This window comes from Arthrobacter sp. efr-133-R2A-120, assembly GCF_030209835.1.
In the GTDB taxonomy this organism is placed as follows: domain Bacteria; phylum Actinomycetota; class Actinomycetes; order Actinomycetales; family Micrococcaceae; genus Arthrobacter.
The window spans coordinates 115,344-170,054 of the sequence record NZ_JARVRF010000007.1 but is presented as its reverse complement, the minus strand read 5'-3'; the positions used below and the strand labels follow the sequence as shown (position 1 = coordinate 170,054).

Sequence of the window (54,711 nt, the reverse complement as noted above, 5' to 3'; positions counted from 1 at the left end):
GCGTTCCGCGCCACGTAGGGACCCTGCTGCCCCACTCTAGGAAGGGGCAGGCCCTTTCGTGTCGCGTTCCGCGCCACGTAGGGACCCTGCTGCCCCACTCTAGGAAGGGGCAGGCCCTGCTGCCCCACTCTTGGGGGAAGGGACCCCTCGTTTAGCTGTTCTACAGCTTGACGAAGTACGGTTAAGGGGTGTTGAAAACCGCTCTGAAGCCCCGCTGGATCGCAGGACTTGTCTTCGCGCTCCTGCTCTCCGGGGTGTTTGTGCTGCTCAGCCAGTGGCAGTTCGGCAGATCCACCCAGAGCGACGTCCCAGTTGACGACCCCGCGGTGGAGCAGGTCAAGCCGCTTACCGCGGAATTGCAGCCTGGAACGTTCTTCCCGGGTTCCGCGTCGGACCAAATGGTCAGCGCCAAGGGAAGCTACGACCCCACCAAACAGGTCCTTGTGGAGGGCCGGCTGCTGGCGGGGCAAAAAGGGTACTGGGTAGTGAACGCGTTTGCGGTCGACGGCGCCCCCGTCCTGCACGGCGCCGGCGCATCTGCGAAGACCTGGATCCCCGTGGCCCGCGGCTGGGTCGCCGATCCCGCCCAGGCCGGGCCCCCGCCGTCGGGCACTATTGAATTGACCGGACGGCTTCTGCCGTCCGAGGCACCGGTGCCAAATGTCGACGCCGGAGCGGGCCGCGCGTCTGCGGTTTCGGTCGCGGAACTCATCAACACGTGGGAAGTCTCGAGCTATCCCGGCTTCGTCGCCGCGACGTCGGAAGTATCGGCGGGCAAGACCCTCGCACTTCCGGCGCAGCTGAAGCCCCTGAACATCCCGGCCCAACCCCCCAACCAACAGATCAACTGGCTCAACCTTTTCTACTCCGTGGAATGGGTGGTCTTTGCAGGATTCGCCCTCTACATCTGGTGGCGCATGGTGGCCGATGACTACCGGCGCACCCTCGAAGAAGAAGAAGAGGAAGAGCCCGACGACGAATTCCCGTCAGACGATTTGCCAGCAATTACCAAGCCAGAACAGGTAAAGCCATGATTGAGCCCAAACCGGCCATCCAGCCCGAACAGTCCGGAGAATCCGCCGCCAAGCCAACCGCGGCCAAGAAGCGCCGCTTCGGCGGAACCACGGCCCAGATCCGCTCGGCCCTGAAGTTCTACAAAGTCATGGCATACCTCACCGGCACCATGCTGCTGCTCCTGTGCGCCGAACTCGTTGCACGCTATGTGTTCGGCGTGTATCTCTTCGCCGGCGGTACCAACGCAATCACCGGTCAGCCCTTCGGTTTCGGATTCGCAGACGCCGAGTCCAAGGCGGTCCTTGGCGGAGTCAACGTCTCCGTCGGCGTCCTGATCGTCCACGGCTGGATGTACGTGCTGTACCTGATCTCGGACTTCCGCTTGTGGTCGCTCATGCGTTGGCCGTTCATGAAGCTCATCCTGCTCGCCTTGGGTGGCGTTGTCCCTCTCATGTCCTTCATTGTGGAGAAGAAATTCCACGCGGAGGTAGAGATGGAACTCGCTGCGAATCCGCAGGCATCCAAGCGCTACTGACGGGCCCGCCCCTGCGGACATTGTGAGATCGCTAACGTCGGGACGGTTTGTGGGCTGATTCCCGGCTTCACGACCGGCTTCAAGATGCACCGGGGCATCCCGGCAAAGTAGGCTGTTACGGTGACTACTCCCACCGCACCCTTCAGTTCTGAAGCTCAGACTTCCCAGAAGCCGGTGCTGGTTGTTGACTACGGTGCCCAGTACGCGCAGCTGATTGCCCGCCGCGTCCGTGAAGCGAATGTGTACTCGGAAATTGTTCCGCACACTTTCACCACCGAGCAGCTTCTGGCCAAGAACCCGGCAGCGATCATCCTCTCAGGCGGACCTTCAAGCGTTTATGCCGAGGGTGCCCCGAGGGTTGGCGCGGACCTCTTCGAAGCCGGCGTGCCGGTCTTCGGTATTTGCTACGGCTTCCAGGCCATGGCCAACGCTCTCGGCGGCAAGGTCGCGCAGACCGGTTTGCGGGAGTACGGCGCCACCGAGGCCACCACTGTCGGTGAAGCCCGCTCCATCCTTGCGGGCGTTCCGGACTCCCAGAACACCTGGATGAGCCACGGAGACTCCGTTCATGAGGCTCCTGAAGGCTTCGAAGTCCTGGCGACCACCGCGGGCGCACCGGTAGCTGCTTTCGCCAACGAAGAGAAGCATCTCTACGGTGTGCAGTGGCACCCGGAGGTAAAGCACTCCGTCCACGGCCAGCAGGTCCTGGAGAACTTCCTGTTCAACGGAGCCGGCCTGAAGCCGAACTGGACTACCGGCAACATCCTCGAAGAGCAAGTGGACCGGATCCGCCGGCAGATCGGCGACTCCAAGGTCATCTGCGGCCTCTCCGGCGGCGTCGACTCGGCCGTAGCCGCAGCCCTCGTGCAGCGCGCCGTGGGCGATCAGCTGACCTGTGTATTCGTGGACCATGGCTTGCTGCGCGAAGGCGAAGCCGAACAGGTCGAGCGTGACTTCGTTGCCGCAACCGGCGTCAAACTTTACGTCGCAAACGAGCAGGAGCGATTCCTGTCCGCACTGGCCGGGGTCAGCGATCCCGAGACCAAGCGCAAGATCATCGGCCGCGAATTCATTCGTGCATTTGAGGAAGCAGAACGGGCCATCATCGCCCAGGCTGCGTCCGAAGGCGAGAGCATCAAATTCCTCGTGCAGGGCACCCTGTACCCGGACGTCGTCGAATCCGGCGGCGGCGAAGGTGCCGCGAACATCAAGAGCCACCACAACGTGGGCGGCCTGCCCGAGGACTTGCAGTTCGAACTCGTTGAACCGCTCCGCGCCCTGTTCAAGGACGAAGTTCGTGCCGTGGGCGCGCAGCTCGGCTTGCCGCAGGAAATCGTCGGACGCCAGCCATTCCCCGGACCCGGCCTGGGTATCCGCATTGTCGGCGACGTGAACAAGGAACGGCTCGACCTGCTTCGCAAGGCGGACGCCATCGCGCGGGCCGAACTCACTGCGGCCGGACTCGACAACGACGTCTGGCAGATGCCCGTGGTACTGCTGGCCGACGTCCGCAGCGTTGGCGTGCAGGGCGACGGCCGCACCTACGGACACCCCATCGTGCTGCGACCCGTTTCCTCCGAGGACGCCATGACTGCCGACTGGTCGAGGCTCCCTTACGACCTCCTCGCCAGGATCTCCAACAGGATCACCAACGAGGTTGACGGGGTCAACCGCGTGGTACTTGATGTCACCAGCAAACCGCCGGGAACCATCGAGTGGGAATAGCATTCTGAGTGACCGGTCTCTGCTCCAGAGGCCGGTCACTTTGTATTTCCCCTGAAATCAGGGGTAATTTGCCTTTCGACCAGTGTTGCGGTGCGGACTGCCGGTTGATTCCCGCTACCCTCGAAAGTATGCCGATTTGGTCCAAGTCGTCTCGAGCTAGAACAGAAAAGAAGGCAGCGGTGTCAGTAGGTCAAAGCCACGAAGAGAGCTCCGTAGAGCTCCGGAAATGGCTGTCCGGGCTCAAGCCCGTGACTGGCGCGGACACCATGCTGCGCTTCGTCAAGACTCCGGAAGGGTCGATAGACCTTAGCAACGGCCATCCCTCAGGCCTGGCACAGCTCCTCGCCGGCCGTCGAACCCGGCTTTCCACCCTGATTCGGGACCGCCAGCAGTATCTCGTTGCCGCGCGTGCCGCCAGGAACCTTCGCTCGAAGATTTTCGAATTGGGAAACGACCGGGGGATCGACGCCGGTTATTTGTCCTGCGGCACGGTCGTGTGGACGTCTGCGGTCGGAGGAAAACCCCAACGCGTCTCCGCTCCGGTCATGTTGGCCGCCATCTCGCTTACCGCCCGGCCGGGCGAAGATGACTACGAGCTGCAACTCACCGAGCAAGCGGGCATCAACCCGGCGTTGGTCCGGCATTTGAAGTCCGTCCATGGAATTGTCTTTGACGTCAACGCAGTGAGCCGTATGGCATACAACACTGCGCGCCTCGACCCCCTGCCTGTCCTCGACCGTCTTGCCACACTTGTGCAACCGATCCCCGGTGCCGAGGTAACCCCGAATCTCCTCATCACGACGTTGGCGGATCTGTCCGGGAACCTGGAAGACCCTTGGATCAACGAGAACAGCAGCGTCGTCGCCTCGCTGTTTGAAGCCGCCAACGGCGGGGACGTGGAACCCGAGCCCATCAAGTCCGGGCGGTTCCCGAACCTCGACGAGCGCGACCCCGCCGAAGAATCGCTGCTCCTGGATGCGGATTCGGATCAGCAGTACGTCGTGGATGCCGTCCGGGCGGGCGATTCGCTGGTGGTCAGCAGCCCGCCAGGCAGCGGTCAGACCCAGACGGCCATCAACGCCATCGGCGCCCTCGTCAACGAGGGCAAATCGGTACTTGTCGTGGGCGACAGGCGAGCGAGCCTCAACGGCCTTGCGGCTCATTTTGAAGCCCTGGGCCTTGAATCGATGCTGTTCAGGCCCGGCAACGGTGCCACGCCCCAGCAGCTCAAGAGTCAGCTGGTCAGCGCGATCATCCGCAACGAAAAGTCGCTGGAACCGCAACTTGCGAATCTCCACAAGACCCTGACCGAGCACCGACATGCCCTCATGGACCATGTCGCGTCTTTGCACAACGTACGCCAGCGCTGGGGATGCTCGCCCTATCAGGCAATGCAGTCGCTCGCAGAGCTGACCTCCATCCAGCCTGCCCCCGCCACGACGGTGCGCTTGAAGCGCAGCGTGCTGGACAATATCAAAGACCGGGGTGAGCTCGCTGAAAGACTGCGGCGCGCTGCCGAGCTTGGCAGCTTCAGCCGGGAGTCGACGTCGAGCCCCTGGTACGGAGCACGCCTGGTCACTCGCAAGGAGACCGAGGAAGCCCAGCAGCTGGCCAGTAGTGCCGCGGAACAACTTCCCCGGTTGCGGGAAACGATGAACCAGGTCGCGGAGCACTCCGAAATCCGGCTTGGGGCGAACTTCGCCGAATGGGGCGCCCAGCTTGAGCTCCTGATGGCGGTACGGGAGAGCCTGGACAAGTTCACCCCGGATATTTTCGACCGGCCAGTCCACGACCTGATTTCGGCTACCGCCACCTCCGCTTGGCGACGTGAGCGGGGGGTCGAGATGCCCTCGATGCAACGCTCCCGCTTGCGTCGCGTGGCAAAGGAGTATGTCCGGCCCGGTGTCCACATTGCGGACCTTCACAGCTCCTTGGCGCTCGTTCAGGAACAGCGGGCACTGTGGGCAGAGTACGCGACCACCCAACGCCATCCTGCGGTGCCATCCGGACTCGCGGACTTGGGCGCCAGTTACCGCGAACTGGACCGGGATCTCAGCCGTCTGGGCGATTGCCTCAAGCACACGGCCGGCGGCGGCGACCTCCACGCGACCCGCTACGAAGATCTCGTGGAGCGTCTTGAGCGCCTCGTCGCCGACACCGGGACATTGGAAACGCTCCCGGAGCGCACGCTTCTGGTTGAGAACATGCGCGAGCATGGACTCGGCGAGCTTCTCGCGGACTTGGCGGAACGCGAAGTCCCTGCCGAATCCGTTGCCGCGGAACTGGACCTTGCCTGGTGGCAGTCCGCCCTGGAAGCGATGATCAGCGGCGACGACTACCTCGCGATGTCCGACGGTGATTCCCTTCGCCGCCTCGAAGCCGAGTACCGCCTGGCGGACCACGCGCACATCGCCAGCGGAGCCGCCCGGCTGCGGTGGAGACTCGCCGAAATGTGGCGGGCCGGAATCGCTGAACATCCCCGTCAATCGGAACTCCTGCGGAACCTGATCAAGGACGGCCGCGTTACCCTCTCGGCGCTCAGCGCCCAGGCGCCTGCCCTTGTGGCCCGGCTGGTTCCCGTGTGGTCCATCAGTCCGTACCTGCTGACCAGCCTCCTGCCTGCAGAGCAGAAATTCGATGCCGTGGTGATTCTTGATGCCGAGAGCACCTCCCTGCAGGCCGTGCTGCCGGCCATCGCCCGAGCCCACCAAGTGGTTGCCTTTGGTGACGCTAAGATCGCCAACGCCCGCACCTTCAGCGTTGCCGTGGAGCCTCCCATGGCCGGTGTCGCGAGCCAAGACACAGTTGACAGTGCATTTAGTGCTTTGGCCCGGGTCTTGCCCACGTGGCAGTTGAACTGGGTGTATCGCGCAGTTGATGAAGACCTCGTGCTGCAGCTGAGCAAGAACTACTACGACGGCGGCCTGCGTCGACTGCCGGACGGCCAATCTGTCACCGGGCTGGACCGCTCGGTAGTGGTTGAGTACATCCCGGATGGTACCGGCCTGCCAGGAGCCGATCACGAAGGTGTTGAATCGGTCGCGGCCGAAGTGAACCGCGTGGTCGATCTGGTGTTTGAACACGCCAGTCTGCGGCCAAGGACCTCGCTCGCCGTAGTTACCGCAAGCCTGCGGCATGCCGCAAGGATCGGCGAAGCCATACGGCTCCAGCTTCCCAACTATCCGCTGTTGTCGGGTTTCTTCAACGCCGGCGCTGAGTCCTTCCGCGTGGTGGACTTGGAGCGCGCACAAGGACTGGTCCGAGACCACATCATCTTCTCCCTGGGCTTCGGACGCACTCCGCATGGCCGGGCGTTGCACAGTTTCGGGCCGCTGTCCGTCGAAGGCGGACGAAACAAATTTGCCTTGGCAATGACCCGCTCCCGGAGATCGTTGCACGTCCTGAGCTGCTTCCGTCCGGAGGACCTCGACCTGGACAGGTTGGCTCACGGCGCGGTTGATTTCCATGAACTCCTCGACCGTGAACTGTCGGGGAACTCGGATCTGGGAACGCCGGCCACAAGAGCCGCGGCCAGCGAGCAAGCGCTCGGTGAGGATCCGCTGGTGGCGGATCTGGGCGAGCGACTCCGTGCCCGGGGGGCCCGGGTGTGGCATCACTATGACGGAGCCTTGGACATCGCCGCGGCGGCCGATCCCGTGCACACCATAGGCCGTGACGACACCGAATTGCCCACTCCGGTGGCGATTGAATCGGATGGCACGGAACGATACCGCCGCATGAGCGTCAGGGAGCGCAGTAGGCTCCGGCCCCAGCTCCTGGAGCGCCTCGGCTGGCGCTACATGTCCCTGTGGACCATCGAAGTATTCACGGATCCCTCGTCCTGCGCTGACCGCATCGGGTCCTATCTTGGACTCGAGAAGCCCGTAGCACCCTCGTATGGTGCCGTCCAGGATGGATTCCTGGACGTCGATGTTGAACAATTGGAACTGGACAGTCCCGGGGAGACGGCCGCGGCCAAGCACGGCCGTACCTAAGACACCGGCTCGGGACCGGCCATCCCCTAAGGAAGCGCAATGGCGGAAAGCAAAAGCACCCAATCCAAGCCCCCTGCGGACACCAGTGCCGATGCGGAAGACGCCGACACCGAGTTGGACGAGCAGGAGAAAACAGCATTGAAGCCCGCACCGGAGCCGAAGCCGGCAGGAGAAGGCATTCTGCCCAAGAGGGCCTCGGAAGATGATCCACGCCGTTGGGGTGATGAACCCGGCTACGACCACGACGCCTGGCTCAAGGAGCAAAGGCCGCCCCACTGGGGCTGAACGTTCCATCATGGTCGCGACCATCCGGCGGTGGTCTCGAATCACCGGTTGCCAGAGGGATTGACGAGGACAAAGAACAGTTTCCCGCGCGTGGAAGCTCCGGCCAGGATTTCGGCCTGATGGGGATTGGCAGCGACAACCACCAGGCCGTCCGCGTCGTTCGTGCCCAACCATTGGCTGGCTTTGCCTCCCTGCGCGGACGTCCACAATACCGGGACCGCGGCTGCCAAGAGCTCGGGTTTCTTGCCCGGGTCCTCAAGTCCGCCTTCCGCAGTGAGCACAACGTTGACCAACTGGCCGGGCGAGACCAGCTGAATTGATGCGGGATCGGCCATGCGTAGTGGAACGGCCGCTGTCGCAGGTGCGGTGCCCGTCAGCAGGCCCGGTCCCAGAAGCTGGGCGTCTGTGGGGATCTGCCCCTTCTGCAGGGGCGACGCAAGCTGTCTCCCGCCGTATCCAGTGCTGGAGGTGAGTGCCCCGGCTGGAACTCCATCAGGAAGGACTTCCAGGGGTTTAAGGTCGGAATCCGTCAAACTCAAACCGGCCGGAAGATCCCGCGCGGCGGCCAGGACCGTGGCCCGCTGTTCCGAAGCCGGCGTAAGTTGATGGACAGCGATCCCGACCGCCACGCACAGCAGGAGTGCCACCACGAGGCGGCGGTTGCGGCTCAGCCAGCTACCGAAGCTGCGGTGCCCGGCTTGTCCCGCGGGAGCACCCAGATGCCCGCCAGCCCTGTGAGGAACAGCCTGTAGACGTCGGGTGCGCGCCGTGTTAATGCGTGCTGTCCCATTCGGCGCGAGGAATCTACTGCGCGGAATCGATGAAGGCCCGGCAGGAGTGGGGCCTTGGGCTGCGTTCGGGGTCGCTGGCATACTGCCACGCTAACCGGGCACGCAGGCCCGTGGCAGGGCTCTATTGAGCTATGTGGAAACGTTGAGCTATGTGGAAAAACCGGGAGTAGCTGGAAACCGCAATCAGCTCGCGGCAGCCGCCGGAACAGACGCTGGCGCCGGGGATGCAGCTGGTGCGGCAGGAGCGGCCGAAACGGTGCTTCCCTTGGAGTCCCGGGAATCGGTGCGGTAGAAGCCCGATCCCTTGAAGACGACGCCCACGCTGTTGAACTTCTTGCGCAACGATCCTTGGCATTCAGGGCAGTCGGACAGGGAACTGTCCGTGAAAGCCTGAACGATGTCAAAGGCATGTCCGCAGTCTTTGCAGGCATAGGCATATGTGGGCACTGGTGATCCTCCTCCGGGACGAACTACAGGTCCTGTGCTGCCAAGCCGGATTGTTCCGTCCATTAGCAGTCCCAGGGCCTGAGTGCCAATTCTATCATCCGGCATCCAGGCCGGTACCACAGATGTGGCGGAGTAGACAGGCCGGCAAAGCCTCGTCATGCTGGCGGAACCAGCCGGACTATCCGGTGGGGGGTAAGCGCCTCCGCCACGGGCTTATCGAACGGTTCGGCCGGGATCGTCCCGGCCGGCAGCACCTCATGGTCATATACGACGGCTACAGTCGGCGGACGCTGCCCGTCGGCGTCGAGCTTGTCGAGGAGGCGGTCGTAGTATCCGCCCCCTTGGCCGATGCGGTTTCCGCTTTCATCGACAGCGGTGGCCGGGAGGAAGATTCCACTCGCATCCTTGATGATGTCACTGTCGAATCGTTCGCCCACCGGCTCGTCAATCGGTGCGTACTTTGAGCGGACAAAAACCGCCTCCGGTGTCCAATAGACCCAGCTCAGACGCCGTTCCGGTTCACAGACGGGAAGAAGGACCTTGTGCCCGGCCGCATGCAGAGCCGCAAGCAAGGGCATTGTGGGCGGCTCGGCGGCTACTCCGACATAGGCCGCAAAAGTCGCCGGCTTCCCGTGGGCAACGGTATCCGCCCATGAGAGGCCACCGCGGGCAATCCCCGTTCCAGCGTCGGCGCGCTCTTGCCCGGTCAAGGCGAGCCGCCGGTTCCGGTTGTCCCGGCGGATGTCGTCTTTCAAAGTCACTTTTGCTCCAGTTCTCGTTGCTGAGCGGCTCAGGGGCGGGGAAGGCCCGGCGGGATCCCTTCCCTCCGGCACCTTCCTTTTTGCCCATTGTCCAGTTCCTTCCGTTAGATTAGTCCGGTGACTTCCAATAACTGCGCCGTCCGCAAGGCCGTTATCCCCGTTGCCGGACTCGGCACCAGGTTTCTGCCTGCCACAAAGGCCATGCCCAAAGAGATGCTTCCGGTAGTCGACAAGCCGGCCATCCAATATGTTGTCGAAGAAGCCGTGAGCGTCGGGCTCAATGACGTCCTCATGATCACAGGCCGCAACAAGCGCGCGCTGGAGGACCACTTCGACCGGGTACCGGCTTTGGAAGCGACCCTGGAGGCCAAGGGAGACACCACCAAGCTGGACTCGGTGCAGGCTACCAGCAACCTCGGCGACATTCACTACGTCCGTCAGGGCGACCCCAAGGGGCTGGGACACGCAGTGTTGCGTGCAAAGCAGCACGTCGGGTACGAACCTTTCGCCGTTCTTCTCGGTGACGACCTCATCGACGCCCGGGACACGCTCCTTAGCGACATGATCGAAGTCCAGCACAAAACCGGTGGTTCCGTTGTAGCCCTCATTGAAGTCGAGCCTTCCCAGATCAGCGCCTATGGCTGTGCGGACATCGAGGATATCGGCGAGGACGGCTACGTCCGCATCAAGCAACTTGTGGAAAAGCCCGCTGTCGATGAAGCTCCGTCGAACTTGGCCGTGATTGGCCGATACGTGCTTCACCCCTCGGTTTTCGACGTCCTCGAGAAAACCGAACCGGGCCGTGGGGGAGAGATCCAACTGACAGATGCGCTTCAGGTTCTCGCTGCGGGCGAAGGCGAAGGCAGCGGTGTTTATGGAGTCGTTTTCCGCGGCCGTCGGTACGACACCGGGGACAAGCTCAGCTATCTCAAGGCCTGCGTCCAGCTTGCCTGCGACAGCGAAGACCTCGGGCCCGGCCTGCGTGAGTGGTTGCCGGGCTTTGCCGCCGGCCTCAGCAAGTAGGTCCTTGTGTGGGGGTCGGCCATCTGGCCGGTGACGCTCGAATGCGGCGACCTCGTCTTGCGTCCCATCCAATACCGGGACAAGAAGGAATGGACCGAGGTCCGCTCACGCAATAGTGATTGGCTTGCGCCCTGGGAAGCCTCCAACCCGGCCCCGGGTGGCCGCCTACCGAACTATCGGCAGATGGTGGCGTCCCTTAACGCGCAGGCTCGGCAAGCGAGTGCCCTTCCGTTCGTGATCACGGAACGTATTCCCGGGTTCCATGAGCCTAGGATCGTAGGCCAGTTGACGGTCTCCTCGATTATGTGGGGATCGGCCATGACGGCCACGCTCGGCTACTGGGTCGACCAGGCCCGGGCCGGTCGCGGAATAGCGCCCACAGCGGTTGCCATGGCGACCGACCATTGCTTTGAAGCCCTTGGCTTGCACCGGATGGAAATAAACATCAGGCCCGAGAACGGGCCGAGCCTACGGGTTGTCGAGAAGCTGGGATTCCGCGACGAAGGCCGCCGTGAGCGTTTCCTTCACATCAATGGAGAATGGGCAGACCATCGAAGCTTTGCGTTGACCTCGGAGGAGGTCCCTGGGGGCCTGCTGGCTGCTTGGCTTAGACGCGGAGTCAACTAGTCCGCTTGGGTGAATGAGGGTCATAAATCCATTGATTTGCCGACTCTCCGACGACACACCGTTGGCAATGCGGTGGCCCCTGCGTATTTGCTTCTACGGTTTTGATTGTGGACTTCCCTCTCAGCAGCTCGGTGATATTGGTCATTGCTGTCGCGCTGTGGATTGTTTGGGTTGCGCCATACATACTGCGGAATCGTCGCCAGCACGTCCAGGTGGCGGGTGACATACCAGCAGATGTGATCGACGAAGACGCTCATGAACTGCAAGCCGGGGTGGTTCTGTCAATCACCCCTCGGCAGGAGAAAGCAATGGAAACCATGCAGAGCACCCCTACCGCATTGCCCGAGGTCTCGGCCGACGCCGGCGAACGGCGTGATGCTGCATCGGATGCGGGGGCCTTCAAAATCAGATACGGGCGCTGCGCTCTTGCCCTCGCCGGTCTTCTCCTGCTGCTCACGGCGGCCGTTTCCGGCGTGTTGCGCATCCTGGGCCTCGTTTCGGCCTGGGTGCCACTGGTATCCATCGTCGGCGTGGTCGGGACCGTCTTCCTGCTTCGCCGGCTGGCCATCAGGGATCGCAGGGCGAGGATGAACAGGGCCTTCCGCAATGCAATGGGTCCCACAGTTGAGAGTCCCCGCGTAAGTCTTCCAGCATCGGACCGCCCGGCCACCAAGATTTTCGACGCCGAAGCCCACGCCCGTGAGTCGACGCGCCTGACCGCCGTCGAACTTCGTCAGGCTGCCCTCAACGTTGCCGTCGCCGCCGGCGACAACACGGTCCGGTTTACGGCGGAATCCAAGGAATCCGAATGGCAGCCCGTGGACGTGCCCAAACCAACATACGTCGACGCCGCCAAGGCGCCTCGACCGGCACCGGAACCCCTCGACTTGCCTGAGGCTCCCAAGCCCCTCGGCAAGCCCGCCTTGAAGCCGGCCAGCGCGCCGGCCGCGGTCGTGGCGGTCCAGGCGCAGCACGGCAAGCCTCAGAGCGCCCTCAGCAACCTCGACGACGTTCTGCAGCGCCGCCGGGCATAGCCTCCCTTGACTACCGTCTGCGTGGCAGGTGGCACGGGACAAGTGGGCCGTGAAGTCGTCCGTTTGGCGCTCGACGCCGGACTTGACGTGACGGTGCTGAGCCGCCGCCCGCCGTCGGGCACGTCACGAGCCCATCACGACGGCGCTCGCTACTTTCAGGCTGATGTCACCACAGGCGCTGGGCTCGCGGAAGCCCTCCGCGGGGCCGACGTCGTGATCGATTGCCTGGAAGGGCAGTTCGGGAAGGCCCGCAAGAATTACGCCGACGGCGGCGCACGCCTGCTTGCCGCAGCCTCCGGTGCCGGCGTTCGCAAGGCGGTTCTCCTCTCGATCATCAACTGCGACAGGAGCGCGGCGGCCTTTTATATCTCCAAAGCAGCCAAAGAGCGGGTCTACGCGACGTCGGAGCTTGAGACGGTTGTTGTGCGGGCCACCCAGTTCCACAGCCTGGTGGCGGCGGTTTTCCACGCCGGGGCCAAAGTCCGCCTGATCCCTGTCTTCAAGGGCGCGCGCTTTCAAACTATTTCGCCGTCAGACGTGGCGTTCGAGTTAGTTGCCGAAGGCATGGGGGAGCCTTCAACGGAGCGACACCGGACACGGACCATCGGCGGTCCGGACATCCGAACCATGCGTGAACTCGCTGAGATCTGGCGAAAAACTACGGGGCATGCCGGTCGGATCGTGGAGGTGCCGTTGCCGGGTGCGATGGGCGAATATCTTCGGAAAGGCCTGAATTTGGTCCCAAGCCAGCGCACGGGGATAGACACGTTCGAGTCTTGGTTGGCAAAGCGCGAAGATAGTTTGTAGCCTAGGGACACTGGCAACGCACAGTTGACGGGGCTATAGCTCAGTTGGTAGAGCGCTTCGTTCGCATCGAAGAGGTCAGGAGTTCGAATCTCCTTAGCTCCACAGTGAAGGCCCTCCCACCTGCGGAAACGTTGGGTGGGAGGGCCTTTCTTGGGGTTATAGGCCAAAGCGTGTGTAAATCCCGGGTGTGTCATGAACGTCCTGGCCAGCCTGCGCGGCGCCACAGGCCTTCCTCGGCGCTGAGCCCGGTGCTGTAGAGCTCTGGGCCGGGGTGCTGCTGCGTGGGGGTAGTGGCTTTGGTCTTGGGCGGTCGGTGGTGGCGGGTTTCCATGGGTTTGGCCGGCGGCAGGGGCTGTTCGCTGTGCAGGTAGAGGTACCACTCGATGGCACGTTTCTGGTGTTCCTGGCTCATGCCCCGGTGTGCCCGCAGCAGGAGCCGGAGCTGGGCGTTCGTGCCGCCTTCGATCCTGTTGGTCGTCGAGGCGATGTCCAGTCCGGCGTATTCGCCTTCGAGGTAGGTAAGGAGCATGCCCGCCTGGCCGAGGCGTTCCAGGAGCCGGTAGGCCTTGCGGAGCCTGTCGTGCGTGTACCACCAGGACTGGCTCGGCCGCACCCATCCCGGGACCATCGCAGTCGTGGTCCGGTAGGTGCGGGCTTTGACGAGGTCCCCGTGCTGTTGGTGCCAGTCATGGAGCGCTGCCAGCCAGGCCGCCGCTTCCGCCGGGGCGTGGATCCTGGTCAGGGCCCGTCCCAGCCGAAGCAATGCTTTGCCCGCCTCGGTCCTGGGCCGACCGGTCAGGTAGGTGCGGACGTTGCGCTGGACATGGACCAGGCAGCGTTGCACCGCTGTTTCGGACCAGCACTCCGACAGGGCCGCCGCGATCCCGGAACCATCGTCGGTGATCACGACCCGCGGGGCCGGAAAGCGCCCAAGCAACGCCGCCCAACGGCGATCAGGCAGCACCACGAACCGACGTAGATCCCATCGACCTGGATCTGGTCATGGACCTCCCCGGTCACCGGGATCCGCGGGGCAACGTTCCAGCACCAGGCCGGGCGGCGCCGGAATGGCCGGGCGGCGCCGGAATGGCCGGGCGGCGCCGAACGAGGCCAGCGATGACTGATTGGAGGTGCCTGTCAGCCAGCCAAGGAACGCCTCGAGTTCGGAGCGTCTGCTGACGTCCTGGCGTTCACCGGACACTGGGAAGCAAGCCCCTCCCATACACACCTTTTGTCCTATAACCCGGGTTATGTGGCGACCTCTCGACGCGCAAATTACCCGGGGATGCGCTAGATCCCTGTCGACACCTGAATACAGGTGTCGACGTGGATTTGGCGTGTCGCCCAGCTTTTGCTGTAGCGCTCGGCCCTGGGCTTGGTCATGTCCGTCCCGGGATCACCTCCGCTGGGATGTCGGATTCTACTCAATCATTCGAATGGACAAATCCCGGGCCCGCGGAATCACGGGACCGGTAACTTCGGCGAAGAGAATGATCCAGCAGAATCCGACGGGTGTCCATGGATCGTCGACCTGGATCTGGTCATGGACCTCCCCGGTCACCGGGATCCGCGGGGCACGTTCCAGCACCAGGCAATGCGGCGGCGGAATGACTGGGCGGTGCCGAACGAGGTGAGCGAAGACCCCAGGCTTTGATGAAAACATGCCGCAGGCGACAGTAATCGTTGAAGGTTTGACTGTTGCGGGCGGAGGGGAGTTTCTCCAGTTGCTATGCGGAAGCGCAAACTGCGTAATCGAGCGAGGGCCGCTTTCCAAGCCGAACACTCTCGCGGAATGCGAAGCCCGCTGAGCTCTCCCTATGAGTTCCAGTGATAATGGCCATTCTTGTCCGGGCCCTTGCCTCCGCAGGTGTAGATATTGCCTGCGGCGGAAATTCCTTGCATTCCAACGTCGGCGTTTGGGCAGAAAGCACCAGGGATCACCCCTTGCACCAAGTTTGTGGCTGGAGCAGGAGCTGGAGCCGGCGGCGCTGCTGGGGCGGCGGGTACTGCGGCCGGCGGCGCTACTGGGGCTGGGGGTGCTGCCGGAACGATGGGTGCCGCAGGTGCTGCGGGTACGACTGCGGCTGTAGTTGGCTCGGTAGAGATGATCTGGGTCGGAGACGGCGTCGGTGTCGGAGTGGGCGTCACGCTGGGCGACACGGCTGGGCTCGAGGTGGGAATATCTGAAGCCGACGGGCTCGGACTTGCCGAAATTGAAGCTGGAGCAGTGGAGGGCTGGCTTGAGATGGAAGGCTGCACATGCGAAGCCGGCGCAATCGGGGTGGCGGCGACGGCGCCGCCCATGGCGACGAAACCGATAACCAGGCATCCCGCAAATGCCGCGAGGCCCATCTTGCGGCTCGGGAGATGGGCCCAGGACCGCCGTCCGGTGACCATTGTGTACAAGGCCGTGACGAGGAGGAAAACGAAAAGGAGCAGAACCCATACAGCGGGGGCGCCTGTTGTAAAGGTCAAAATAACCATCAGCAGTGTAGCGGCCAAGCCCACTTGGGTGGAGTGGCCAAGAGATCGGATGGTTTTCAAATTATCCCCCAAATTATGTGAGAGCCAGGCATAGGCCGCTCGCGATTGATAAGTCCACTTATTAGTACAGGACAAAAGTGGCATTTGGAATGCGTGAAACGAAATTGCCCCGTTATGTCTCTCGACGGCCCGCCCTCCATGAAGTCGTGAGCCCACGCAGATTGAGCACGATCGTTGGGGCGGCAATGCTCCTGGCAGGTGATCAGGCATTGGCCCGATCTGGCGCCCGGAGGCCGTGTGCCGTGGAAGGATCCGCGCTCCGCGTCAGCTCATCCGCTCAGCCAGGGACACGATGATTCCCTCTGGACCGCGCACGTACGCCATACGCCAGGCTCCCTCATACTGGCCGATGCCACCGACCAGTCCGTATCCCTCCGCAGCCAGCCGGTCGACGTGCGCCTGAAGATCATCGACTTCGAAGGACAAACTGCGCAGTCCGAGTTCGTTGGCCATCGCGGCGGGCGATCCCGGCACCGGATCTGGCCGGACGAAGCTGGATAGCTCCACCCCTGTTCCTCCGTCAGGCGTCCGCAACATGACGATCTCCGTACGGGAATCAGGGATCGCTATGACAGTGTCGATGAAGTCGCCCTCCACGAATGTCCGGCCCTCGATCTCAAGCCCGAGTCCAACGAAGAACGCCGTCACGTGGTCGAGGTCCTGAACGGTGACACCGACGTGGTCGAACCGCATGATGCGCGACATAAAAAGCCTCCAGGTGTTCGTTGCACGGCCCAGGACGGAGCCTACCGCGGACTTTACGGCGGATTCATCACGGGAGAAAGACTCCTGGGCGTACTGAGGGTCGTGCATATGGTGCTGCACCTGAGTGCCGTTCGCAGACGGCCTTAGGAACCGGTCATCTTCTGCCCATGTCAGACTGAACCCATGTGTCCCCGTTCCGTGAAGCCATCTACCCCGTCCGACAGTCGAGAAGGCGGAGGCCCGACGCCGACGAGCAGCGCCGGCCGCCATCTCGCCCTGAGACTCGACGATGCCTGGCTCAGGTTCCAGACGCGTCTCGCGATCCGGCGCGGCCGCGTGGAGACCGTCATCCCTTATACCGGTTACGGCACCACTTCCTGGGTCCGGGTGTTGGCGCGCGTTGTCCGTAGCGATCTTCGGGACACGGGGAGCGGTGCTCAGGAATGTGCGCTCAAACCGTTGCAGGATGGCATGCGCGGCTGGCGCAACTTCACGAGTGCGCCCGTGGCACACGCCGCCGTGCGCGTGACCATCGCAGGCACCGTCCATGACGTCGAAGCCGACCGTGGAGGTGTGGTTGACGCGCGTCTCCCGGTAGCCCTCGACGCCGGCTGGCATACAATCTCCGTACAATCCGGGGGATCCAGGATCGTGGAGGCCCCAGTGCAGATCGTCGGAGACGACACAGACTTCGGTGTCGTCTCCGACATCGACGACACCGTGATGGTCACGGCGCTGCCCCGCCCGTTCCTTGCCGCCTGGAACACCTTCGTGCTCGACGAACACGCGAGGACCCCGACGCCGGGCATGGCTGTGCTGTACGAGCGGATCGTGAGGACGGCGCCGTCGGCGCCCGTGGTGTACTTGTCGACCGGAGCGTGGAACGTCGCTCCGACGCTGTCGCGCTTCCTGTCCCGCAATTTGTATCCCGCCGGTCCCAAGCTCCTGACCGACTGGGGTCCCACCCCCGACCGTTGGTTCCGCAGCGGCCAGGAGCACAAGAGGACCTCTCTGGAACGTCTCGCATCGGAGTTCCCCGGCGTCAAGTGGCTGCTAGTTGGCGACGACGGACAGCACGACGAGGCGATCTACGCCGAGTTCGCCCAATGCCATCCGCAGAACGTCAGGGCCATCGCGATCCGTCAGCTCTCGGTGGGCGAGGCGGTGCTCGCAGGCGGGCGGTCGAAGTCCGCAGCTCAGCCCACCCCTGGGATCCCTTGGATCTACTCTCCGGACGGTGCGGGGATGTCGGCCCAGCTCGAGCAGTTGGGCATCATCCGGCGCAGCGTCCGGTCCGCTGGCGTGCCGGAAACCTCGTAGGGCTGCGGCCGACCGACGTCGGGAACCGCCCCGGCAGTACTCAATAGCATCTCCGGGCCTCCTGTATTTTTGCGCCGACAAGCGCCCTATGTTGCCCGCTAGTAGCAGGTCGTACCATCAGAACAGGGCACTCTGGCGTAGCGGGGGAGCTTGCCCAATCTCACGACAAATAGACCACTAGGCCAAGGGGTCTTTCACCATAATCTGGAGGTTGACGTGACAACTGCAATCATCGGAATCGGTAACATCGGGTCCAGTGTCGCCCGCCATCTTGTTCAGGGCGGCGAGCTTGTCGTCTTGGCGGCCCGCGATGAATCCCATGCTGAATCGTTGGCCGCCGAGCTCGGCGCGTTGGCGAGTTCGGCGAGCGTCGTCGATGCCGTGTCACAGGCTGATGCTGTCCTGATGGCCGTCTGGCTCGACACTGAGAAGGAACTCATCTCCCAATTGTCAGAGGCGCTGGTCGGCAAAGTGGTAATCGACCCGACCAACCCGATCGGACCTGATGGCCACGGCGGCTATACCACTACGCTGCCGGAGGGCCAATCAGCAGCCTCGATCGTGGCAGATCTGCTCCCTGCGGGTGCTCACTTCGTGAAGGCCTTCGGCACGCTGGGCGCCGACGCCCTAGCTTCGGCAGCCAACCGGCCATCCGAGCGGGCAGTTCTGTTTTACGCAACCGACGACGACGCGGCGGCCGAAACGGTGGAAAGGCTCATTCGTATCGCTGGTTTCGATCCGGTCAAAGCCGGAGGAATCGAGGCTGCCGGCAGGCTGGAGCTCATGCGAGGGGACCTTCACCAGAATGGCGGGCTTGGTGGAAGGCTTCTGAATGCCGACGAGGCGCGTGCCGCGCTCTAGCGCCGATCGCGGCAGCTGACGCCGTGAAGGCCCTCCGAGCTGCGGAAACGCAGGATTGGAGCGCCTTCGTCTTGCCGGTCCTAACTAGACGAAAACGGATAGCAGCAGCGTGAATCCGAATCCGACGAGGGAAATTATGGTTTCCATGACTGACCAGGTCTTGATCGTTTGCCCCACTGTCAGTCCGAAGTATTCTTTGACCAGCCAGAAGCCCGCGTCGTTCACATGGGAGAAGAATAGCGATCCGGCACCAATTGCGAGCACAACCAGGGCTAGCTGAGCCGGCGACAAACCGGTTGCCAGGGGTGCGATAATTCCGGCGGCCGTGACCGTAGCAACAGTCGCCGAGCCGGTGGCGAGGCGAATCAGTACTGCGATGATCCAGCCCAGTACCAGGGCCGACAGGCTGGCAGCTACCGCGATCTTGGCGATCGCGGTTCCGGTACCGCCGTCGACGAGTACTTGTTTGAAGCCGCCGCCCGCGCCGACGATCAGCATGACCCCGACAATCGGCAACAGGCTCTCGCCGATCTTCTTCGTCAGGATGGAGGCGGAGAAACCGACCCGTGTACCGAAGGTCACCATTGCCAGAAGCACCGCCACGAGCAGCGCAAAGACCGGATCGCCGATGAAGTCCAGCAAGGGCCGGAGCGGTGCGCTCTTGTCCATCCAAATGTCTGCCCCGGCTTTGATCAGCATGAGCACCAACGGCGACAGCAGGGTCACCAGGGTCCAGCCAAAGGACGGGCTGCGAGTGGCTTGCGGATCTTGGGCCTTGCCTACGGGTGCGTCGCCGCGCGAACTTGCGGCTTTTGCGCCGGGGCCTTGCGACCTGGCCGGCTCGGCGCTATCGCCGGCTCCAACGGTAACGGCGAGGCCAGCACCTGCGGCTCCGATCGGCACGATCCGTGCGGCGAGACGGCCAAAGAGGGGACCTGCGATGATGACGGTCGGAATGGCTATGAGCAGTCCAAACGCGAGGGTCACACCCACATTGGCGTGCAGGATGCCGATCGCGGCCAACGGGCCCGGGTGTGGCGGGATGAACCCGTGGAGCACCGACAAGCCGGCCAAGGCCGGAATGCCAAGACGCATTGCCGGGCCCTTGGAACGGTGCACGGCCAGCATCACAACGGGTATGAGTAGCACGAGCCCGATCTCGAAAAACATGGGGATGCCGATAATGCCGGCGATGAGCGCCATCTTCCAAGGCAGCGTTGCAGGCCGGCCATGGAGAAGCGTGTCCACGATCTTGTCTGCGCCGCCGGAATCAGCCAACAGCTTGCCCAGCATGGCTCCCAACGCGATGAGCACACCGACGTAGCCCAGCACGCCGCCGACCCCATTTTCGTAGGAGGTGGTCACCTTGTCCAAGGCGATACCCGAGGCGATGCCGACGAAGAGGGCGCCGATGCTCAACGCCAGGAAAGCATGCATCTTTGCCCAGACGATCAGCAAGACGACGATCGCGATGCCGACGGCGGCCACCACAAGTACTTGGGTATCGTGGGCGGTCCATGGCTGATGCATCGCGTCCGTGGTGGCGTCTGTGGCTACCCCGGCGAGGGGCCTGCTGAGGATGGAGATTCCGTTCATGGTTCTCGTCCTGTTCCGCTCGGCCGCAGGCCGAACTTGTCCATGATTTGTTGGGCAATCACTCCTGGAGCCGGACCAACGTCGATCCGGATTCCGGGCTCACCCGGGGACAGTTCCTCAAGCTCCGCGAACTGACTCCCCAACATACTGGCGGGCATGAAATGGCCGTGGCGTTCGGCCAGCCGTGCGCTGATAGTCTCGGGCGTCCCGGACAGAAAAACGAAGACGACGCCTGAACCCCGGCGATTAATAATGTTTCGATAAGACCGTTTGAGCGCCGAACAAGTGATGACGCCGTTTTCCCCATGATCCAGCCTCTGGTCGACCCACTCGGCAACCTTCTCCAGCCAGGGATATCTGTCCTCATCCGTGAGCGGATGTCCAGCTGCCATCTTGTCGATGTTTGTTTGGGGATGCAAGGCATCGCCTTCTTCGAAGGGCCAGCCAAGCCGCCCTGCAAGGAGGGCGGCAACCGTGGACTTTCCGGAGCCGGAAACGCCCATGACAACCAGCACAACCGGTTTGGCCAGAGGGGGTGTCGCCAGGTCAAGAGGGTCCATGGAGCACATCTTGGCAGCACGTTGGCCCCTGTGCCATAGCGAATCGCAGCGGATCTCTTGGCGGCCAGGCCCCGGGAGCGCCGGCCTAACGACGGCTCATTCGCGGCGCTGTTCGATCTCGGACAGGAGCGGCAATTCCCGAACGGCAGCCGAGGTGGCAATCCAGCAAGCTGAAATCACGACGCCGGAGCTCGCCACAGCGAGTACGGCACTGGTCGGAAGGAACAGGGCTAGAACGCCGGCCAGAGCTGCGCCTATCGGGTCGATACCCCACGTGAGGACCCTGCTTGCGGAAGAGAATCTCCCGAGGGCTACGTGGGGAATAAGAAGCTGTTTAGTGTTTCCGTTCCGGTGATGTTGACCATCACACATGACGCCCAGAATCATGGAGAGTAGGCCGATGATTCCTCCGAGTGCTCCGGCGATTCCGATCTCGGCCGGTGTCATTGATCCACTCCGCAGTGCTTGCGTGACATAGACCGACTGGATCGCCGTGGTGAATAGGTTGAAATGGGCAATCGACAAGGTGACTGGCCACATCACGCGATCCCGGATGAGAATTGCGAATCCTGAACCCAGCGACAAGAAATAATTCCTGAAAGTGAATGTTTCCGACGCCTGCCGATCTTCCCGGATCTGGCCAATCGCCGGCGCTGACACTAGATACGTGACCGCATCCGAAATAAAGAGGGCCACAGGTGAGAGTATCTGCAGGAGTATTCCGGCCGTCGCTCCAGCACCAATGTCGCCAGCGGATCTGATTCCCGCGACCCAGGTGTTCGCCGTCGTCAGCTTGGAACGATGGGCGACACTCGGGAGGAGAGCTGCAAAGGCGCTGTCGTAGAGCCCGGTCAGTCCAGACACAAGGAAGGCCGCAATCACGAGGGCGAGCAGTGACAGGTTTCCCGTGAGAAACAGAACGGCCATCGCGCTGAGGACCAGTGCTCGAAGTCCCGACATCAGGGACATGAACCGCGTCCTGCGGCGCGCCATGATTGTTGCCAATATTTGGCAATCGGTTGTCAAGCTGTGTCAATCTGGCTAGACTCGAGGCGAACGCATGCCCGCGAACTACGATTTGGCGCCATTTGCCGCCGTGCGGGCGAACGGATCCAAAGGAGATTTCCGTGACTGAAACCAATGCCGTGTGGAGCCTGTCCGGTTTCGGCGACGAAGTAGATCCCGATCCCGTGGTCCAGGCAGCCGTCCTGCTGGCCCTCGGTGCCAGCCATATCGAAGTGCGCAGCGCCTGGGGCACTAATGTCTCCGAACTCGAGCCGGAAACGGTCGAGCGCCTCAAAGCCATCTTGGACGAGAAGGGCCTGAAGGTTTCCGCGGTCGCGAGTCCGATCGGCAAGGTCGACGTCAGTATTCCCGTGGAACATGAGCTCGCGCGGTTGCGCCAGATTGTTTCTGTGGCCAAGGGGCTCGACACCAAATACATCCGCATCTTCTCCTTCTACCGAGCCGAAGGGCAGAGCCCAGAAGATATCCGCGACTCAGTCATGGAGCGCATGACCGCACTTACGAACGAGGCGGCCGCGTCCGGCGTCGTCCTCCTGCACGAAAACGAAAAGGGCATCTACGGCGACACGCCCGAGCGCGTCCTCGACATCATGGAGACTGTCGATTCACCCGCGCTGCGCGTTGCGTGGGACAGCGCCAACTTTGTCCAGGTGGGCGTCAAGCCGTACACGGAGGGCTACGCCGTGCTGCGCCCCTACCTGGAGTATTTCCAAGTCAAGGATGCTGTCAGCGGGACGGGTGAAGTGGTGCCTGCCGGCGAAGGGGACGGCGAACTGGACGCCACCATCGCCGCGCTCAAGGCCGATGGCTTTGCCGGTTTCGCATCGCTGGAACCGCACCTTGCAAGCACCCACGAGCTGGGCGGATTCTCCGGACCCGTCGCCTTCGGCGCTGCAGCGCGGGCCTTTGCGGCACTCGCAGCCAAGAACGGTGTTGCCCTCCCCTGAGGGCCTGTAGGTTCAAAGGAAAACATCTTTCGAGGGAGAAGAATGCCTACAGCAGCAGTCATCGGTTGCGGCGATGTATCGAGCGTGCACTTCGGTGCAATCGCCAAAATGGACGACGTTGAACTCGTGGCGGTCTGCGACACCGACGCCGGTCGCCTCCAGGCGGCAACGGCCGCCTACGGCGTGCCGGGTTACGCGGACTACCTGGAGATGCTCGAATCAGTGAGGCCCGACGTCGTGCATATCTGCACTCCGCACCACCTGCATGCCTCGCTGGCTGCGGACTGCCTTGAGCGCGGCGTCAGCGTGATCGTCGAGAAGCCCCTCGCCCACACCCTTGAAGAGGGGCGGCGGCTGGTCGAGGCGGCTGAACGGAGCACCGCGAAGATCGCCGTATGTTTCCAGAACCGCTACAACGCGACGTCGCAGGCCATGCGGAGGCTGCTCGACGACGGCGGGCTGGGCCAGGTTCTCGGCGCCTCGGCAACCGTGATGTGGCACCGGACGGCCGAGTACTACCGTGACAGGCCGTGGCGCGGCACCTGGGCCGAAGGAGGCGGCGGCCTCATGATGAACCAGGCCATCCACACGGTGGACCTGCTCCAGTGGCTCGTGGGTGACGTGACCAAGGTGGAGGGCAACGCGTCCACGCGCTCGCTGGGCGGGGTGATCGAGGTGGAGGATACGGCGGAATTCATCGCCGGGCACGCCAATGGTGCCACCAGCGTCTTCTACGCCACCCTGGCGAACGCCACCAACGCACCGGTGACGCTGGATATCGTGACCGAAAAGGCCACGCTAAGCCTCCGGGGCGACCTCATTGTCAGCTACACCGACGGCACTGTGGAAACAATCGCGGAACGGGCCTTGGAATCGGGTGGGCGCGCGTATTGGGGCGTATCCCACGAACTCCTGATCAAGGACTTCTATGCCAAGCTCGGGGATCCTGCTCCCTTCTGGATCAGCCCCGCGGAAGCCGAAAAATCACTCAGGATCGTCAAAGACATCTACGCCCAAAGCTACCCGGAAATTTCCGGGCAAGTGGGCTAACCACGCGGCCCTTGGGGCCCGGAACTAACGGAGGACAAAGTGGCCAAAATTGGCGTGCAGGCAATGATGCTGAAGGGCGGTTTTGCCGAAGCCGGGGCGTTTGAAACGCTCCGCAAGGTCAGTGCGATCGGGTACAACGCCGTCGAGATTTCCCAGATCCCGATGACACCGGAAAACGTTGACGAACTGGACCGCTCCCGGAGCGAACTGGGCATGGACATCGCGGCGCTTTCGGTCGCCATGGAGACGCCCAAGGGCATGCCCGGCGACTCCCTCAAGGACCACTTCGATAAGATCGTGGACGACGCAAAGCGGCTGGACAGCCACCTCCTGCGGATTGGCATGATGCCGTTCCCGGCCATGAAGTCGATCGACGCCGCGGTGGACTTCGCGAAGCAAGCCAACGAATACGCCGAACGCCTCCGTGAACACGGCATCGGACTGTATTACCACAACCACCACATCGAGTTCGCGAAGTTCGACGGCAAATACATGCTGGATATCATTGCCGAAAACTCCCCGGCCATGGGCATGGAAATCGACGTGCACTGGGTGCAGCGCGGCGGACTCGACCCCGTCCGGACCCTCGCCAAATACGCCGGACGCACGGCCATGGTGCACCTGAAGGACTACCGGATCGGACAGTTGCCCGAAGAATCCTTCGGGCTCCTGGAATCGGGGGACATCGCGGGTTTCATGGCCGAGTTCAAGAACGTGGTCCAGTTCGCCGAAGTGGGGGAAGGCAATCTTGACTTCCCGTCCATCATTCCCGCGGCCCAGGCCGCCGGCGCGGAGTACCTGCTCGTGGAGCAGGACGAGCTTTACGGCCGCACGGTGTGGGAAGCGCTGCAGACTTCCTACGACAACCTGGTGGCCATGGGCCACGCCGACCTCTTCTAATCCCTCAACAACGGAGATCCACTCATGAGCAAGAAAGTACGCCTTGGCATCATCGGTCTGGGCCAGCAGGGCGGCACGTACGCCAAGTTCATCACTGACGGCCTGGTGCCGAACATGGTGATCGGCGCCATCTGCGACACCGATCCTGCAAAGAAGGAACTGGCAGCTTCGCGGTACCCCGATGCGCCTTTCTACGACGACTACATCGCCATGCTTGAAGGCGGCGACGTCGACGCGATCGTCACGTGCGTGCCCCACTACCTGCACCCGGAAATGGGCATCGAATCGCTCAAGCGCAACATCCACGCCCTCGTGGAGAAGCCCGCCGGTGTCTACACCAAGCAGGTCAAGGAGCTCAATGAGTTCGCGGCCTCCAAGCCTGAGCTTTCCTTCGGCATCATGTTCAACCAGCGCAACAACCCTCTCTACAAGAAGCTCAAGGAGATCGTAGACAACGGCGATATCGGCAGCATCCGCCGCACCAACTGGATCATCACCAACTGGTGGCGTCCGCAGGGCTATTACAACTCCAGCGAATGGCGCGCGACGTGGGGCGGCGAAGGCGGCGGCGTACTGGTCAACCAGGCACCCCACCAGCTCGATCTGTGGCAGTGGATCTGCGGCGTGCCGAAGTCCGTCTACTCCAAGGTGGCGTACGGATTCCGGCGGGACATCGCCGTGGAAGACGAGGTCACCGCCGTCGTGGACTACGGCAACGGTGCAACCGGTGTCTTTGTCACGGCGACGCACGACCTTGTGGGCACGGACCGCTTCGAGATCCTGGGCGACCAGGGCAAGATCGTGGTGGAAAACAGCAAGACCGCGACAGTCACCCGCCTCGTCAAGCCCGAGCGCGAACTCAGCGACGGCATGGACATGGACGATGTCCGCAAGCTCTTCATGGGCGAATTGAAAGCCGAGGACTACTACACCACCGAGGTGATCGAGTTCGAGTCGGCCTGGGGTGGCCAGCACGCAGGAGTTTTGGAGAACTTCGCGGCCAACATCCTGGACGGCACTCCGTTGTTGGCTCCCGGATCGGACGGCATCAAAGGCGTCCGCCTGGCCAACGCCATCCACCTGTCAAGCTGGACCGGCAGGGAAGTCCCCCTGGACTTCGACGAGGAGGAGTACATGCGCGAGCTCAATAAGCGCATCAGCGAAGAAGGCAAGTTCGCCGAACGCTCCTAGTCGGCAGGGCACTCAAGCAGGGCGCTTAAGCAGGGCGCATAAGCAGCGCGGTCGCCGGCCGAATGGTTGGCAACCGTCCTGCTTTTTGTTGCCATACCAGATTACGATGGAGCCGTGACTGAAGCGACGAATTCCGGAGCAGCAACTTTCCCCGCCAAGCGTGGACGCGGGGAGAGATCCTCGCCCACCATTTACGACATCGCGAAGCTGGCGGGAGTCAACCCATCTACGGTTTCGCGCGCGCTGAGCAAACCGGGCAGGGTCAGTGCCAAGACCCAGAAGATCATCGAGGATGCCGCCGAGCAGCTGAACTACCAGGTGAACCCCTTCGCCCGGGCACTTCCCACCGGCCGTACCCAGACGATCGGACTGATCGTCGCGGATATCACCAACCCGACCTTCTTCGACATCATCCGCGGTGCGGAAACCACGGGGTCCGCCCGGGACTACACCCTGGTGCTGGCCGAGTCCGCAGAGTCCCCTGAAACCGAACTCATTGCGGCCCGCAGGATGTTGAGCACGGTGGATGGCCTGATTCTGGCGAGCCCCCGCATGGACGACGAAAAGATCCGGGTCTTGGCTGCGGACAAACCGGTGGTCGTGATCAATCGCGAAATAGAGGGAGTGCCGTGTGTGGTCCCGGACGTCAACAAGGGGATCAGCCAGGCCGTGCGGAGCCTTGCGGCCAACGGCCACCAGCAGCTTGCTTACGTTGCGGGGCCGCCGCAGTCCTGGATGTCGCGCCGCCGCTGGGAAGGCGTCCAAGCCGCCTGCGATTGGTACAAATTGGAGGCGGTCCGCTTGGAATCGTCCAAGCCGACCGTCGACGGCGGCCGCCAAATAGCGCGCGACGTCCTGGCGAGCGGTGCGACGGCGGTGATTACCTACAACGATCTCCTCGCCATAGGCCTCATGCAGGAGCTTCAGGCCGCCGGCGTGCACGTTCCGGACCAGATCAGCATCGTGGGCTTCGACGACATCTTCGGGGCAGACTTCACGACGCCGGCGCTCACCACTGTGAGGTCGCCGCTGGGGGAGTGCGGTTCCCGCGCCGCCGGCCTGCTGCTGGACATGTTGCTCGGCAATGATGGGCCCGAGGGAGCCGTCCGCGTGGACACGGAGCTCGTGGTGCGCGGCTCCAGCGGACGGCTGATCGCCTAGTTTCGAGCGACTATCCAATGCAGATGCAACGAGATGGCAATAGTTGGCAACCGGTTGACAGACTGCTCCTTCCGGCTGAAAATTGAGTTATGTCACAGTCGATCGCAGCCAATCCTGACCGGCTCCTGCCCGCGGATCCGGGGACGCGCAGCATTGCGCGCTCCCTTCTGGAGCGCGTCCAGGACCTGCCCATCATCTCTCCGCACGGCCACGTTGACGCCGCCGTCATCGAGCAGAACACCCCGTTCCCCGATCCGGCCGCGCTCCTGGTCAGCCCGGACCACTACGTCACCAGGCTGATCCACGCCAGCGGAGTCCCCATGGACAAGCTGCTCTCGGGAGGTGCCAACGCGTCCGAATCGCGGGAGATCTGGCGGACGTTCGTCCAGGCGTGGCCCCTCTTCGAAGGCACGGCGTCTGGGTACTGGCTGCGCACGCAGTTCGACAGCGTGTTCAAGCTCGGCGCGGACCTTGGCGAGATGTCCGCAGATGCCAGCTATGACGCCATTGCCGCCAAGCTCGTGGAGCCCGATTTCCGTCCCCGCCAGCTCTTCAAGGACTTCAACATCGAGGTCCTGGCCACCACGGACGATCCCCTGGACAGTCTCGCCAGCCACAAGGCGATCGCCGAGGACCCTTCCTTCAACGGCCGCGTGCTGCCGACCTTCCGTCCGGATGCCTACCTGAACATCGCGCACCCGGCATGGAGTGCCAACGTCGAGCGGCTTGTCGATTCCGCCGCCGACGGCGCTAGCGGCTACACCGGCTACATCAAAGCCCTGGAAAACCGCCGTCGTTATTTCGTGGACCACGGCGCGGTCTCCGCGGACCACGGCGTCCTCACCCCGGCAACGCTCAAGCTTGAGCGGAGCGAAGCCGAGCGGATCTTCGAGCTTGCGCGCGCAGGCAAGGCCACGGCCGAGGACCGCAATACCTTCGAAGCCCACATGATGTACCAGATGGCAAGGATGTCCGTCGAAGACGGCCTGGTCATGACCATCCACCCGGGTTCCTTCCGCAACCACCACCAGCCCACCTTCGACGCCTACGGCGCGGACACCGGCCACGACATACCATTCGCCACCAACTACACCGAAGCCATCCGCCCCCTGCTCCAGGACTTCGGCACGGCAAAGGACTTCCACTTGGTGCTGTTCACCTTGGACGAGACCGTGTTCTCGCGCGAACTGGCTCCGCTGGCAGGGTTCTACCCCTCCGTGTACCTCGGCGCTCCGTGGTGGTTCCTCGATGCACCGGACGCCATGCTCCGCTTCCGCTCCGCTGTCACCGAGACCACCGGCTTCTCGCGGTCCTCGGGCTTCATCGACGACACCCGCGCGTTCTGCTCCATCCCGGCCCGGCACGACGCCTCCCGCCGGATCGAAGCATCCTTCCTCGCCCGCCTCGTCGCCGAGCATCGGGTCAGCGAAGACCGCGCCCACGAAATCATCGTCGACGTCGTCGACTCCTCGCCCCGGAGGGTCTTCAAGCTGTGAGCAACGAACCCGGGCAAAGCGCGGATCTTCCCCGCTTGAGCCGTGTCATCAGGCCCATCGACAGAGCCCCGGTGCGCATTGTGCACATGGGACTGGGGGCCTTCCACCGCTCCCATCAGGCGTGGTACACCCAGCATGCAGGTGACGCATCGGAATGGGGCATCGCCTCCTTCACGGGCCGCCGCCCGGATGCCGCAGAGGTCCTGGCCGCCCAGGACGGCTTGTACACCGTGGTGGAGCGTTCGGACGCCGGTGATTCCTTCGAAGTCATCGGCAGCATTGTCGAGGCTGTCGATGGTGCCGACGTCGAGCGTTTTGTCGAGCTTGTCGCCGCGCCGCTGACGTCGCTCATCACGCTTACCATCACCGAAGCCGCCTACCGGCTCGGGGCCGACGGCAAGCTGGACAGCCAAGCGCCCGACGTCGTCGCGGACCTCGCCGTGCTCGCTGACCGTTCTGCTTCCGGCAAGCCGACGACGCCGCTGGGCCGCCTGGTGGTGGGCCTCGCCGCGCGCCGCGACGCCGACGCCGGCCCACTCGCCGTCGTCTGCTGCGACAATCTCTCCAACAACGGGACCGTCGCCAGAAGCGCCGTGATGGGGATGGCCAAGGCGTTCGACGCCGGGCTCGCCGCCTGGATCGACGCCAACGTCAGTTTTGTCAGCACTTCCGTTGACCGCATCACCCCGCGCACCACGGACGCCGACATCGACGCCGTCGCTTCCGCCTGCGGATACCGCGACGAATCACCCGTGGTCGCCGAGCCCTTCCGCAACTGGGTCCTCAGCGGGGACTTCCCCGCCGGACGCCCGCACTGGGAAGACGCTGGTGCCCTCTTCGTGGACGAGATCGAGCCGTACGAGAACCGCAAATTGTGGCTCCTCAACGGCGCCCACTCGCTCCTGGCCTATGCCGGCCAGTTGCGCGGCCACAAGACCGTGGCCGAAGCCCTCGCTGACGATTTCTGCCGTCGGGCCGTCGAGGACTTCTGGGACGAGGCCGCCTCCAGTCTGCACGGTGGGGACTTGCGCATCCCTGAGTATCGCGCGGCCCTCCTGGAACGCTTCGGGAATTCCCGGATCGCCCACCACCTGGCCCAGATAGCCATGGATGGCAGCACCAAGCTGCGCATGCGAGCACTGCCTGTGCTCCGCGCCGAGCGCGCCGCAGGCCGCAGCGGTCGAGCGGCTGCGCGTATGATCGCGGCCTGGTCTGCCTACACTGCCACGGCAACCAGCCTCCAGGACCCGCAGGCGGCGGAAATCGCCGCCGCGAACCTCCTTACGGGCCGTGCACGGCTCGAGGCCCTGCTCCGCCTCGTGGATCCGGACTTGGTTTCCGACGCGGCGATCGTGGACCTCGTTGAGGGCTTGGCCGAGTCCTTCGCGGCTGCCGGCAACCTCAGCTAATCCGCCAGGTACTTTCGACGGCGCCCGTTGCCTTCCACGTGAAGGCGACGGGCGCCGTCGTCGTCGGTCCGGATATGTGAGCGAGCGTTGGCCGGACAAACGCCATATGTGAGCGAGCGTTTGGAAGGACCGACGCTCGCTCAGATATGTGGCACTTCCCCCGAACGCTCGCTCAGGTATTGGGCACTTCCGCCGAACGCTCGCTCACTTCTTCTGAGCGATCGTTGAAACTTCCCTGATGTTGAAAAGTTCTATGGAAACATTTGGCAACCGCTTGCCGATTGGTTGCCATGGTGATTAGAATTACATCAAGCTTCAACTATTTCAGGCCTGGTTCGGCCGAAGCCTTTCGATCATCGCAAGCCGGAACGTGGGGTACCGGCAAGGGTAAAGGAGCCCGCAATGAATAAGCTCAGCAAACTCAGCATCCTAGGCTATGGGGCTGGCGACGCCGCCAACAACCTTGCCTTCACTACTGCCACCATGTTCCTGCTCGTCTACTACACCGACGTCGCGGGCATATCCGCTGCGGCCGCCGGGACCCTGTTGCTTACGGTCAGGATCTTCGACGCTTTCGCCGACGTCTTCGCCGGACGATTGGTTGATCGCGCATACAGCAAGCGCTTCGGAAAATTCCGGCCATTCATCATGTTCGGCTCCATCCCGTTGCTGCTCCTGAGCGTCGCAGCCTTCTCCATTCCGCAGATCGGCGAAACGGGGATGTTGCTCTACGCCTACCTGACCTACGCGGCCCTGGGCCTGGCCTACTCGCTGGTGAACATCCCATACGGTTCGCTGGCCGGCGCGATGACCCAAGAGCCGGGGCAGCGGGCCAAGCTGGGCTCCGCCCGCATGGTTGGCGCACTTTTGGTCAGTTCCGCGTTGGGCATCTTCGTAGCTCCACTGATCAAGCCAGGCGCCAACCTGCAGTCCATTTTCACTATCATCACCCTGGTCTTCGTCGTGATCGGCGCAGCGCTGTACTTCTTCACGTTCCTGACCGCCAAGGAGCGGGTCCACCGTGCAGTACCCAAGGTTTCCTTCAAGCAGAGCATGGCGACGCTCAAGACAAACCGTCCCCTGCTCATGCTGTGTCTTAGCTCCTTCCTCTTCCTGACCGGCTATATGGCGCTGTCTTCGGTGCAGCTGTACTACTTGCGCGACGTCCTCGGCCGGCTGGATCTCTACGCGGTCCTCTCCGTCGTCCAACTGGTGGTGACGTTTGCCCTTGCTCCGCTCATGCCAAGGCTGGTCCGAAACTTCGGCAAGAAGACCATCTACGTGGCTGCCGGTTTCCTCGCCATCATCGGTGGCGCAATCGTCTTCTTCGCTCCGGCCACCATGGTCTGGGTTGGATTCTCGGGTCTGCTCTTGAGCATGCTTGGCGTCATGGCCGTCAACATCGTGGTGTGGGCCTTGGAAGCAGACACCGTGGAATACGGCGAATGGAAAACCGGTGTCCGGACTGAAGGCATCACCTATGCCTTGTTCTCCTTCACCCGCAAGACCGGCCAAGCCGTCGGCGGAGCTCTTGCTGCCTACGCGCTCGCGGCAGGGGGCTACAAGTCCGGAACTACGCACAGTGCCGAATCGCTGCAGGCCATCCAGTTTGCCGCAGGTGCACTGCCCGCCATCATGACCGTCCTCGCAATCGTCGTCATGGCCAAGTACAAGCTGACCGACGCGTTCCATGCCCAGATCCTGGGCGAGATCAAGGCCCGTCGCGCCTTGGAAGGCTCCGGCGCGGGGCCATTTAGCGCGGAGGGCGCCGCCGCGACCCTCGCGGCGGTTTCCGACTCGGAAACCGCCGCGGAAACTGCTGGACCGGGAAAAATCTCCACGAAATAGCATTGCAACCGGTTGCCAATATTTGTCATCCATCCTAAGATCGTCTTTACCCGCCCTGTGGTGCACGTCGCATCCGGGCCAGGCCAGCCCTCGATCAGCAACCCTGAAAGGACCAGCTGTGAAAATCATTGCCGCTGAAGTCTTCGTGACCAGCCCCACCCGGAACTTCGTGACCCTGCGGATCACCACCGAGGACGGCGTGACCGGCATCGGCGACGCGACCCTGAACGGCCGTGAACTCGCCGTGGCCGCATACCTGAAGGAACACGTCGCGCAGCTTCTGATCGGCAAGGACCCGCACCGCATCGAGGACACCTGGCAGTTCCTTTACCGCTCCTCGTACTGGCGCCGCGGCCCGGTCACCATGGCCGCCATCGCCGCCGTCGACATGGCCTTGTGGGACATCAAGGGCAAGGTGGCCGGACTGCCGGTCTACCAGCTCCTGGGCGGCGCCTCCCGCAACGGGCTGCGCGCGTACGGCCACGCCTCGGGCGCGGACATCCCGTCCTTGTTCGACTCGGTCCGGGAGCACCTGGAACTGGGTTACAAGTCGATCCGCATCCAGACCGCCATCCCGGGCATCAAGGCCGTCTACGGCGTGGCCGCCCAGGCGCAGGCCTCGGGTGAGCGCTACGACTACGAGCCCGCCGGCCGCGGTGCGTTCCCGCAGGAAGAGGACTGGGACACCCGCGCCTACCTGCGCCATCTGCCAACCGTGTTCGAAGCGGTGCGCAACGAATTCGGCCCGGAAATCCCGCTGCTGCACGACGGCCACCACCGCATGACCCCCATCCAGGCAGCCAAGCTCGGCAAGGCCCTGGAACCGTACGACCTGTTCTGGCTCGAGGATTGCACTCCGGCCGAAAACCAGGAGGGGCTGCGACTGGTCCGCCAGCACACCACCACGCCGCTGGCGATCGGTGAAATCTTCAACACGGTCTATGACTTCCAGACGCTCATCAAGGAACAGCTGATCGACTATGTCCGGGCCGCGTCCACGCACTTCGGCGGGATCTCGCCGCTGAAGAAGGTCATGGACTTCGCCGCCCAGTACCAGATCAAGTCCGGCTTCCACGGCCCCACCGACATTTCCCCTGTCGGTTTCGCCGCGCAGCTGCACGTGGGCCTGGCCATCCACAACTACGGCATCCAGGAGTACATGCAGCACTCGGACAAGACCAATACGGTCTTCGAGCAGTCCATGACCTTCACCGACGGCTACCTGCACCCGGGCGACAAGCCGGGCCTCGGCGTCGAATTCAACGAGGAAGCCGCCAACTCCTTCCCGTACCAGCAGGCCTATCTGCCGTACAACCGCCTCGTGGACGGCACCGTCCATGACTGGTAGGAACGTGGCCGCGGCCGGCGACCTCAGCGGAGCTGCAGAACAGCCGCGGCGCATTGTGGTGATGGGCGTCTCCGGTTGCGGCAAGACCACCATCGGAGACCTCGTGGCCCGGGCGCTGGGAGTTCCGTTCCTCGACGGCGATTCGCTCCACCCCGTCGAAAACGTCGCCAAAATGGCCGCGGGCACGCCCCTGACTGATGAGGACCGCTGGCCTTGGCTGGCGACGGTCGGCACCGAACTCGCCAACGCCGGCGACGGCGGGCTGGTTCTCGCCTGTTCCGCCCTCCGGCGCAGCTACCGGGATGCCATCCGTGAGAAAGCCCCGGACACCATCTTCCTGCACCTGCACGGCAGCAAAGAGGTGCTCAGGGAACGGACAGAAGGGCGTTCCGGCCACTTCATGCCGCCGGCCCTCCTTGATTCGCAGCTCGCCACCCTGGAACCGCTCGACGCCGACGAGGCCGGGTTCGTCGTGGACATCGCCGTCCCGGTAAGCGAGGTGGTCGCGGAAGCGCTGGCCGGGATTGCCGCCGTCGCAGGCTCCAAAGCTCCGGCGGCCGACAGCGCCGGTACCGCGGGCACCCCGGCGCGGCAGTTCGACGTCGACCTCCAGTCGGCGCCGTTCAACCTCGACGACGAGGCTGTTGCGTGGGTGGATTCCACCATCCGCGGCATGAGCCTCGAGGAAAAAATCGGGCAGCTCTTCATCAACCACAACAACGATTACTCCCCGGAGTACCTCGACGGTGTGCTGGAGAACTATCACGTCGGCGGGATGCGGTACAGGCCGGGTCCGTCCGCCGCTGTCCAGCAACACATCCGTTATGCCCAGTCCAGGACGCGCATCCCGCTTCTGGTGGCCTCCAACCCGGAAATGGGCGGAGCGGGAAGCTGCGACGACGGAACTTTCGTGTCGACGCACCTACAGGCCGGTTCCCACCCTGACAAGTCCATCGCCAGGAAAATGGGCCAGGTGGCCGGTGTGGAAACCGCGGCTTTGGGCTGCAACTGGGCCTTCGCGCCGATCGTGGACATCCACTACAACTGGCGCAACACAGTCATCTCCACCCGGGCGTTCGGCAACACACCGGAAATCGTGGTGGAGCGCGCCAAGGAGTATTTCGACGGCATCAGCGAATCGCCCACTGCCTGCGCTATCAAGCATTTCCCGGGCGACGGCGTGGACGAACGCGACCAGCACGTGGTCACTTCGTACAACACGATCGGGTACGCGGAATGGAATTCCAGCTACGGGCACGTGTACCGGGAAATGATCGGCCATGGGGTTCAGTCGATCATGGTCGGACACATCGGGGCGCCTGAGCTCACGCGGCATTTCCGTCCCGGGACGCAAGACAAAGACATCCTGCCCGCCACCCTCGCTCCGGAGCTTCTCCAGGACTTGCTCCGTGGCGAGCTCGGCTTCAACGGGCTGATCCTCACTGACGCATCGCAAATGGTCGGCCTCACTCAGGCCAAGAAACGCAAGGATCTCGTTCCAGCCACCATCGCCGCTGGCTGCGACATGTTCCTGTTCTTCCGCAACCCGGCGGAGGACTTCCAGTACATGATGGACGGCTACAAGTCCGGCGTGATCACCGATCAGCGCCTGCACGACGCGCTGCGCCGGATTCTGGGGTTGAAGGCCAGCCTGGGGCTGCATAAGAAACTCCCGGAAGAATTGACGCCGTCGCCGGAAGTGCTGCGGCTGATCGGCAGCGAGGCGCACCTCGCCGTCGCTGCCGAAATCGCCGACAAGACCGTCACCTTGATCAAGGACACTGCCGGCAACCTGCCCATCACACCGGAAACGCATAAGCGTATTCGCCTGTACGGCATCTCCGGCGGTTCCGATTTCACCCGGGCGGATCCGTTGGCCTATCTGGATACGGTCAAAGAAGAACTTGAAACCGCCGGTTTCGAGGTCCACCTCTTCAAGACGGCGGAGCAACGCGAAGCTGCGGGGGAGTCGGGCGTGAACTTCATGAGCGTCATCTCCGACGAAGCCACCGGCGATTATGCGGAAAAGTACGATGCCGCGTTCGTCTTTGCCAATGTCAAGGGGTTTGCCCAGGAGGCTGCGATCCGCATCAAGTGGTCCAGTCCCATGGCGGCGGAAATCCCTTGGTACGTCACGGAAGTACCCACGGTGTTCGTCTCGCTGAACCAGCCAAACCACTTGATCGATGTGCCGATGGTCAAGACGGCCATCAACGCCCACGCAGGGACCCGCGAGGCCATTCGGGCAACCATCCAGAAAATCCAGGGCAAGTCCGACTTCCAAGGGACGTTCAACGAGAATGTGTTCTGCGACTCGTTCGACACCCGGCTCTAGGTTCTTTTTCCTTGAATTCTAGGGGTTAGGAAGGACTCCTTGCTGACTGATTAGCGTCAGTCCGCAGGGAGTCCGGTCGGCACAGGCACCGAGGCATCCACCGGGGCACGTTCACGTCCGTGACCGGCCTGATGCGCAAGGTCGGCGTGTTCATCACCTGCTGGAACGACCGTTCCCACCCCTTGACGTGGACCAAATGGTGCTTCACAAAGACTCTCACACGTACGTCACGGCGCGGCCGAAGTCGCCAGAGGTACCTTCTGCGAACTAGATTCCCCTTGGGGTGAAGGTTTCTTTCTCAACATGGCGGGGCGCTCCACCAAGTAATACGTCAAGGCAGACAGCGGCAAAACGATTCCGAGGACAAGGATGGTGTTGAAGGGAAGTGCCAGCACGGTTCCTCCAACTGTTAGTTTGTGTGTCATGAGCCAAAAAATGACCGGGAGATGCCACAGGTAGATGCTGTAACTGATAGTCCCCGTGAACCTAATCGGACGCCATTCAAACAATAGCGCGAGTCTATTTGCCCCTCCGTCTCGTGATGATGGGAGGACAACGGCAAGAAGGACAAGAGCCGAGGCGACTCCAGCCATATTCGACAAGTAGGGCATTGTGCCTGACATACCGGCCCATATGGCAGCTACAGCTGCGGCAAGGAGGACCACCTTTACCCAAGCCGCAACACGCTGAACACCACGCTCATCCAGGGCGACAACAACCAGTGCCGCTGCGATTCCATAGCCAAACAGGTCAGCTTGTCCCAGGAAACTCCTCAGTAAAACTGCAGTACCAGTCTGCCCAAAGGCAAAATCAACGCGTTGGGTGTAGTCAAGGTGATCGGCCGCCGCATGGCCCCAGGAAGTCACTCCCAATCCGATAACGACCAGGGCAACCGGGGCAATCGCTAGAGCCACTGCCTTGCTGGTTCCCAGCCGCACGAGCCGGGCCGAAAGTAGCGCCATCAACGGCACCGCTACGTAAAAAGTGATCTCGGCCGTCAACGACCAAGCGACGGGAAGGCCGCTCATGACGAACTGCGGAATAAACATATGTACTAGCAACGCATTGGCAAGGAACTTTATGGGCTCGGTCAGGCGTCCGATATTGTCCGGGCCAAACCCGTGTGTGCTGCCTTTGATGTAGACAGACCCCATAACGAGGGCGGTCGCTCCCAATATGACAAGGTAAGCGGGGTAGATCCGCAGTAATCTGTTGGCTGCATAACGCCGAATTGAAGGGAGCTCTTTGCCTCGCATGATCGACGTGACGAACGGCCTGAACAGCAGGAACCCTGACAGGACAAAGAAAAGTGGAAGCCCTTGGCCGAGAAGAGGCAGAAAAACCTGGCCGACTGGTCCCAAATGAACTTCGTCCGAGGCCATGAGGCCGACGTGATATGCCAGCACTGATAGAGCCGCTGCCGCGCGCAGTCCTTCGATGCCGGCTAGCCGGCGTCCCCAGGAGGGGAGAGGCTCGACGATTTTTTTCACGGTGGCTCCTTCAGGAGGGACGATCGATGTTGATGAAGCAGTGAAAACGACGCGTCAAGGCCGCAGGTCGTTGCAATGGACCTGCACCTTCCATGCCCCCGGCGCCGTTCCGATTGGATATTCGGTCATCCCAGGATCAGCGATACAAGCGACTCTGGCAGTTGCAACGCCGGTTGCCCAGAGCGGTCCCTCCTGACGGAATGCCGATGACGGAAAGAAATACAAGCACTGCAGAACAAGGAAGGCGGCTAAAACACCCGTGGTGGCCTTTGGAGAAGTCTTTTCCCATAAGACTGCCAACAATGGAACCAGGGCAAGTAGGAACATCGATGGGACAGTGCTATATCTCCCCAAAAGGAAGGCGCCCCATTGGGTCACACCAAACTCTGAGTAATCAAACGTGTCCGAAAAGTTGAATACTGCCGCTGCAGTCCACACACCCACCGAAGCCGCTACGAACGAAAGTGCTGCCACGCGAATACGCATGGAGCCCTTCAACAGAAGATACAAAAAAGCAAGAAAAAATGGTAATGCGGCCAAGACTACAGGCAACACTCCGAAGTTCAGGATATTGCGGGAAATTTGTCTTGATGTGCCGAAGATTACTGCCGAACTGCTGTTGAGGAACCATCCTTCGGCTACCGAAGCAACGTTGACTGGCGCGAAAGGAGCAGAACGCGGATAGGACAGAGTGGTAATGATCTGGCATGTGATGCCCACCAGCAAGCCGAGGCGAGCCGGTAAAAGTGCCTTGTCCTTGAACCGGTAGAGGAAGAGCGGAACGAACATCACCGTCAGAATCTCGGTGAGAGATGCCAATGCTGCCACGACGAAAAGTAGGAAACCCTCATATTTCGATTGCGTGGGCTTGATAAGCAGCCAGGGTACCAACCACAGCAGATACCAATGAATGTTGGCAAAGTTACCCTGAGTCTCCAGCGCGCCGGGAGCAACAAAAATAGTGATTGATGCCCACGCCAGTCGGATCAGAACATTTGTGGTGAGGGCCCTCGAACAATGAAACACCATCAGGGCTATGAGGGTAATCAGGAGACAACTCAACGAGGAAACGGCTATGGCAAAGTCGTCGATTGAAAAGAACCTGACCACAAACTTCGTCATAGCCCGCGGAACTACATGCAGATAGCCCTGGTACGGAGCAAACACATCCAGCAATCCACGGCGGCTCAGCGCGTCTTGGAGAAAGACTGCGCCGTCCTCCGCCCAGATGGTCCCTTGAGCTGTAGGGCTGAGGCGACCGAATGCGACCAGGGTGCCTGCGAGCACCGCCCCGAATGTAGAAGGAATTATCCACCCGATTTTCATCGGAACTACATTGATTTTCATCGGAACTACATTTCTGTCGCTGCTTTTCATAGTCCCTCTTCGACCACCGACGCGGAGCGCACGTGGAGTATCTATTGGTAGCACTCCTGATTAGGGGCCCTGCAGTGCCTGCACCGCATGCATATTACCTCACCCCGATAGTGCCTACGAAAATACGCCGCCCGTCATGGGCTGCGCTCGAACTGGGCCTGCATCGGCTAGCCGGCGGGTATATCGCGTACGTTCAACGAGAACCTGTTCTGCGATTCGTTCCACATCCGGCTTTAGCCTGGTTCGTCCTGCGGCGGCTAATTCCCGGCGGCACGGGGAGTGGCCGTCGCATGCCCGGTGCTCGGCATGGGGGATTGGAGTTCGAATCTCCCGGCCTCCATATTGTCGATGCCTCGCAGTAGTATTCGGGCATGCCTGACCAGCCCGAATATCCCGCGCCGTTGAATTCAGTCGGCGCCCCGCCCCCGCGGCAAACGGAACCGCTGTCAACCGTTTCAAGGGTGCCTGTTATCGCCAAGCTCGTTTGGCCGAAGTACCTTCAATATGTTCCGGCCATGGTCACGCGGACGTCGGAGGGCAAGGTCTTGGTGCAGTGGTGGCCGAACCCCTTCGGATCGGCTACCAGATTGACCTGGCTAAAGGATACGGACGTGAGGGCCGAGCTGCGCTATGAACGTTGAGCGCTGAGAGCGTTGAGTCAGGCGGCCGGGTTCGCGACGTCCACCAACTTGGTGTTGTCGTCCACGAGTTCCACGGGCCTCATCATCCATGCCGACGCCAAGCCATACGCCTCGCCCAGCACGGCGTCCAACAGGGCCTGGCCCCTGGTTTCCTTGGGGTCGATCCAATCGTCGATCATGTCTGGAGAAATCGGAACCGGGATCCGGTCATGCAAGTTGTGCAGTCTTTCGTGAACGCCTTCCGGAGGGGAATCCATGGTCAGGATCGAGCAGGACAAACGCCAGGCGCCGGGCGCGGACTTGTCCTCGATGCTCTCGTCGCGCCATGGCGCAAACAATCCGGCGAAGGTAATCAACTCATCCTGAGGTTCGACGATGTAGCGCTGCTTGGGATCCTTTCGGCCAGGCCCCGATTTCTTCCACTCGTAGTACGCAGAGGCGGGGACAACCGCCCGCCACTTCGGCAGGGAAGCCCTGAATACCGGGGTTGACCCAGCCGTTTCCGAGCGTGCATTCCAAGTGGGTACCTTCGAATCGAAGGACTTGGAGAATGTCGGAACCAAGCCCCAGCGCCCGGCCGCGAGCTCGCGTCCGACCGAATCGTCCCCGGCCCGTCCCCGCAGAAAGACCACGGGGTCTGTCGGGTTGATCTGGAGCGTTGGCGAGGGGTAGTCGGTATCACCGCGCAGCACGGCACCGAGCTTCCTCGAGAGATAGTCTGCTTCGAAACCGACACTGAACCGACCGCACATATCGACATTCTCGCGTAGCGCTTGGGACAACGCCAGCCGTAGAAGCCCATACTGGAGCAATACGGAAGCCGCACCCTGACAACACGGACATTGGAGGGCCCCATGAGCAACCCGCGTGGCGAGGACACGCCGCTGGCCAAGGCGAGCCCCGCCCGCTTGGCCGGTCCGGTGCTGGCCGGGGTGCTCCCGCACCAGCCTGTCACGGTGGTTGAGAAGGCCGCCGAAGTAGCGCTCAGCGCCGGATTGGAACTGGTCCTGGCTTTCGCTGATGTCACGAGCTTCCCTGCCGCCGGGGACCGGGATGGGCATCTGGCGGCCCAACCGATCGATCCCGACGGAATCGACGACGACGCCGCGGCCATCTCGGAGTCGCTCCAATCCCGCATCGCGGATCAACTCGACGGAACGGGCGTGCGGTGGACCTTCGTGACGCTCGCCGGCGAGCCTGCCCGGTCACTGGGCCGTTATGCGGCGAGTATCAATGCATCCATGATTGTCGTGGGAACCAAGGAACACGGCCTCGGCCCGAAGTTTGAAGGACTGGTCACCGGATCGGTAGCCTTGCACCTGGCGCATCGCCAGAACTGCCCCGTGCTCATGGTTCCCTTGGGCCGTCACGACCCAAGCAGGGATCAATGAAGGAAAGCAGCACCGCCCCGCCGGGAGCCAAAGCCCAGACGGCACCACCGGACCGGCACCCGCACCGCCCGCTCCATCTGCACGGGCGGTTCGTTCTGCTTGTCGCGGCGGGCGGAATCCTGGGGGCTTTGAGCCGCTACGGGTTCGGCATGGCCCTTCCGGCACCAAACGCGTGGCCGCTGCCCACCTTGCTTATCAATCTGTCCGGTGCGCTCGCGCTTGGCTGGCTCCTCGAAGCGCTCGCCCGGAGCGGGCCCGACGCCGGTCTCCGCCGGATTGCCCGGTTGGGCATCGGAAGTGGTTTCCTTGGGGCCTACACCACGTACAGCACCTTGGCCCTTGACTCGGTGCATCTCTTCGGAGCAGGACGCGGGATGGACGCCATCTGGTATCTGGTAGCCAGCCTGTTAGGCGGTGTCGCGGCCACAACCCTCGGTATTTGGCTTGGGGCGCTCCAGCACAAGTCCGCCCGAGAGAGGCAGAAGGCCCAGCCATGACCCTCCTTCTGATAGCGCTCGCGGGTGGCGCAGGGGCGGCTGCCCGGTTCGTGGTGGATGGGGTGGTCCGTTCCTGGGCCCGGACTGCTCTGCCGCTCGGCACGATCTTCATCAACCTCTCCGGTTCGCTGCTCATGGGGATCCTGGCAGGGCTCGTGATGTCACATCAGGCTCCCGAATCACTTCAGCTGATTCTCGGCACCGGATTCCTCGGCGGATACACGACCTTCAGTACGGCAAGTTTGGAGACCGTCCGGCTTGTCCAGGCCGGCCGCACCGGCCTGGCCCTCCTCAACGGAGTAGGCACTATGGCGGCATGCGTCGGAGCCGCGGCAGCCGGCGTCGGGCTCGTTTTTTTGCTCTGAAGCTCCTGCCCGCACCAAGTGCCAAAGGTAGGATCGGGCGCATGGCAAAGAAGACATTCAACGAGCTCCTGTCCGCCCAGGTTGGAAACGAGTTTGCTGCGTCCCAACAGTACATCGCGGTGGCGGTCTACTTTGATGGCCAGGATCTACCGCAGCTGGCGGCACACTTCTACCGCCAGGCACTGGAAGAGCGCAACCACGCCATGATGATGGTCCAGTACATGTTGGACCGTAACCAGCCGGTCCAGATTCCGGGAGTTCCGGCCGTCCGCAACGACTTTGCCAACGTGCAGGAGCCGATTGCCTTGGCGTTGGCCCAGGAAAAGGAAGTCACCCGCAACATCGAGGAGCTCTTCCGGGCAGCGAGGGATCAGAATGATCCCCTCGGCGAGCAATTCATGTTGTGGTTCCTGAAGGAGCAGGTCGAAGAAGTTGCCTCGATGACTACTTTGTTGAATATCGCAGAGCGCGCGGACAACCTCTTCGACATCGAGAACTATGTCGCCCGGGAGCAAGTCGGCGACGGCGGCAACGACATCGGTGCGCCGCCCACCGCCGGAGGGGCGATCTAGGGCGTCCTTCGTCTTCTGACTGAAGTCACCGCCCCCGATCGCCTACCGGACACCCCCCTGTGGCGTGCTACTGCCGATAGCGGCCTGAATCTTCCGAACGATTGACCCAAGAAGGCCCGACGCGAGAAGTCCGGAACCGAGCGGGCCCGCGGAGTCCTCACCCACCGGCGGCAGCTGCCGAAGCGCCGCCCTCACTTCAGCACTCATGTTCGCGAGTTGCCAGGAGATCTCGTCGGAGATGGCCGTGGGCTGATCCGGAGTGGCCAGCCCGGCCGCTTTCGCGGCGTAGGCGGCTGCGCCGAGAGCGTGCGCGCCCATGTGAGCGACGCCGGAGGCTTGTCCAGCGGCCCGGGCGGCCGCCACGGCCGCGGGAGAGCTCACCGAGTGCGCGGCCCGAGCAACACGGAAGCGTCGGCGAATCTCACCGGCGGCGTCGAGTTCACCGTGAGCAAACGCCCGAGCGCGGGCGATGGCATCACGTGGTCGGCCGTCTGTGGGGGCCTCCGTCTCGAAGAAGACCAGGACTCGCTCAGCACAGTCCGCCGCCCATGCCGCGACGATGCGGCGATCGGCCTCGCTCAGTGACTGAGGGGAAGACATGCCAAAATTTTCACACACCGCCCCCACGTGCTCCGGATCTTTCATGAGCCGCATCTCCGACGTAGCCGGTAGGGGCCGACGTAGCCAGGCTAAGGCTGCGGGTTGTTCGCGCCCAAGTTGTCCTTCGAGCCGCGGATCCTGGATAGCACGCGATACTTCCAGAACGCGATACCAGCGAAAATGACGGCAACAAAGGTCCCACCGACGATGCCAATCACTTGTTTCGGAGTATCGACAGGGTACATCCCCGACAGCGTCATTGCGATGCGACCGAGGATATCGACGAGCAACAGAAGTACCGCGGCAAGCACGGTGCCCCGAGTGAACCACAACAGGAGTGTTCCACCAGCGACGTAGCACAAGCCGAGGCCAACCCCCATGACCGTGGTGAGCGCGTCTGCTGCTGTGACCAACCCCACGAAGTCATGCGCGAAGCCCGTGACGACCTCGGCAAAGCCGAAGATGATCATCAGCACGGCAACGACGAAGACGAGCGTCTGCTTCCGTACGGTCGTTCTCAGGTTCAAACCTGCCATATCTCTACCTCGCGTAGACCATTACTGAAGCGTAGGGCCGTTTGCCAAGGCCGTGCCTTCAGCTGCCCCCGGCCTCCACTTCTTCAAAAGGCACCGAGGACTCCACCCGGCCCAGGAGCGACAGCCGGCTCGCGATTCCGGCCAGGTCAACGGGCTGGGCGCTTCTTTGCTGGGAGCCAGTCCGGTGCGCCGGATCCTGGGCAAGATCCCAGTCCAGGGGGCCGTGGCCCACCAGGAACAGCGTGATGTCCTGGTCGTAGAGGACATCCACCACATTGCTGAACCGTTGCCAGGCCGGTGCAGAACCGGCGGTCGACCCGATCGTCGGCGACGGCACGCCGTCGATCACCCAGGTTCCGTAGTCCTCCGCCAAAGCCAAGTAGTCCGCCGTCGACATGAGGCGGCCGCACAATTCCGCGAAACTGACCCAGAGCATGTCGTCGGCCGCCTTGACGGTGAGTCGTTGCGTCGTGGGCGTGAGGATCCGCTCTTGTGCCTTCGATGGCGGGAACAAACCGAAGGCTCCGAGTTGCGCAGGCGTTCCGGGCGTAATGATCTTGCCCCTGCTGAATGCCTTCAGTCCACTGGAGCCGCTGGGTGTCGCAGCGGAACCGGGAACCTGCGAACGCCGGAAATCTGTGTCTCCGTCGATCTCCATGATGTCCATCATCTCCTTGATCACCCCGATGGTCGGCACGAAGTGATCGTGCCACAGAGGGTTCGGCAACAATTTATCCGGTGGATAGTTCGACGTCACCTCGATGCAGTTGGCGGAAGAAATCATGGAAATGGATGCGCCTTTTACGCCCCGGCAACTGGCGGTAAAAGCTGTCCATGAGCCAGCTTTTGCCGCGCCCCACCGGACCGTGAAGGTAGACGCTGCGCGGGGTCCGCCATCGTAGGAGTCCCGGGCGGCGGAGTCCCGCGCGCCGGAGTCCCTCGCGCCCGACAGTGACGGCCTCGCCGAGCTGGCAGAGCCGGGCAGCGGCCGCGGCCTGGGCCGGCTCCAGGACGAAACCTGAAGCGTCGGCGTCGGCGATGATCTCCGCCATGAGAGCTGACGCATCGAGGCGTCGCCCGGCAGAGGCAGGGAACACTAGAGCCAGTTCTTCCGCTTGAAGATGACATACATGACAAAGCCCGCGGCAACCATCATGCCGAGCGCCATGGGATAGCCGAACGTCCAATGGAGCTCGGGCATGATGTCGAAGTTCATGCCGTAGAGCCCGGTAACGAATGCCGGTGCAAAGAAGATCGCGGCCCACGAGGAGATCTTCTTGGTTTGTTCGTTTTGTGCCGCACTCGCCTCGTTTTGCCGGTTCGCGGTCAGGGTCCCGTCGAGGGTCAGGGCGTTTTGAAGCAGGTCCCGGAAACCATTGGCGCGGGATATGACTTGTTCGACGTGGTCCTCCACATCGCGGAGTTTGCGCTGCAGTTCGATGTCGACACCGTATTTCTCGAACCCGCGCTTCAGGGAGGCCATCATGTCCGGGAGGGGGTTGATTGCGCGCTGGAACTGGATGACCTCGCGGGCAAGTTCATAGATGCGCCGCGAAACCAGGGGGTCCCCGCCGAAGAGCTGGTCCTCGATCTCGTCGATGTCGTTTTCCAGCCCCGAGATCACGGGGCCGTAGTCGTCCACCACTCGGTCCAACAATGCGTAAAGGACGGCTTCGGGACCATGGCGCAGAAGCTCCGGTTGTTGTTCCAGATCGCGACGGACCCTGGCCACCCCGGGTGTTTCAGCGTGCCGGACCGTGACCACGAAGTTCCTCCCCGTGAAGATATGCAGTTCACCGAACTCCACGGTCTCCGTAGCGTCCACGTATCGCGCAGGCCGCAGGACGGTGAAGAGGTTGTTGTCGTACCGCTCCAGCTTGGGCCGCTGGTGGGCATTGACGGCGTCCTCTACGGCGAGCAAGTGGAGGCCGAACTCGGCGGCCACTGCCGCCATTTCCGTCTCGTCCGGCCGGTACAGTCCAATCCACACCATCCCGCCGTGGGCGGCCAGTGTTTCGACGCTTTGCTCAAGGCTTTCCGGAGTCGCGGTCCGGATACCGTTCACATAGACGGCATTGTCAATGATGGTCACGAGGTTATTCTCCTCCCTTACGGCAAAGCCCCGATGATTGACCCGGCGACAGTCATGGCCACGATGTCATGGCCGGAGTCGATGAGGGTCACGGCAGACGGTCTGCCCGCGAAGCCGTTGTGGATCACGTGGGCGCCAACGCGGAAGACGACCGCAATGACCAGCGCAAAAAATCCGCCGGCCAGGCTTCCATGCACACCGAGCCTGCCGATAAGGACGGCCAACAGGATGCTCGTGAGTGCTGCGGCCACCATCATGGGGATCCAGATTCCTGGGCCGCCGTCGATCTTCTTGAGGTCTTCCTCGGTCTTGCCGATGGCCTGCATCCACCGTCTGCCGAGGACCGCCGGCATGTACCAGACAAATCCGATGACCATGCTGGAAACGAACGCCAGGAGTATGGCCAGCCAATTGAGGTGCTGAAGAGAAGAGAGCCAATCCATTCTGGAATCCTAGTCGGCTTCCCTGACTGGCGAATCGGTGGAAACCTGCGCTTTGACCCGTTTCGTGGCGCCGGCCGCCCCGGCCGCGTCCACGAGCCTGCCGATGAGCGGCTCTGTCCGGTAGGGGATATGGGTGTGCAGGGCAAGGACCGTTTCTGTGCGGATGACGCCTTTGGTTCTGAGGATGGAGCGAAGCGCGGTTTGCAGGTTGTGCGTGTCGGTGGCCACCACCCGGCATAGGAGATCGCCCCTCCCGGAGATTTCATGCACCTCAAGGACCTGGGGGATGCGGCGCAAGGCTCCGATCACGCCGTCGAGTTCCCGGTGGGTCACCTCCAACGTCACGAAGCCGACGACGTCGTACCCCACCTTTTCGAGGTCGACCTCGCGGCCGCCGTCGTTCAGTACGCCCGAGCGGACCAGACGCCGCATCCTCGATTGGGCGGTGTTGCGTGCGATCCCCAAGGACTCGCTGAGTTCGCCGACCTGAACCCTGGGATCACGGATCAACTCGAGCAGGATCTTCAGGTCCGTCGGATCGAGGGTGTTCAAATCATCACTCCAGCTCATTTTTGGTCATCCTTGGACGTCAATTTTGACTGTCCTGATCAATTCTTCCACGGAGATCTGATCTATATGGCAGATCTACGACATCCTGTTGCCATCAATATCTTGGGCCGTACAGTCCCGGCCCACAAGGCCAGGTTTCGCGACGGCCGCTGAGGCGAAGGCACGGAAATGACTGTCTTTAGCGAACTGCGCATGCGACCGGCCACCGCCGGGCGCTGGGGCTGGGATGCTTCCACCACGGCACGGCTGGTCCTGGCCGGCGCCGTCACGTTCACACTGCTTGTCGGTGCCAACTTGGCGAGCCCGCTGTATCCGTTGCTTCAGGCGGAGCTGGGAATTACGTCACTGGGCGTGGCGATTGCCTTTGCGAGCTACGTCCTGACGCTGGTGGCCGTGTTGATGCTCGCCGGCCACTGGTCGGACCATATCGGCCGGCGTGCGGCGCTGGTGCTGGCTGTCCTAGTGGGCTTCGTGGGCGGGCTGGTTTTCGCCAACGCTGACAACCTCTTGATGCTCTCTGCCGGCCGCATGCTCCAAGGCGTTGCCGTAGGCCTCGCAACCGGAGCGAGCTCGGCGGCTTTGCGCGAATTGCTTCCGTCCCGGCCTGAGTGGGCTTCCCGCTTCACGTTGCTGTCTTCCTCCGGAGGGGTGGCCGCGGGTCCCGCAATCGGCGGATTGCTTTCGCTGCTCCCGGGTGCCACCTCGACGCCGTTCTTCATCCACGCGGCCGTCCTGCTCCTATTGCTTGTCCCGCTTTGGCTTCTCAAGGCACGCCCGGCGATTCGGCCTGCCGAAGGCCCGCGTCCCTACACCGTGCTCGCCCCGCGACGGCCGTCCGTGTCGCGGGAAGCCAGGGGAGCGTTTTGGCTGGCCTCAAGCGTGGGATTCCTCAGTTTTGCTGTGTTCGGATTCTGCCTTTCGCTCGCGCCCGGCTATTTCGCCGTCGTCGTGCACGCAGATTCGCGCCCCATGACCGGACTGCTCGCCGGACTGACGCTCGGCGCGTCCGCGCTCAGCCAATTGCTGACAGTCCGCGGACGGTTCGCCGTGCCCATGGGACTGGCGGTCCTGGGAGTTTCCATTGTCCTGGTCGGCGCGGCGGCATCCCTGTCCAGTCCGGTGCTGCTGGTGGCAGCGAGCCTGTCCGCGGGGGTGGGGCAGGGGATCGCCTTCCGGCTGGTGTTCAACGATGTTGCAAGCAAGGTGGAAGCGTCCCGGCATGCCCAGATCATCAGCACCGTCTACGTGATCACCTACCTTGGCAGTGCTGTGCCGGTCATCGGGCTGGGCCTGGCCGCCTCGGTCATTGGGCTGGGCGCCGCTGCCAGCTATTTCACTGTGGTGTGCGGGCTTGCGGCGACGGTCTTGGCTGCCTTGTCCCTTCGTAGGGTGCTCCGGAACGGCTGACGGGCGGTTTATCCCCCAGGTCCAGTTCGCAAAGATTGATTTGCAAAGAAATGCTTGCAAAGGTTTCTTTGCAAGAGTAGCGTTTCCGGCATGGACAAGGTTCAAGAGCAGGAATTCCCCGTCCGCAAGGTCGATACGGCATCCCTGAAAGCGCTCGCGCACCCCCTGCGCGTTCAAATCCTCGAGATGCTGTCCCGTTATGGGCCACAGACCGCCTGCAGCCTGGCCGAACTCCTCGATGAATCCAGTGGTGCTACCAGCTACCACTTGCGGCAACTCGCCAAGTTCGACTTCGTCCACGAAGTCCAAGGCAAGGGGACTGCGCGGGAGCGGTGGTGGGAGCGGCCCAGGGGCGCTATCCAGATCACTTCGCCCGAGTTGGCACATTCGCCGGCAACGCAGGAGGCATCGCGGCTGGTCACCCGCGAGTTCGAACGCAGCAGGCAGGCCGTCCTCGCCGACTTCATGGCGCACGGCATGGACTCCCTGAGCGAAGACTGGCTCGACGCTGCCATCGTCAACACTGCCAACGCCCGGATGTCAGCCGAGCAGCTCGGCCGCTACGCGCGGTCCATGGAAACCTTCGCCCGAAAGCTTCTGGAGGAAATCAGGAGCGAACCCGAGGCGGACGATGCCCGCCCTGTGCAGATCCATTTCAACGCATTCCCGATCCTGGGCGTCCCGGCGTGGGCCGGAGACAAGAAATCCCGCGACGCGAAGTCGCACGCAGCAGCCACCGAAGGGAAAGAGTCATGAGCACTGCCACCGCATCATGCGGCACCTACCGCCGGCCCTCCATGCTGGAATCGGCAGCAGCCGGAATCGGAGCCGGCCTGGTTTCCTGGGCCGAGCGCAGGCGCTACATTCCTCCGGTCGACCTGGCCGCGCAGCGAGCGGCGTCCAGGCGGCGGCAGGAACTCGGTGATCTTCGCCGGGACGCCATGGGGGCTTCTCACTCGGGCCTCGAGCCACGTCACTGAGCTGGGTCTAACCCGACCGCTATTCCGGCAGTGGCCCGTGATTGCCTTGGATGTGGGCAAAGACCAAAGTGGTCTCGGTGTGGCCCACCACTGGGTCAGTGGCGAGGTTGTCCAGGACCCAGTCGCGAAGGTCGTCGGTGTTGGCAACTGCGATATGCAGCAGATAGTCCACGGAGCCCGATGTATGGAAGGTGGAGATCACTGCAGGGAGGGCGGGAACCCGGGCCGTGAAGCGGTCAATCTGGTCGCGGTCATGGGCGCGTAGGCGCACGGCGATCAAGGCCTGGACCGATCGGCCGATTGCCGGGAGGCTGAGGACAGCCTCGAAGCCCTCGATAATGCCGCGTTCGGAAAGCGACCGCGTGCGCATGAGCGCCGTCGACGGAGCGATTCCGACCAGTTCGGCCAGTTGCTTGTTGGAGATCCGGGCGTCGTCAACCAAAGCCGCGAGGATGCGTTCGTCGATCGCATCCAAGGGCTCGCTGATGCCGACGGGCCGAACGTTCTTCGGGGTGGTGCTCACGGATCCTCCTGAAAGTGCTGTCTATTCATCATAGATGCCATTTTCCGCTCAATCCATTCATTTGCGCTGTCAATCTCCGAATTATTGCCAGATACTAACCGAATTCAACGGTGAATAATTCAAGGAGAGCAGTGACAGCCATCGATACACTCGCAGTCCACGCGGGCCGGACAGGACTCACGGAACAGGGCGTGCACGCAGTCCCGATCGACCTATCAACCACGGCGCCTTTGCCTTCTGTCCACGACGGCGGCCTCGCCTACGAGCAGATGGCTACGGGCGGCGTGCCCCTCGAGGGCCAGAGCACGGTGTACCAGCGTCTTTGGAATCCTACGGTAGCCAGGTTCGAAGACGGCGTAGCGGCGCTCGAAGGTGCAGCGCAATCTGTCGGTTTTGCCTCGGGCATGGCTGCCTTCAGCGCAGTGCTGCTGGCCGCCCAATCGGAAGGCAAGACGCACGTGGTTGCGGTGCGGCCTCTCTACGGCGGCACGGACCACGTCCTGGCCAGCGGCCTGCTTGGCAACCAGGTCACCTTCGTCAAGGCCGACGGTGTGCAGGATGCCCTTCGTCCGGACACGGGACTGGTGGTGGTGGAAACGCCCGCGAACCCGAGCCTGGATCTGGTGGACCTTAACCGACTGGTGGCCGACGCCGGAGATGTTCCGGTTCTCGTGGACAACACTATTGCCACCCCGATCCTCCAGCAACCGCTCAGGCACGGCGTCGCGATGGTGCTTCACAGCGCCACGAAATTCCTGGGCGGCCACGGCGACGCCATGGGTGGCGTGGTGGCAACAAGTGCAGAGTGGGCCACTCGCCTGCGCCGGGTTCGTGCCGTGACCGGCGGCATCCTGACTCCGTGGCCCGCCTACCTGTTGCACCGGGGCCTGGCGACCCTTCCCATTCGGGTGCGGGCCCAGCAGGATCACGCCCACAAGATCGCTGCAGCGCTCGCCGGCCACGAGCTCGTCGCCAAGGTGTACTACCCGGGGCTTCCCGAGTGCGATCCGCTGCACTTGGTGGGTACGCAGATGAGCGGTCCGGGTTCGTTGATCTCTTTCGACCTTGAATCGGCCGAGCATGCGGAGCGCATTCCGGGCTCCGTCCGCCTCATTACGCACGCAGTGTCGCTGGGTGGTACCGACACGCTGATCCAACACCCCGCCGGGTTGACCCACCGCCCTGTGGCTCCGGAGGCCAAGCCCCAGGCGCGCATGCTTAGGCTTTCCATCGGCCTGGAAGATCCCGCCGACATCATCGACGACCTGGTCCAGGCCATCGAGTCCACCCGTTAGCCCTATTCCGGACCTTGAGTCTTGGTTACCTAAGGCAATCGGCTGGTTACCGCAGGTCGTTCGACATACCATGAAGTTGCTGGGGTTGTCAATTTCCAAAGGTGAATCGGATGACTCAAGGAGGCACTCGGAATGAGTGAAGTCAGTCCACTAAGGAATGCAGTCCGCAAAGGAAGCGGCCTCAAGCAACTGGGTGGTACTTGGGGTGAGCTCCTTGCCGAGTTCCTCGGCACATTTGTGCTGATCGCTTTCGGCGACGGGGTTGTGGCCATGGCGGTTGCCGCCTTGCCCGGCTCGGGACGGGCCGCGACGTCGACCACGATCTTCATGGCCGCCGGCGACTGGCTGTTGATCACGTGGGGATGGGCCATAGCGGTAATGATGGCAATCTACGTCGGCGGTGGGGTCAGCGGGGCGCACATCAATCCGGCGGTGACGGTGGCTTTCGCGGTCCGGCGGAAGTTCCCGTGGAAAAAGGTAGGCCCGTACATCCTTGCCCAGATTGTTGGGGCTTTCGCCGGAGCCGCGCTGGTGTACCTGCTTTATCACGATGCCATCGACGCCTATAACAAGGCTGTCGGCACCGGGCGCGCGGATCCAAAGGGGCTGGCGACCTACTCCATTTTCGCGACCTTCCCGGCACCGTATTTCAACGGTAATCCCGTGGGTCCATTGGTCGACCAAATTGTTGGCACGGCTTTCCTCGTCTTGTTCGTCGTGGCCATCATCGACATGCGCAACACGGCCGTGCAGTCGAACCTGGGCCCGTTCATGATCGGGCTGGCCGTGGCGGCGATCGGCATGTCCGTGGGCGCGAACGCCGGATACGCCATCAACCCTGCCCGTGACTTCGGACCACGGCTGTTTGCGTGGCTCGCCGGATGGGGGCAGACGGCTCTGCCGGGCACCGTTGGCGGAGCGTTCAGCTGGTATTTCTGGATCCCGATTGTCGGCCCCCTCGTCGGTGGAGTGATCGGTGTGCTGATCTACGACTGGTTCATCGGGGACGTGCTCCATGCGCGCACCCTGTTGGCGGAACCCACGCTTCCGGGACGGGCGGGCGCAGACATCGCTCCGGCGTCCGAACCTAAACGGGCAGCCTAGGGGTAATTCAATCCGGGGGCCATCTGCCGTGCCGTGCGGCGCATACGTGGTCACGCGGAGAAGCCGACGACGGCGACTTGGCGCGCCGGGGATCGGTGCACGACGGCGGTGATCACCGCCGTCGTGCACCCCAGCGCGATGACCGTCCAAGCGAGTGCAGTCCAACCGAAAGCCTGGAAGGCGAGTCCTCCGGCCCAGCCGATAACGCTGGAACCCAGGTAGTAGGAGAGGTTGTACAACGAGGCTGCTTGTGCGCGGCCGCTCGTCGCGATGGTCCCGGTCCAGCCTGCTCCGATGCTGTGCGCGGCGAAGAAGCCGCCGGTGAAGACCACCAAGCCCGCCAGAACCGCGGCGATGTTGTCCCAGAGAGTGAGTCCAAGGCCGGCCGTCATGGTCGCTATCCCGGCGAGCATGACCGTCCGCCGGCCGAAGCGCATGGACAATCCGGCTCCCCATCGGGAGCTCACGGTTCCGGACAAATAGGCGAGGAAAATCAGGCTGACTACGGTGGCGGGCAGTCCGAAGGGCGCGGCGTGGAGACGGAATCCGAGGTAGTTGTAGACGGCTACGAATCCACCCATCAACAGGAACGCTTGAATATAGAGGGCCAGCAGCCGTGGATTGGAAGAGTGGCCTGCCAGCGTCTTCATTGCCCCGCGGAAACCTCCGGCCGAACGCGGGGTGAAGCGGCGCGGTTTCGGGACCAGTACCAGAAACAGTGCGGCCGACGCTGTCGCAAGGATGGAGACTGCGAAGGCGGCGGCTCGCCAGCCCCACAATTCGCCGACGGGGCCCGCGAGCAAGCGGCCGGCAAGACCGCCGAGGGTGGTGCCGGCCACGTAGCTTCCAGCGGCCAGCGCGGCGTGCACCTTGTTGACTTCTTCATTCAAGTACGCGATCGCGATCGCCGGGATACCGCCGAGGGCCATGCCCTCCAGCGCCCTCAAAGCGAGGACAAGCGGAAAAGTGGGAGCCAAGGGGACGAGCAGGCCCAGGACGGTGGCCGCCGCGATTCCGATGGCCATGGCACGCACGCGGCCGATCTTGTCGGCAACGAAGGACCAGGGCAGCACCGTTGCCGCGAGGCCTACCGTGGCCAAGGAAATAGTGAGCGCCGCCTCTGCCGCGGTGATGTGCAGCTCGTTCGCCATGAGTGGCAGGACGGCCTGGGTGGAGTACAGCTGCGCGAACGTGGCCACGCCGGCGAGGGCCAAACCGGCGAGGATCCTCCGGTAGGCGGTGGAGCCCTTCAGATGGCCTTCCCAATCGGACTCTGCGGGACTCTTGGATACTGCGCTTTTACTCACTTCTCCACAGTATGGCGAGCGGAAGTGATGATTCCAATGCATGATTCACTTACGATTGATAGCGAGTATGGATGGTTTTGAAAATTGTCGATCCGAGGTGGACAAGCGTGGACATCGAACACAAGCAATTGGTCCAACTACTGCCGTTGCTCCCACTGCTAGCTGAGCTTGGCCGGACAGAACATGTCACCGAGACGGCCGAACTGCTCGGAGTACCCCAATCGACGGTGAGCCGGGCGCTCGCCCGGGCAAGCGCCGTCGTCGGGACCGAACTCCTTATCCGTGAGGGCCGCGGTGTCCGCCTGACCCCTGCAGCGAAGACGCTGCTTCCCTATATCGAAGCGGCGCTCGCCGAGTTCCAAGCGGGGCTGGACGTGGTCCGCCACGAATCCGATGTTGTCCGCGGTCGAATTGCGGTGACCTTCCAGCACACTTTCGGCGAGGCCACGTTGCCACTGCTCATGAGCGCATTCCGGAGCCGGCACCCCTTCACGGCCTTCGAGCTCAGCCAAGGAGCGCGTGCCGCCTGCCTTGAATCACTCATTGCCGGTGACGCCGACTTCGCCTTGACGGCGCCCGTGGCGGCTCCGGGCAGGAACCTCGGCTCGGCGGCGCTGTACCGCGAGCCTTTGCGGCTGGTGGTGCATCACCGCCATCCGGTGGCCCGGCGGGCCAGCGTGGGGCTCACCGAGCTCAAGCATGAGCCGTTCGTTTCCATGGGACCTGGTTTCGGCCTGCGCTCGCTGACCGACGCGATCTTCCGGGATGCGGGCTTTCGCCCGAGGGTGGCTTTCGAGAGCCAGGACTCGCATACCATCCGCGGGCTTGTGTCCGCCGGATTGGGCTACAGCATCCTGCCGCCGGGAGGACTGGGGCCGGGACCACAAGGGGTCCTGGATTCCACGGACCTCGGGTGGGTGGAAGTGCCGCTCGACTCGGAGCTCGCATACCGGGAGATAGGGATTGCCTGGCGCGAACGGCGCAAGGAACCGGACCCCGTCAGGCTTTTCCGGGAACTGGTGCTTTCCGAAGGGCCGGGGCTGCTCGCAGGGCTTGTCAAGGCTCGGTCCGGAAGCGAAGCGCGAGCCGGAACCCAATAGGACCACCCGTTGCGCCCGCGCTAGGCTTTTGGACGTGGAGACTGCAGAAAACAAGACCCCCCGGCCCGACGCAACGGTCATCGGGCTCGACATCGGCGGCACGAAGACCCGCGGTGTCCGGTTCGAAGACGGCAAACCGGTCCGAGACGAAAGCACGGGCAGCTCCAACGTCCAGAACGTCAGCAGGGAGACAGCGGCCAGGAATCTCGCCGAGCTCTTCGCCATGATCGGTGGCGGCGACGTGGACCGCGTCCTTGCCGGGGCAGGCGGAATCGACACCGACGCCGATGCCCGCGCCCTCGCCGAACTGATCGAACCCCATGTTCCGGGTGCACAAGTCACGGTGGTCCACGATTCCCGCTTGCTACTGGCGGCAGGCGGGGCCAGCACGGGAGTGGCTGTCATCGCCGGGACTGGATCCGCGGCCTGGGGAAAGAACGCCGAGGGGGAGGAAGCCCGTGCCGGCGGCTGGGGCTTTCTCCTGGGCGATGAGGGCAGCGGTTACTGGTTGGGCCGGGAAGCAGTGCGTCACAGCCTGCGCCGCATGAACAAAGGGCTCGAACCCGATGGCCTCACCGTGGCCCTTTTGGAATCCTGCGGAGTGGACGACCCAAATAAACTCATCGCACTGTTCCATTCGGAGGACACCGACCGGCGGTACTGGGCCCAGCGCGCGAACGCCGTGGTCGCGACCGCGCGCGAAGGGCTCGAGATCAGCCGCCAACTGCTGGACCAGGCAGGACGGGATCTCGCGGAGCTGGCGGCGCAGGCCGTCCGCCAGCTTGGCTTGCCCGGACCGGTGATTCTGGGCGGCGGGCTCGGCATGAACGTGGAGCCCTTGCAATCCGCTTTCCGGGCGGGACTTGCCGCGCACGGAATCACCGATGTGCGGGTCCTGGACCAGGAACCGGTTTTCGGTGTGCTGCGGATTGTCGCGGAACAGGCCTAAAAGCGACGCGCATACGGCTGGCGGATACGGAGAAAGACTGGCGACGCGCGAATTCCGGGGTCGCCAAACCTTTTGGGCGTCGCCAAACCTTAGTCAGTAGCCCTGTTCCGTGACCTCGGCTTGAGCTGGAC

55 protein-coding genes and 1 tRNA gene (1 of these 56 cut by a window edge) are annotated in these 54,711 nt (G+C 62.9%); 34 read left to right on the top strand and 22 right to left on the bottom strand.

What is annotated here, in order from left to right; genetic code table 11:
• Nucleotides 1-188 precede the first annotated feature (188 nt).
• The 5 genes from QRN52_RS05275 to QRN52_RS24000 all read left to right on the top strand — a co-directional run bounded on the left by QRN52_RS05275 (nucleotide 189) and on the right by QRN52_RS24000 (nucleotide 7,554).
• Nucleotides 189-1,034 carry an SURF1 family protein gene (locus QRN52_RS05275; protein ID WP_284751702.1) on the top strand — a complete coding sequence of 282 codons (846 nt, stop codon included), beginning with the start codon at nucleotides 189-191 and terminating at the stop codon, nucleotides 1,032-1,034.
• Nucleotides 1,031-1,549, top strand: a complete 519-nt coding sequence (locus tag QRN52_RS05270; protein WP_284751701.1) for a DUF3817 domain-containing protein — start codon at nucleotides 1,031-1,033, stop codon at nucleotides 1,547-1,549. Before QRN52_RS05275 ends, QRN52_RS05270 begins: the two co-directional genes overlap by 4 nt.
• Before the next feature lie 120 nt (nucleotides 1,550-1,669).
• Nucleotides 1,670-3,274, top strand: coding sequence for a glutamine-hydrolyzing GMP synthase (guaA, locus tag QRN52_RS05265; protein ID WP_284751700.1), 1,605 nt, complete (start codon nucleotides 1,670-1,672; stop codon nucleotides 3,272-3,274).
• Nucleotides 3,275-3,402: 128 nt separating this feature from the next.
• A complete protein-coding gene (locus tag QRN52_RS05260; protein ID WP_502869693.1) occupies nucleotides 3,403-7,269 on the top strand; it encodes an AAA family ATPase in 3,867 nt (1,288 codons plus the stop codon).
• 39 nt (nucleotides 7,270-7,308) lie between these two features.
• Nucleotides 7,309-7,554 (top strand): hypothetical protein, encoded by a 246-nt coding sequence (locus QRN52_RS24000; protein WP_390278824.1) that lies wholly within the window; start codon nucleotides 7,309-7,311, stop codon nucleotides 7,552-7,554.
• A gap of 41 nt (nucleotides 7,555-7,595) precedes the next feature.
• Here the strand turns inward: QRN52_RS24000 and QRN52_RS05255 are convergent, their stop codons facing one another.
• The 3 genes from QRN52_RS05255 to QRN52_RS05245 all read right to left on the bottom strand — a co-directional run bounded on the left by QRN52_RS05255 (nucleotide 7,596) and on the right by QRN52_RS05245 (nucleotide 9,553).
• Nucleotides 7,596-8,426, bottom strand: a complete 831-nt coding sequence (locus QRN52_RS05255) for an RcpC/CpaB family pilus assembly protein (protein WP_350225125.1) — start codon at nucleotides 8,424-8,426, stop codon at nucleotides 7,596-7,598.
• A 102-nt stretch (nucleotides 8,427-8,528) separates the two neighbouring features.
• Entirely contained in the window at nucleotides 8,529-8,792 is a 264-nt protein-coding gene (locus tag QRN52_RS05250) for an FmdB family zinc ribbon protein (RefSeq protein WP_059387425.1), read from the bottom strand.
• A gap of 155 nt (nucleotides 8,793-8,947) precedes the next feature.
• The gene (locus tag QRN52_RS05245) at nucleotides 8,948-9,553 is read right to left on the bottom strand and encodes a 5-formyltetrahydrofolate cyclo-ligase (RefSeq protein ID WP_284751699.1); all 606 of its coding nucleotides are present in this window, start codon (nucleotides 9,551-9,553) and stop codon (nucleotides 8,948-8,950) included.
• Nucleotides 9,554-9,670: 117 nt separating this feature from the next.
• On the opposite strand from QRN52_RS05245, the gene galU reads away from it, so the two are divergent.
• From galU to QRN52_RS05220, 5 genes are all read left to right on the top strand, one after another.
• On the top strand, nucleotides 9,671-10,576 hold the full coding sequence (gene galU, locus QRN52_RS05240) for a UTP--glucose-1-phosphate uridylyltransferase GalU (RefSeq protein WP_284751698.1): 906 nt from the start codon (nucleotides 9,671-9,673) through the stop codon (nucleotides 10,574-10,576).
• 6 nt (nucleotides 10,577-10,582) lie between these two features.
• Nucleotides 10,583-11,203: a GNAT family N-acetyltransferase gene (locus QRN52_RS05235; protein WP_284751697.1), complete on the top strand. Its 621-nt coding sequence runs from the start codon at nucleotides 10,583-10,585 to the stop codon at nucleotides 11,201-11,203.
• Nucleotides 11,204-11,511: 308 nt separating this feature from the next.
• Entirely contained in the window at nucleotides 11,512-12,237 is a 726-nt protein-coding gene (locus QRN52_RS05230; RefSeq protein WP_350225124.1) for a hypothetical protein, read from the top strand.
• Nucleotides 12,238-12,258: 21 nt separating this feature from the next.
• Nucleotides 12,259-13,044, top strand: coding sequence for an SDR family oxidoreductase (locus tag QRN52_RS05225; protein WP_284751714.1), 786 nt, complete (start codon nucleotides 12,259-12,261; stop codon nucleotides 13,042-13,044).
• A gap of 29 nt (nucleotides 13,045-13,073) precedes the next feature.
• Nucleotides 13,074-13,146 (top strand) — tRNA-Ala (locus QRN52_RS05220).
• Nucleotides 13,147-13,234: 88 nt separating this feature from the next.
• On the opposite strand, the gene QRN52_RS05215 is transcribed toward QRN52_RS05220, so the two are convergent.
• From QRN52_RS05215 to QRN52_RS05205, 3 genes are all read right to left on the bottom strand, one after another.
• A complete protein-coding gene (locus tag QRN52_RS05215; RefSeq protein WP_284751696.1) occupies nucleotides 13,235-14,011 on the bottom strand; it encodes a transposase in 777 nt (258 codons plus the stop codon).
• A 453-nt stretch (nucleotides 14,012-14,464) separates the two neighbouring features.
• Complete coding sequence (locus tag QRN52_RS05210; RefSeq protein WP_284751695.1) at nucleotides 14,465-14,707, bottom strand: hypothetical protein; 243 nt, start codon at nucleotides 14,705-14,707, stop codon at nucleotides 14,465-14,467.
• A 1,145-nt stretch (nucleotides 14,708-15,852) separates the two neighbouring features.
• Nucleotides 15,853-16,293 carry a VOC family protein gene (locus QRN52_RS05205; protein ID WP_284751713.1) on the bottom strand — a complete coding sequence of 147 codons (441 nt, stop codon included), beginning with the start codon at nucleotides 16,291-16,293 and terminating at the stop codon, nucleotides 15,853-15,855.
• 183 nt (nucleotides 16,294-16,476) lie between these two features.
• Here QRN52_RS05205 and QRN52_RS05200 point away from each other — a divergent pair, with 183 nt between their 5' ends.
• Nucleotides 16,477-17,613, top strand: coding sequence for an App1 family protein phosphatidate phosphatase (locus tag QRN52_RS05200; RefSeq protein WP_284751694.1), 1,137 nt, complete (start codon nucleotides 16,477-16,479; stop codon nucleotides 17,611-17,613).
• Nucleotides 17,614-17,829: 216 nt separating this feature from the next.
• On the top strand, nucleotides 17,830-18,474 hold the full coding sequence (locus QRN52_RS05195; protein WP_284751693.1) for an NADPH-dependent F420 reductase: 645 nt from the start codon (nucleotides 17,830-17,832) through the stop codon (nucleotides 18,472-18,474).
• Nucleotides 18,475-18,558: 84 nt separating this feature from the next.
• Here QRN52_RS05195 and QRN52_RS05190 read toward each other — a convergent pair whose 3' ends face one another.
• The 3 genes from QRN52_RS05190 to QRN52_RS05180 form a co-directional block, all read right to left on the bottom strand.
• The gene (locus QRN52_RS05190; protein WP_459341133.1) at nucleotides 18,559-20,070 is read right to left on the bottom strand and encodes a GntT/GntP/DsdX family permease; all 1,512 of its coding nucleotides are present in this window, start codon (nucleotides 20,068-20,070) and stop codon (nucleotides 18,559-18,561) included.
• Nucleotides 20,067-20,630 carry a gluconokinase gene (locus QRN52_RS05185; protein WP_284751692.1) on the bottom strand — a complete coding sequence of 188 codons (564 nt, stop codon included), beginning with the start codon at nucleotides 20,628-20,630 and terminating at the stop codon, nucleotides 20,067-20,069. Before QRN52_RS05185 ends, QRN52_RS05190 begins: the two co-directional genes overlap by 4 nt.
• A gap of 96 nt (nucleotides 20,631-20,726) precedes the next feature.
• Nucleotides 20,727-21,599: an MFS transporter gene (locus tag QRN52_RS05180; RefSeq protein WP_284751691.1), complete on the bottom strand. Its 873-nt coding sequence runs from the start codon at nucleotides 21,597-21,599 to the stop codon at nucleotides 20,727-20,729.
• Nucleotides 21,600-21,757: 158 nt separating this feature from the next.
• Here QRN52_RS05180 and QRN52_RS05175 point away from each other — a divergent pair, with 158 nt between their 5' ends.
• The 10 genes from QRN52_RS05175 to QRN52_RS05130 all read left to right on the top strand — a co-directional run bounded on the left by QRN52_RS05175 (nucleotide 21,758) and on the right by QRN52_RS05130 (nucleotide 35,341).
• Nucleotides 21,758-22,603, top strand: a complete 846-nt coding sequence (locus QRN52_RS05175; RefSeq protein WP_284751690.1) for a sugar phosphate isomerase/epimerase family protein — start codon at nucleotides 21,758-21,760, stop codon at nucleotides 22,601-22,603.
• A 42-nt stretch (nucleotides 22,604-22,645) separates the two neighbouring features.
• Complete coding sequence (locus QRN52_RS05170) at nucleotides 22,646-23,653, top strand: Gfo/Idh/MocA family protein (RefSeq protein ID WP_284751689.1); 1,008 nt, start codon at nucleotides 22,646-22,648, stop codon at nucleotides 23,651-23,653.
• A 39-nt stretch (nucleotides 23,654-23,692) separates the two neighbouring features.
• Nucleotides 23,693-24,553 carry a sugar phosphate isomerase/epimerase family protein gene (locus tag QRN52_RS05165; protein ID WP_284751688.1) on the top strand — a complete coding sequence of 287 codons (861 nt, stop codon included), beginning with the start codon at nucleotides 23,693-23,695 and terminating at the stop codon, nucleotides 24,551-24,553.
• 24 nt (nucleotides 24,554-24,577) lie between these two features.
• On the top strand, nucleotides 24,578-25,744 hold the full coding sequence (locus tag QRN52_RS05160) for a Gfo/Idh/MocA family protein (protein WP_284751687.1): 1,167 nt from the start codon (nucleotides 24,578-24,580) through the stop codon (nucleotides 25,742-25,744).
• Nucleotides 25,745-25,858: 114 nt separating this feature from the next.
• On the top strand, nucleotides 25,859-26,905 hold the full coding sequence (locus QRN52_RS05155; protein ID WP_284751686.1) for a LacI family DNA-binding transcriptional regulator: 1,047 nt from the start codon (nucleotides 25,859-25,861) through the stop codon (nucleotides 26,903-26,905).
• An 89-nt stretch (nucleotides 26,906-26,994) separates the two neighbouring features.
• Complete coding sequence (gene uxaC, locus QRN52_RS05150; RefSeq protein WP_284751685.1) at nucleotides 26,995-28,401, top strand: glucuronate isomerase; 1,407 nt, start codon at nucleotides 26,995-26,997, stop codon at nucleotides 28,399-28,401.
• An 86-nt stretch (nucleotides 28,402-28,487) separates the two neighbouring features.
• Nucleotides 28,488-29,810, top strand: coding sequence for a mannitol dehydrogenase family protein (locus QRN52_RS05145; RefSeq protein WP_284751711.1), 1,323 nt, complete (start codon nucleotides 28,488-28,490; stop codon nucleotides 29,808-29,810).
• A gap of 402 nt (nucleotides 29,811-30,212) precedes the next feature.
• The gene (uidB, locus tag QRN52_RS05140; protein ID WP_284751684.1) at nucleotides 30,213-31,658 is read left to right on the top strand and encodes a glucuronide transporter; all 1,446 of its coding nucleotides are present in this window, start codon (nucleotides 30,213-30,215) and stop codon (nucleotides 31,656-31,658) included.
• A 118-nt stretch (nucleotides 31,659-31,776) separates the two neighbouring features.
• The gene (gene manD / locus QRN52_RS05135; RefSeq protein WP_059387443.1) at nucleotides 31,777-33,006 is read left to right on the top strand and encodes a D-mannonate dehydratase ManD; all 1,230 of its coding nucleotides are present in this window, start codon (nucleotides 31,777-31,779) and stop codon (nucleotides 33,004-33,006) included.
• Nucleotides 32,996-35,341 carry a gluconokinase, GntK/IdnK-type gene (locus QRN52_RS05130; protein ID WP_284751683.1) on the top strand — a complete coding sequence of 782 codons (2,346 nt, stop codon included), beginning with the start codon at nucleotides 32,996-32,998 and terminating at the stop codon, nucleotides 35,339-35,341. Before manD ends, QRN52_RS05130 begins: the two co-directional genes overlap by 11 nt.
• A gap of 227 nt (nucleotides 35,342-35,568) precedes the next feature.
• On the opposite strand, the gene QRN52_RS05125 is transcribed toward QRN52_RS05130, so the two are convergent.
• A complete protein-coding gene (locus tag QRN52_RS05125) occupies nucleotides 35,569-36,831 on the bottom strand; it encodes an acyltransferase family protein (protein ID WP_284751682.1) in 1,263 nt (420 codons plus the stop codon).
• Between the two features lie 54 nt (nucleotides 36,832-36,885).
• Nucleotides 36,886-38,208 carry a hypothetical protein gene (locus QRN52_RS05120; protein WP_284751681.1) on the bottom strand — a complete coding sequence of 441 codons (1,323 nt, stop codon included), beginning with the start codon at nucleotides 38,206-38,208 and terminating at the stop codon, nucleotides 36,886-36,888.
• Between the two features lie 371 nt (nucleotides 38,209-38,579).
• On the opposite strand from QRN52_RS05120, the gene QRN52_RS05115 reads away from it, so the two are divergent.
• Nucleotides 38,580-38,849 carry a hypothetical protein gene (locus QRN52_RS05115; protein WP_139359719.1) on the top strand — a complete coding sequence of 90 codons (270 nt, stop codon included), beginning with the start codon at nucleotides 38,580-38,582 and terminating at the stop codon, nucleotides 38,847-38,849.
• A gap of 17 nt (nucleotides 38,850-38,866) precedes the next feature.
• Here the strand turns inward: QRN52_RS05115 and QRN52_RS05110 are convergent, their stop codons facing one another.
• The gene (locus QRN52_RS05110) at nucleotides 38,867-39,601 is read right to left on the bottom strand and encodes an SOS response-associated peptidase (RefSeq protein WP_284751680.1); all 735 of its coding nucleotides are present in this window, start codon (nucleotides 39,599-39,601) and stop codon (nucleotides 38,867-38,869) included.
• Between the two features lie 102 nt (nucleotides 39,602-39,703).
• On the opposite strand from QRN52_RS05110, the gene QRN52_RS05105 reads away from it, so the two are divergent.
• From QRN52_RS05105 to QRN52_RS05090, 4 genes are read left to right on the top strand one after another with little or no spacing between them, the layout of a single operon-like run.
• A complete protein-coding gene (locus QRN52_RS05105; RefSeq protein ID WP_284751679.1) occupies nucleotides 39,704-40,240 on the top strand; it encodes a universal stress protein in 537 nt (178 codons plus the stop codon).
• On the top strand, nucleotides 40,237-40,737 hold the full coding sequence (locus QRN52_RS05100) for a fluoride efflux transporter FluC (protein WP_284751678.1): 501 nt from the start codon (nucleotides 40,237-40,239) through the stop codon (nucleotides 40,735-40,737). Before QRN52_RS05105 ends, QRN52_RS05100 begins: the two co-directional genes overlap by 4 nt.
• Nucleotides 40,734-41,102, top strand: coding sequence for a fluoride efflux transporter CrcB (gene crcB / locus QRN52_RS05095; RefSeq protein WP_284751677.1), 369 nt, complete (start codon nucleotides 40,734-40,736; stop codon nucleotides 41,100-41,102). The genes QRN52_RS05100 and crcB overlap by 4 nt, the downstream gene beginning before the upstream one ends.
• A 41-nt stretch (nucleotides 41,103-41,143) precedes the next feature.
• A complete protein-coding gene (locus tag QRN52_RS05090; RefSeq protein WP_284751676.1) occupies nucleotides 41,144-41,674 on the top strand; it encodes a ferritin in 531 nt (176 codons plus the stop codon).
• Nucleotides 41,675-41,716: 42 nt separating this feature from the next.
• Here QRN52_RS05090 and QRN52_RS05085 read toward each other — a convergent pair whose 3' ends face one another.
• The 7 genes from QRN52_RS05085 to QRN52_RS05055 form a co-directional block, all read right to left on the bottom strand.
• Nucleotides 41,717-42,274: a putative immunity protein gene (locus QRN52_RS05085; protein WP_284751675.1), complete on the bottom strand. Its 558-nt coding sequence runs from the start codon at nucleotides 42,272-42,274 to the stop codon at nucleotides 41,717-41,719.
• A gap of 89 nt (nucleotides 42,275-42,363) precedes the next feature.
• Nucleotides 42,364-42,810: a hypothetical protein gene (locus tag QRN52_RS05080; protein ID WP_284751674.1), complete on the bottom strand. Its 447-nt coding sequence runs from the start codon at nucleotides 42,808-42,810 to the stop codon at nucleotides 42,364-42,366.
• 58 nt (nucleotides 42,811-42,868) lie between these two features.
• A complete protein-coding gene (gene zapE / locus QRN52_RS05075) occupies nucleotides 42,869-43,507 on the bottom strand; it encodes an AFG1/ZapE family ATPase (RefSeq protein WP_284751673.1) in 639 nt (212 codons plus the stop codon).
• A 34-nt stretch (nucleotides 43,508-43,541) separates the two neighbouring features.
• A complete protein-coding gene (gene zapE, locus QRN52_RS05070) occupies nucleotides 43,542-43,907 on the bottom strand; it encodes an AFG1/ZapE family ATPase (RefSeq protein ID WP_284751672.1) in 366 nt (121 codons plus the stop codon).
• Nucleotides 43,907-44,902, bottom strand: coding sequence for a magnesium/cobalt transporter CorA (gene corA, locus QRN52_RS05065; protein WP_284751671.1), 996 nt, complete (start codon nucleotides 44,900-44,902; stop codon nucleotides 43,907-43,909). Before corA ends, zapE (QRN52_RS05070) begins: the two co-directional genes overlap by 1 nt.
• Nucleotides 44,903-44,919: 17 nt before the next feature.
• On the bottom strand, nucleotides 44,920-45,345 hold the full coding sequence (locus QRN52_RS05060) for a DUF1761 domain-containing protein (protein WP_284751670.1): 426 nt from the start codon (nucleotides 45,343-45,345) through the stop codon (nucleotides 44,920-44,922).
• Between the two features lie 9 nt (nucleotides 45,346-45,354).
• Entirely contained in the window at nucleotides 45,355-45,915 is a 561-nt protein-coding gene (locus tag QRN52_RS05055; protein ID WP_284751669.1) for an Lrp/AsnC family transcriptional regulator, read from the bottom strand.
• Between the two features lie 168 nt (nucleotides 45,916-46,083).
• Here QRN52_RS05055 and QRN52_RS05050 point away from each other — a divergent pair, with 168 nt between their 5' ends.
• The 3 genes from QRN52_RS05050 to QRN52_RS05040 all read left to right on the top strand — a co-directional run bounded on the left by QRN52_RS05050 (nucleotide 46,084) and on the right by QRN52_RS05040 (nucleotide 48,302).
• On the top strand, nucleotides 46,084-47,322 hold the full coding sequence (locus QRN52_RS05050; protein ID WP_284751668.1) for an MFS transporter: 1,239 nt from the start codon (nucleotides 46,084-46,086) through the stop codon (nucleotides 47,320-47,322).
• Nucleotides 47,323-47,412: 90 nt separating this feature from the next.
• Nucleotides 47,413-48,078 (top strand): ArsR/SmtB family transcription factor, encoded by a 666-nt coding sequence (locus QRN52_RS05045; RefSeq protein ID WP_284751667.1) that lies wholly within the window; start codon nucleotides 47,413-47,415, stop codon nucleotides 48,076-48,078.
• Nucleotides 48,075-48,302 carry a 2-nitropropane dioxygenase gene (locus QRN52_RS05040; RefSeq protein WP_284751666.1) on the top strand — a complete coding sequence of 76 codons (228 nt, stop codon included), beginning with the start codon at nucleotides 48,075-48,077 and terminating at the stop codon, nucleotides 48,300-48,302. Before QRN52_RS05045 ends, QRN52_RS05040 begins: the two co-directional genes overlap by 4 nt.
• A gap of 19 nt (nucleotides 48,303-48,321) precedes the next feature.
• Here QRN52_RS05040 and QRN52_RS05035 read toward each other — a convergent pair whose 3' ends face one another.
• Nucleotides 48,322-48,825, bottom strand: a complete 504-nt coding sequence (locus tag QRN52_RS05035; protein ID WP_078108298.1) for an Lrp/AsnC family transcriptional regulator — start codon at nucleotides 48,823-48,825, stop codon at nucleotides 48,322-48,324.
• Nucleotides 48,826-48,956: 131 nt separating this feature from the next.
• Here QRN52_RS05035 and QRN52_RS05030 point away from each other — a divergent pair, with 131 nt between their 5' ends.
• A complete protein-coding gene (locus QRN52_RS05030) occupies nucleotides 48,957-50,120 on the top strand; it encodes a trans-sulfuration enzyme family protein (RefSeq protein ID WP_284751665.1) in 1,164 nt (387 codons plus the stop codon).
• Between the two features lie 132 nt (nucleotides 50,121-50,252).
• Entirely contained in the window at nucleotides 50,253-51,224 is a 972-nt protein-coding gene (locus tag QRN52_RS05025) for an MIP/aquaporin family protein (protein ID WP_284751664.1), read from the top strand.
• Nucleotides 51,225-51,274: 50 nt separating this feature from the next.
• Here the strand turns inward: QRN52_RS05025 and QRN52_RS05020 are convergent, their stop codons facing one another.
• Nucleotides 51,275-52,531, bottom strand: a complete 1,257-nt coding sequence (locus tag QRN52_RS05020; protein ID WP_284751663.1) for an MFS transporter — start codon at nucleotides 52,529-52,531, stop codon at nucleotides 51,275-51,277.
• A gap of 107 nt (nucleotides 52,532-52,638) precedes the next feature.
• Between QRN52_RS05020 and QRN52_RS05015 the strand changes: the two genes are divergently transcribed.
• On the top strand, nucleotides 52,639-53,631 hold the full coding sequence (locus QRN52_RS05015) for a LysR substrate-binding domain-containing protein (protein ID WP_284751662.1): 993 nt from the start codon (nucleotides 52,639-52,641) through the stop codon (nucleotides 53,629-53,631).
• Between the two features lie 34 nt (nucleotides 53,632-53,665).
• The gene (locus QRN52_RS05010) at nucleotides 53,666-54,580 is read left to right on the top strand and encodes an N-acetylglucosamine kinase (protein WP_284751661.1); all 915 of its coding nucleotides are present in this window, start codon (nucleotides 53,666-53,668) and stop codon (nucleotides 54,578-54,580) included.
• Between the two features lie 89 nt (nucleotides 54,581-54,669).
• On the opposite strand, the gene QRN52_RS05005 is transcribed toward QRN52_RS05010, so the two are convergent.
• A protein-coding gene (locus QRN52_RS05005) for a pirin family protein (protein WP_284751660.1) crosses the window boundary here: on the bottom strand, nucleotides 54,670-54,711 show its final stretch. It continues 1,002 nt past the right edge of the window; the window shows 42 of its 1,044 coding nt (coding positions 1,003-1,044); its start codon lies off the right edge, out of view; the stop codon is at nucleotides 54,670-54,672.

Excerpts from the sequence above, each read along its gene's own strand:
- QRN52_RS05105 (WP_284751679.1), top strand. The coding sequence starts at position 39,704 with ATGAGCAACCCGCGTGGCGAGGACACGCCGCTGGCCAAGGCGAGCCCC.
- QRN52_RS05025 (WP_284751664.1), top strand. The coding sequence starts at position 50,253 with ATGAGTGAAGTCAGTCCACTAAGGAATGCAGTCCGCAAAGGAAGCGGC.
- QRN52_RS05085 (WP_284751675.1), bottom strand. The coding sequence starts at position 42,274 with ATGTCTTCCCCTCAGTCACTGAGCGAGGCCGATCGCCGCATCGTCGCG.
- uidB (WP_284751684.1), top strand. The coding sequence starts at position 30,213 with ATGAATAAGCTCAGCAAACTCAGCATCCTAGGCTATGGGGCTGGCGAC.
- QRN52_RS05200 (WP_284751694.1), top strand. The coding sequence starts at position 16,477 with ATGTGTCCCCGTTCCGTGAAGCCATCTACCCCGTCCGACAGTCGAGAA.
- QRN52_RS05115 (WP_139359719.1), top strand. The coding sequence starts at position 38,580 with ATGCCTGACCAGCCCGAATATCCCGCGCCGTTGAATTCAGTCGGCGCC.
- QRN52_RS05160 (WP_284751687.1), top strand. The coding sequence starts at position 24,578 with ATGAGCAAGAAAGTACGCCTTGGCATCATCGGTCTGGGCCAGCAGGGC.
- QRN52_RS05040 (WP_284751666.1), top strand. The coding sequence starts at position 48,075 with ATGAGCACTGCCACCGCATCATGCGGCACCTACCGCCGGCCCTCCATG.
- QRN52_RS05120 (WP_284751681.1), bottom strand. The coding sequence starts at position 38,208 with ATGAAAAGCAGCGACAGAAATGTAGTTCCGATGAAAATCAATGTAGTT.
- QRN52_RS05145 (WP_284751711.1), top strand. The coding sequence starts at position 28,488 with ATGGGACTGGGGGCCTTCCACCGCTCCCATCAGGCGTGGTACACCCAG.
- QRN52_RS05050 (WP_284751668.1), top strand. The coding sequence starts at position 46,084 with ATGACTGTCTTTAGCGAACTGCGCATGCGACCGGCCACCGCCGGGCGC.
- QRN52_RS05045 (WP_284751667.1), top strand. The coding sequence starts at position 47,413 with ATGGACAAGGTTCAAGAGCAGGAATTCCCCGTCCGCAAGGTCGATACG.
- QRN52_RS05210 (WP_284751695.1), bottom strand. The coding sequence starts at position 14,707 with ATGTTTTCATCAAAGCCTGGGGTCTTCGCTCACCTCGTTCGGCACCGC.
- QRN52_RS05055 (WP_284751669.1), bottom strand. The coding sequence starts at position 45,915 with ATGAGCTGGAGTGATGATTTGAACACCCTCGATCCGACGGACCTGAAG.
- QRN52_RS05270 (WP_284751701.1), top strand. The coding sequence starts at position 1,031 with ATGATTGAGCCCAAACCGGCCATCCAGCCCGAACAGTCCGGAGAATCC.
- QRN52_RS05060 (WP_284751670.1), bottom strand. The coding sequence starts at position 45,345 with ATGGATTGGCTCTCTTCTCTTCAGCACCTCAATTGGCTGGCCATACTC.
- QRN52_RS05110 (WP_284751680.1), bottom strand. The coding sequence starts at position 39,601 with ATGTGCGGTCGGTTCAGTGTCGGTTTCGAAGCAGACTATCTCTCGAGG.
- QRN52_RS05100 (WP_284751678.1), top strand. The coding sequence starts at position 40,237 with ATGAAGGAAAGCAGCACCGCCCCGCCGGGAGCCAAAGCCCAGACGGCA.
- QRN52_RS24000 (WP_390278824.1), top strand. The coding sequence starts at position 7,309 with ATGGCGGAAAGCAAAAGCACCCAATCCAAGCCCCCTGCGGACACCAGT.
- QRN52_RS05230 (WP_350225124.1), top strand. The coding sequence starts at position 11,512 with ATGGAAACCATGCAGAGCACCCCTACCGCATTGCCCGAGGTCTCGGCC.
- QRN52_RS05090 (WP_284751676.1), top strand. The coding sequence starts at position 41,144 with ATGGCAAAGAAGACATTCAACGAGCTCCTGTCCGCCCAGGTTGGAAAC.
- uxaC (WP_284751685.1), top strand. The coding sequence starts at position 26,995 with ATGTCACAGTCGATCGCAGCCAATCCTGACCGGCTCCTGCCCGCGGAT.
- QRN52_RS05170 (WP_284751689.1), top strand. The coding sequence starts at position 22,646 with ATGCCTACAGCAGCAGTCATCGGTTGCGGCGATGTATCGAGCGTGCAC.
- QRN52_RS05080 (WP_284751674.1), bottom strand. The coding sequence starts at position 42,810 with ATGGCAGGTTTGAACCTGAGAACGACCGTACGGAAGCAGACGCTCGTC.
- QRN52_RS05205 (WP_284751713.1), bottom strand. The coding sequence starts at position 16,293 with ATGTCGCGCATCATGCGGTTCGACCACGTCGGTGTCACCGTTCAGGAC.
- QRN52_RS05255 (WP_350225125.1), bottom strand. The coding sequence starts at position 8,426 with ATGCCAGCGACCCCGAACGCAGCCCAAGGCCCCACTCCTGCCGGGCCT.
- QRN52_RS05180 (WP_284751691.1), bottom strand. The coding sequence starts at position 21,599 with ATGTCCCTGATGTCGGGACTTCGAGCACTGGTCCTCAGCGCGATGGCC.
- QRN52_RS05185 (WP_284751692.1), bottom strand. The coding sequence starts at position 20,630 with ATGGACCCTCTTGACCTGGCGACACCCCCTCTGGCCAAACCGGTTGTG.
- crcB (WP_284751677.1), top strand. The coding sequence starts at position 40,734 with ATGACCCTCCTTCTGATAGCGCTCGCGGGTGGCGCAGGGGCGGCTGCC.
- QRN52_RS05130 (WP_284751683.1), top strand. The coding sequence starts at position 32,996 with ATGACTGGTAGGAACGTGGCCGCGGCCGGCGACCTCAGCGGAGCTGCA.
- QRN52_RS05190 (WP_459341133.1), bottom strand. The coding sequence starts at position 20,070 with ATGAACGGAATCTCCATCCTCAGCAGGCCCCTCGCCGGGGTAGCCACA.
- QRN52_RS05260 (WP_502869693.1), top strand. The coding sequence starts at position 3,403 with ATGCCGATTTGGTCCAAGTCGTCTCGAGCTAGAACAGAAAAGAAGGCA.